The following is a 57,671-nucleotide window of genomic DNA, read 5'->3' on the forward strand; positions in this document are numbered from 1 at the left end:
GATCTTTAAAAAGGATCTCGGCAGTTTCGTGCGTTTTTATGAGTTTATGTCTCAGATCGTCGATTATGACGATAAAGAGCTGGAAAAACTCAGCCTCTATGCCCGTCATCTGCGCCCACTATTACATGAGCAGAGACTGGACGAGGATGAGGTGGATGTCAGCAATATCCAGATGAGCCATTATCGTCTGTCGAAAATCCATGCCCAGCATCTGAAGCTGCAGGAAGATTCACCGGAATATAAGCTGCATCCCAGTAATGATGTGGGTACCGCCAGGCCTAAGGACAAGAAAGAAGAGTTCATGTCGCATATTCTGGCACGGTTAAATGAGCTGTTTATTACGGATAATCTGACCGACAAAGATATGGTCAATTATGCGTTTTCCGTTCGTGACAAACTCTCGGAAAATCAGTCAGTAATGACGCAGATTGCTAATAATACGCGTGAGCAGGCGATGCTGGGTGATTTCCCTAAAGCCATTGATGATGCCGTGATGGACAGCAGTGAAGCGCAGCAGGAAATGATGATGCAGTATCTGTCGAGTCCTGAGCTGGCCAGGGGGTTCGCCCGGGTGGTTTTTGATATGTTGAAGGGAGCCTGAACAGCAGGTTCATCATTTTGTAATACGCATAAGGAAGCGCCATGCCTGTACCGACTTACGATAAATTTATTGAACCCGTGTTGCGCTTTCTGGCTACCAGGCCTGAAGGCGCGACTGCCCGCGAAGCGCAAGAGGCTGCGGCGGACAGGCTCAATCTGGATGAAAGTCAGCGTGCAGAAGTCATTGCCAGCGGCCAGCTGACCTATAAAAACCGGGCAGGCTGGGCACACGACCGGCTAAAGCGTGCGGGATTATCGCAGAGCCTGTCGCGGGGAAAATGGTGCCTGACGCCGGAAGGATTGGGCTGGGTTCATGCGCATCCTCAGCCAATGACCAGAGAGGATGTCACGCATCTGGCCTTTGATTTTAATCGTGTGACATTGAGACAGCAGCCGGATGCCGTTGATCTCGACCCGCAGCCTGAGCCTCTCAGCGTGGAGGAACTGGCGCTGAGCAGCCCGGACGATCGGCTTGAGCAGGCGCTGAATGAGTTACGCAGTGCGGTGGCGGATGAGTTGCTGGAAAACCTTAAACAGGTCTCTCCTGCGCGCTTTGAGGTGATTGTTCTTGATGTGCTGCACCGTCTTGGCTACGGCGGGCACCGCGACGATCTTCAGCGTGTGGGGGGCTCAGGCGATGGCGGCATTGATGGCATTATCTCGCTGGATAAGCTGGGGCTGGAAAAGGTTTATGTGCAGGCGAAACGCTGGCAGAACACCGTGGGCCGCCCTGAGCTGCAGGCTTTTTATGGCGCACTGGCCGGACAAAAAGCCAGACGCGGCGTGTTTATCACCACATCTGGCTTTACTTCTCAGGCGCGGGACTTTGCCAGGGCAGTGGAAGGTATGGTGCTGGTGGATGGGCAGCGGCTGGTGAATCTGATGATTGAGAATGAAGTTGGAGTGACTTCTCGTATATTACGCGTGCCAAAACTGGATATGGACTATTTTGAGTAATGAGTGAATCCAGCGCTGATCCTGTAAATAACGCTGAGCATCTTCCATTGTCTGGCTGGTGTGATGCTAATTCATCGCAAGCCTAAATGCGTCAGCCATATATTCTTGTTCCCGGCCCGAAAGCCCTAAACTATTTGCAATGGTTCTCCACTGGCTGACTATTTCAATAAAGTCCTGGATGATTTCATTGGCCTCTGCCAGGTTCAGGCGAAAGTGTCCCGCAACCTCTCGCGCCAGTTCAAGGTCCAGCGCGTTATCCGCCTCGGTGATATTCAGTTTCAGGCCGTCAGACCAGGGGACAGGGTTGATATCGTAGGCCTCCGAAAGCCGCCACCCTTTACCGGGGACCAGGATAAACCCGTGATTGCGCAGGTGATCATCGGTGTTTGAAACGAGAATATTGAAAACGATTCGGGACCAGAGTTCTTTCAAATCCTGCCTGGTCTGTGCTCCCTGCCGTATCAAAACATCTGCGAGTTCCAGATAACTCACCCCGTTCGAGGCGTCATCTCCATCCTGATGGCGGGTCATTGTCATGGCCGATGCAAAATGCAGGCGCTGGCCTGAATCTGTCCGGTCAAAACGACGCACCATAAAACAGTGATGATCGCTGGCAAATTTACGGGCTTCTGCGGTGGCGACGTGAAGCCCACAGCCTGTGGCAAGCGCGTTGGCGACCATTTCCCAACCGCCCACATTGTAATCATCCCGGGTACTGGGAAATTTTGCGATGTAGAGATGGCCATACTCGTCTGCAATGCTGGCTTTTGGCCTGGCGCCACCTAAAGAACCCCCCGGCGCAATGAGCATACGCAACCACTCCTGACCCTGTGGAGAGGTATTGTCAGGATCATCTTCCAGCGCGCGGCTTGCTCTTTCTAAGGCCTTAATTTCTGTAAAAGGTGGTGCTGCGATATCAGTCCGGTTATCAAGAAATTCGCCTGCATCTTCAAGCCTGAAACGCAGGGCACCCACGCGATAAAGGTCATGTACGCCCAGCAGGTAATCGGATTCATATAACCGGGATCCTTCAACCTGAACACCGGCGCGGATATCTCGTTCCAGGCGACGCTTCATCAGCATTCGCCCCCAGCGATCGGGGCTGGCGTCGCCAAATATGCCAAACTTATCCCGTGGAAGAGTCGGATATTGGGCACCTTCGAATAGCAAAATTTCCGGGTCAAGTTGCACAAGGCTTAGAGCGGAATCGGCCAGTGCTGCGGGATCATACTCAAATTCAAACAGCTCGCGCGTCCGACTTTGTCGGCTATGCAGGAAACCCATCCTTTTTGGTCCGGATAATCCTGCCCAGTCTGCGTATACCGCGATCATTGCCATTGTCAGCCACCTTTTGTCGGTTTCTTCCGTGGTTTGAGCAGGGAAGCCAGTTCAGCGGACGTAGTCCCCCTTTCTTTCGGAGCTTTTGTGTTTGGGCGGTGGCTTGTTTTCACGCTGGCTTCGGCCTGAGTATCGGCTTTTTCATGTCTGGCAGCAGCCCCGGTACGTGAGTTTTTAACCACAGACGTTTGGCGTGAGGCAATGACTTTTGCGGGGGAAAACTTATCGTTTTTTATCAGGCGAAAATCCTGTAGCTGACGCCCCAGCTCATCTTCAGCTGCTAATTTGTTCAAATCATCTTCCAGCCCTAAAACTTGCATCACGGAGAGGTACGCCCCTATCGTGACACCTGAGCCTCCCGCTTCCAGGGAACGTAGCGTCACTGGCGTCATCCCTGCACGTTCCGCAACCTGTTTGGCTGTGAGTTTACGTCGCAGGCGGGCGAGTTTCAGTCTCTCACCAAAATCAGTAAGCAGTCGGTTTGTGTCAGGGAGTAAGGGTGCTGTTTTTTTCGCCATAATGTCAATATTTTATCTTTATTTAATGCCTATGGCTATAATATTATCATTTTAATAGTGGGCAGGTCTCAGTAAACGTCATATCAAAAGTGATAATATTATTTCACTTTTAACTAAAAAGAGAAAAAATATTAGCACTGCGGTGGGGCAGGCTTGGCTGGCTATTGGATCAGCGCAGCAGGGGCTTTCTGGCATTGCTCAGCAACTGGAAATCCCGCCTTTTCAGGCGGGACTCGCTCCTTAATCCCTTACCCTCGCACCCGTTTCCCCGCAATCACCCCGATAAACTCCTCCACCTGGCGCTGCTTACGTACTGACAGCGTGCAGACCTTCCTCAGTGACGTCATCAACGCGGACTCCTGCGGTCCGGGATCGCGGGCGGTGATCACCAGGCAACCGTTCATGACGCGGATATCGATTTTGGTGCCGGTGGCAAAGCCTGCGGCTTCCAGCCATTTCCCTTTGATGCTCAGCGCCGGGATCTGCTGGTAATCTGGATAGGTGCTCGCATAAGTCACGGTTAAATGGCGCAGCGTGGGCGCGGTGACTTCTGATTTAACAACGTCTGTATTACAATTCTGCTCAGCCATGATAACTACTCCATCTAGTTGTTGCGGTTAGCGGCATGACGGTGTTCCTAGCACCTTCATGCCGCGATTAATAATCCTGTTATTATAACCAGCAGTAAAAACTAATCACTCTGAAAAGAGAGTCAAAGTTAAAAAATGCAACGCGGCGCAGAAAAATAATGAAGGAGATGTAATCTCCTGACAGGTTTTTTAAATAACTTTTCTGTTTGTTGGTTTTTTTAACTTCCCTGAAAATAATAATTAAACTGTTTTATTTACGTATGGGACGGATTAAAATTAATGGGGTTTAAATGTAAAATGTATTACCTAAGCGCTTAATGATAAGTACTTGGTTTGATATCGTAATATCTTTAAATATTGTTTTTTCTGGCGATAATGATTCCTTGATTACCGTGAAATGATATCATCGGCATGTGATTTATATTATTTTCAGTTTGACGTTTTTAGCGTTAATTGTAATAACAAAAGGAGGTGTTATGACGTGGGAGTACAATCAGAGAACCGGTGAAATGACTCACAATTGAGCACATTACGCAAATGGGTATAGTGGTAGCCCTGAAGGAAAAAATAACCCTTCTAAAGAGAATGTCGGTTTTGTCGGGCCGATCCCGCGTGGCTACTGGCGGATTACTCGTCATACCAGAAGTAAAGGTAACTGGACGATAGAACTGGTACCTATTGCGGGAACAAATACATTTGGTCGTAATGCTTTCAGAATACATGGTGATAACCCTAAAACTCTCGGTAGTAGTTCTGAAGGGTGTATAATTATCAATGGCGCTAATGTTAGAGCAAATATTTTCAATTCCGGTGACGATATTCTGGTGGTCAGATGAAAAGGATATATTTATTAGCTATGATCATGCTGTCATACAGTTCTATGGCCGAAATAAATGTGGTGACGCCGAAAATTGTGCTTGAGAATATTCATGAGAGTGGTGCGAAAAAATACCTCCATGATTTAGCGAAAGAAAATGCCAGGGCAACATCAACCAGTCAGTGGGAAGCAATCGTAAAAGGTCTTTCCTCTGGGGAGGCTGAATGGCTACAGATTGTTCCGCTGATTGCCCGCTACACCGATGCAGGATTCGCTGAAGATCTCGCTACGGCGCTGGCACAGGCCATACCTGCAAATGTGGCTGGTGTGATGAATGTTCTTGATGAGCAGATACCCCCTGTCAGTATCGGTAATGTCTGTTCGATGCCGCTTTATAACGAAACGATGGCAGAGCAAAACGAATATGTCGTAAAGGCTATTCAGGCACTTTACAAGAATGATACTCCGCAGGCTAAAGAATGCCTGCGTCAACTTATCAAAACGGTCGGTAAGGCTGGCCCATTTCGCAGGGTGGATTAGATGGCAATTCCAGTTTATCTATGGCTAAAAGATGATGGTGGATCGGACATCAAAGGTTCAGTTGATGTCAGAGGACGTGAAGGTAGTATTGAAGTGACCAGTCTGGTTAATTCTGTTGAAATCCCTACTGATAATATGACGGGTAAGATTATCGGAACCCGCATCCATCAACCATTCGGGTTTATGAAGGAAATAGACTCTTCAAGCGTCTATCTATATCAGGCAGTCACTACGGGTAAGATTCTTTCCAGCGCAGAATTTAAATTTTATCACATTAATTACTCCGGGCATGAAGTTGAATATGCCAACTTTTTTCTTGAAAAAGTGAAGGTGATTTCTGTCACTCCTGTCATGTATGACATTAAAGAGGCTGAGCATGAGAAAAAAGGCCATATGGAAGCCATAGAACTGTGTTTTGAGAAAATCACATGGACCCATAAGGACGGTAATATTATCTACTCTGACAGTTGGAATGAACGTAAAACGGCATAGGGGAATACCATGACATGGATGTATGAGCAAAGTACTGGGCGACTTTATCAAAACGGTAATTATAAAGGAACCGGGTATTCAGGGAGTCTGACAAACAAAAATAATCCTGAGCGGCAGCACGTAAAAGGAATGGGGCCATTGCCGCGAGGTACATACCGAATTGGTGGTTATACCCGTTCTAAGGGACCATGGACAATAGAGTTGATGCAGATTTCAGGTGAGACATTCGGAAGAAATTTATTTCGAATTCATGGTGATAAACGAGCAGGTACTCAGGGTTTTGCCTCTGCTGGATGTATCATCATCAACCCATCTGTTCGCCTTTTGATCATTAACTCCGGCGACAATACGCTAAAGGTGGTGCGATGAAATGGTGGTTGTGTTTATTCGCCCTCCCGGCCTTCACCTGGGCCGCAATCACCCCCACCGAAATACAGCGTGACCTGCATACCAACGGCAAGCATGCGTTCGCCCGGAAAACTCCCGATGCAGACTGGCGTGAAACACTAAACAATATCTCTGTGGGTAAAGGTGAATGGATCGCGCTGGCACCCGAACTCGCTCCGGTAATGGACAGGCAACACGCGATTCAACTGGGGAAAGCGCTTTACAACGCACTGTTACCGAATGCGAAAGAAACGCTGGCTGTACTGGCTATTCTGGATCAACACCAGCACGCCTATCCTTTTCAGCAGGGCACGGGGACTAGCTGCCTTCCACCGCTGAATAAGGTCGGTGATGCCGTCGAGAACCAATCTGTCTATGAGCAGACCCGGCTGGCGCTGCTGGATGCCGGGCCGCAGGGTGCGGACTGTTTGTGGACGATGGAGGCGCTGGTTGAGGAAGTAAAATCTGTCAGCAAAATACGTGATGCGTTACGCTAACGTGACACGAGTAACCGGTTCTCACCGCCGTCCTGGCGGTTCGTCCTGGTTCACTGTGCTTCCTCAGCGCTGCTGAATGCCGCCTCAACGTCAAAATCCAGGTCAAAACCCGAACCGAAAACAACTCAGGATGCGAAGGGGTAGACCCTTTTTTCCGGTCTGCCCGTGATGTTGAGTAGGACGCCAATCCGGAGTTACGGGGCGATCGGAAAAGATGATCGCCCCCTACGAAAGATCGCAATGCAGTCGGGGGTTTTAAAATTTACAGCGAGCGCTATCTTGCGGGGAGGGGGCCAGTTTGAGGTAAGCCGGACGTCACGCGACAGGACGTCGCGTGCCGAGGCCCGCAGGGATGCGTCTTTTGCCGATCCGGCGTGCTCAAACTGGCCCCAGACCGGTCGCTGAACAGGCAGCCAGTACCAGACCGGTCGTTGAACAGGCAGCCAGTACCAGACCGGTTGCTGAACAGGTAGCCAGTACCAGACCGGTCGCTGAACAGGCAGCCAGTAAAAGCATTTCCGGGGCCCTTACGCCCCGTACCCCATCACCTGCAACAGATGCTGTGCCTGCTGCACCGCTTCCTGACGGTGCGCCACGCCCAGCTTCTGATACAGATTACGGATATGGGTTTTAATGGTGGTGGAGGCCACGTCCAGCTCCCCGGCGATCTGGTCGTTGCTGTAGCCGGAGTAAATCAGCCCCAGCACCTGCCACTCACGCTGAGTCAGCGGGCTGGTGCGGATCAGCTCCGGCACCTGCGGATGGGTCAGCAGTTTATTGACAAAACCTTCGTCGAAATGCGCAAACTTATGGCGGTGATGCTGGTTAATCTCGCGCAAAATCTGCTGCGCCCGGCGCTGCTCCAGGTCGGGCAGCAGGTTAAGCTGGATCAGCTGACGCAGCTGCTGCGCCATCATCTCCCCTTCAATGACAAAGTGACTGATAAACCCGGTGCGGTTAGCCAGCCCCAGCGCTTCAATCAGCGCCCGCTGCGCTTCCGCTTTGCGGCCGGTGTGCCAGTAAAGCAGATTACTCAGCAGCAGGTTGCGGTTCAGGTCGCTGGTCAGGCGCAGCTGGCGCGCGTTCTGATTCAGCTCATCCAGCACCACTTCGGCTTCATCAAATTTCTCCAGCAGGATCTGCACGCGGGCAATATTGCGCCACTGGCCCTGCTGGAAGTGGTTGTCGGCCATATCCGGCTTACGCGCCTGCTGTAACCACTGGCGCGCCGCCGCTTTATCGCCGGTCATCTGCCAGTAGGTGACGCGCGGCTTATCGGTGTTGGTCAGCCAGTCGATATGATACTGCCCGGTTTTCAGCAGCGCCTCGCAGCGCTGTAAATGGTGGTGAGCATTGTCCAGCTGGCCGCGCGCCAGCGAACACTTGGCCAGCATCGCCAGGCACTGCAGCTGCTGCTGCGGCTGGAAGTTGGTGAGGATCTCCAGCCCCTGGCGTGCGGCGTCTTCGGCATCGTCCAGCCGTGACCACGACCACAGCAGCTGGGAGCGCAGGCGCAGCAAAAACTCGTGCATCGGCAGCTGTTCCAGATGCTGCTCACGCACCAGCTCAAATGCGCGCTCCTGCATCTCAAACGCGGCCTGCAAAAAGCCCTGGGCAATCAGGATCTCGCTCTGCTGCAGCAGCGCCCACAGCGCGTAGTGATAGGCTTCGTGGCGGCGGGCAATCTGCTCCGTCTGCTGCATCAGCGGCAGGGCGCGGGCCAGGTCACCCTTGCAGTGCTGGATCTCGCCGGTGACGGAGGTGGCCACAATGCGGCTGTAAAAACTCTCGTAGGGCAGAAAACGCAGCGCCTCGGCGGCCAGCTGTTCGGCCTCGTCCTGGCGACCGTCGTTAATGGCGACCTGCGCGCGCAGCGCGTTAAACTCGGCGTTCAGATCCTGATCCATCACGATATCCCGCTTCTGCATCTCACTTTCTGCCTGCGCCAGCAGCGTGTCCACCTCGGCGTAGCGGTGCTGGCTCTGGGCCAGCCACGCCTGCAGCAGCACCAGCCTGGGGCTCTGTATCAGGCGGTCGTAAGGCAGGGCGGCCAGGCACTCTTCCAGCAGGGCCAGCTCGCTCTGATTGAACAGCGACCAGGCGTGCTGCAGCATAATATCGCGCAGCATATCAATATCATCCGCCCCCAGGGCATGGTGGATCGCCTCCGCCGGGAACCCCTGCGCCAGCCAGCCTTCGGCGGCGGCGCGGTGGATGGCGGGCAGCTCCGCCGCCAGCTCCCACTGACAGCGCTGACGCAGGAAGCTGGCAAACAGCGGATGGAAGTTAAACCACTCCCCGGTGTCATCCATGCGGTGGATAAACAGGCCCTGGCGCTCCAGTTCCTCCAGCCGCTGCTGGCCGTTGCCGTCGCCGGTCAGGCGCACAATCAGCGCATCATTCATCGAGCGCAGCAGCGAGCAGCGCAGCAGAAAATCCCGCGTCGGGGTATCCACGCGATCCAGAACTTCATCCACCAGATAGTCGGACAGATGGCTGGCGTTCAGCCCCGCCAGCTTACGCGCAGACTGCTGGGTGGACTGGCGCGACGGCGTACTGGACTGGCGGGCGGACAGGGCGATCAGCTGCAGGGCGGTGGCCCAGCCGGCCACGTCGTCACACAGGCGGCTGCTGTCGGCCTGGTCAATCGGATCCTTCAGGCGGTTGTCGAAAAACTGCTGTGTCTCCGGGTGGGTAAACGCCAGATGCGCGGCGTTCAGCTCCAGCAGCTGCTCGCGCACGCGCAGGTTGGCAATGCCGAGCGGCGGCAGGGTGCGGGACAGCACCACCAGCGACAGGTTCTCCGGCTGGTGCCGCAGGAAGAAGCGCATCCCTTCGTGGATCGCTTCGTTCGAAATCAGATGATAATCATCAATCACCAGCAGCAGCGGGCGGTGCCAGTCGGAAAGCTCGACAAACAGCTGTGCAAACAGCGCGGGCAGGCTGGCGTACTGATGCTTCTGGCTGAGGGCCTCGCTTTTGCCGCAGTGGCCGCCGCAGGCCTGCTGGATAGCAGCGATCAGATAGCTGGCAAAACGCTCCGGCAGGTTGTCGCTTTCATCAAGAGAATACCAGCCCAGATCGCTCTTACCCGCCGCCCAGTGGGCCACCAGCGTCGTCTTACCGTAGCCCGCCGGGCTGGCAACCAGGGTCAGACGATAGTGGGGGGCCGCCGAAAGCTTCGTCAGCAGTCGGTCGCGAACCACGGTATTTTGCTGCCGCACCGGGCGGCTCAGTTTTGATGGGATCAGCATTTTTTTCGATTCTTTTGACGGTAGTCAGGGGGACGTAATCTTTATTTCGCAGCGCGTAATTAATCACTTTTTCTAAAGTCCTCCTTTGAAACATCGAATGCAACAATGTTACGTATTTACATGCCGTTAACTTGCTCTGCATCACATTTCTAAAGACAAATTTTTGACCCCCTCCCCCTGACCGCCCGTCTCCTCCGGCTACGCCCCGTTTCTCCTCCCTGCCTAATCGCTGGCGGGAGGATGCCGCCCCGCGCTGAAGGTTGCAGCATAGCGCTTAATAACACTCCACTTTTCCTACAGATTCCCGAATAAAGAGGCATGTGATGCAGGTGACTTTAGATAAAACGCAGTTTATCGCCGCGCTAAAACGCCAGTGGCAGGGGTTCGGCTTACAGCAGGCACAGGATATGACGCCGCACCAGTGGTGGCAGGCAACCAGCGCGGCGCTGTCAGAGCAGCTGAACGCACAGCCCGCACCCGCACCCGCAGCGACGCCGCAACCGCAGCGTCATGTGAACTATATTTCGATGGAGTTTCTGATTGGCCGCCTGACCGCCAACAATCTGATTAACCTCGGCTGGTATGACACGGTCAGCCAGGCGCTGCAGGAGCAGGGCGTAGCGCTGGCCGACGTGCTGGAGCAGGAGACCGACCCGGCGCTGGGCAACGGCGGTCTGGGCCGCCTGGCGGCCTGTTTCCTCGATTCGATGGCCACCGTCGGACAGCCCGCCACCGGTTACGGCTTAAATTACCAGTACGGCCTGTTCCGCCAGTCCTTTGAGGCCGGGCAGCAGCAGGAGGCCCCGGATAACTGGCAGCGCGAAAGCTATCCGTGGTTCAGCCACAACAGTGCGCTGTCGGTGGACGTCGCCTTTGGCGGTAAGCTGGTGAAGGATGCACAGGGCGAAGAGCAGTGGCAGCCGGCGTTCACGCTGCGCGGCGAAGCCTGGGACCTGCCGGTCGTCGGCTACCAGAATGGCGTCACCCAGCCGCTGCGCCTGTGGCAGGCCACCGACGTGCATCCGTTCGACCTGGCGCTGTTTAACGACGGCGCGTTCCTCAGGGCAGAGCAGAAGGGCATCGACGCCGCGAAGCTGACCAAAGTGCTCTACCCGAACGACAACCACGACGCTGGCAAGCGCCTGCGCCTGATGCAGCAGTATTTCCAGTGCGCGTGCTCGGTGGCGGACATTCTGCGCCGCCATCACTTCCTCGGCCGCAAAATCCAGGATCTGCCCGACTATGAGGTGATCCAGCTGAACGACACCCATCCGACCATCGCCATCCCGGAGCTGCTGCGCATCCTGCTTGACGAGCATCAGTTGGAATGGGACGCGGCCTGGCGTATCGTGCAGAAAACCTTTGCCTACACCAACCACACGCTGATGCCGGAAGCACTGGAGTGCTGGGATGAAAGGCTGGTACGCAGCCTGCTGCCGCGTCACTTTTCGCTAATCAAAACCATTAACGCCCGTTTCCGTAAGGTCGTCGAAAAACAGTGGCCGGGCGACAAAGCGGTGTGGGAAAAGCTCTCGGTGCATCAGAACCGCCAGGTGCGCATGGCCAACCTGTGCGTGGTCAGCGGCTTTGCGGTGAACGGCGTCGCGGCGCTGCACTCCGGGCTGGTGGTGAAGGATCTGTTCCCGGAATATCACCAGCTGTGGCCGACTAAATTCCACAACGTAACTAACGGTATCACCCCGCGCCGCTGGTTAAAGCAGTGCAATCCGGCGCTCTCAGCGCTGATCGATGACACGCTGAAAACCGAATGGGTGACGGATCTCGATGCGCTGCAGGGGCTGGAAGCATCGCTGGATGATACGGCGTTCTGCCAGCGCTATCAGCAGATTAAGCGTGACAACAAAATCCGGCTGGCGGCGTACGTGAAGCAGGTCACCGGGCTGACGCTGAACCCGGAGGCGATCTTCGACGTGCAGATCAAACGTCTGCACGAGTACAAACGTCAGCATCTCAACCTGTTGCATATTCTGTCGCTCTACCGCCAGCTGCGCGATAACCCGGAAATGGATCTGGTTCCGCGCGTGTTCCTGTTCGGTGCTAAAGCGGCACCGGGCTACTACCTGGCGAAAAACATCATTTATGCCATCAACCAGGTGGCGGAAAAGGTCAATAACGACCCGCTGGTACGTGACCGCCTGAAAGTGGTGTTTATCCCGGATTACCGCGTGTCGGTGGCCGAGCTGATGATCCCCGCGGCGGACGTCTCCGAGCAGATCTCCACGGCCGGTAAAGAAGCCTCCGGCACCGGCAACATGAAGCTGGCGCTCAACGGCGCGATGACCGTCGGCACGCTCGACGGGGCCAACGTCGAAATCGCCGAGCAGGTAGGCGAAGACAATATCTTCATCTTCGGGAACACCGTCGATCAGGTCAAAGCGCTGCTGGCGAAAGGCTACGATCCGCGGGCCCTGCGCAAAAAAGATAAGCATCTGGACAGCATTCTGAAAGAGCTGGAAAACGGCTTCTTCAGCAACGGGGATAAAACGGCCTTCAGCCTGATGCTCGACAGCCTGCTCGGCGGCGGCGACCCGTACCTGGTGCTGGCGGACTTTGCGGATTACTGCGCCGCACAGCGCAAGGTCGATCTCCTGTTCCGCGATCGCGACGCGTGGACGCGCAAAACTATCCTCAACACCGCCCGCGTCGGCATGTTCAGCTCTGATCGCGCCATTCGCGACTATCAGCAGCGTATCTGGCAGGCGAAACGCTAAGGGGTCCGCATGGAGAACAACACACTGGAGCAGGCGGCCAGGGAGGCGGGGATCGCCGCCGGTTTTATCAATGCGCACGGCCAGCAGCAGGCGATAGCGGCGGAAACGAAGCGTGAGCTGTTAACGGCGATGGGCTGGACGGTGGCGGGGCGCAGGCCCGCCACCCCGGTGCCGGGGGTCAAAGTCTTTGTTGCCGGGCAGCGCCTGGCGCTGCCGGTGGAAGGGGACGGGGAATACCTGTGGACGCTGCAGCTGGAGAGCGGTGCCACGCAGCGCGGGCGCATCAGCGGTAAAATGACGCTGGCGCTGGCGGGGAAAATTCCGCCCGGCTACCACCAGCTGACCCTGGCGCAGGGGGAGGATGAGTGGCAGTGCCGGGTGATTGTCGCCCCAAAACGCTGCTATGAACCGGATGCCCTGTTGGCCGGGAAAAAGCTGTGGGGAACCTGCGTACAGCTGTATACGCTGCGGTCGGACAGCAACTGGGGCATCGGCGATTTTGGCGACCTGAATCTGCTGTTGAAGAACATTGCTGAACGCGGCGGGGCCTTCGTCGGGTTGAACCCAATCCACGCGCTCTATCCTGCCAATCCGGCGGCGGCCAGCCCTTACAGCCCGTCATCGCGCCGCTGGCTGAACGTCGTGTATATCGACGTCGGCGCGGTGGATGATTTCCGGCAGAGCGACGCGGCGCAGCGCTGGTGGCAGCAGCCTGATACCCAGCAGCGATTAAAAGCCGCCCGTGCCAGTGACGAGGTGGATTATGCCAGCGTGGTGCCGCTCAAGCTGGAAGGGCTGCGGCTGGCCTATGCGCATTTTCTCGGGCGTAAGCCGCAGGATGCGCAGGTCAGAGCGCTGGCCAGCTTTACCCGCGAGGGCGGGGAGAGCCTCTGGCTGCAGGCCGCGTTCGACGCGCTGTACGCCCACCTAGCGCAGGAGAACGGTAAAGGAGTGGGCTGGAACCAGTGGCCCGAACAGTATCACGACGCCCGCGGCCCGGCGGTACGGGCGTTCTGCGAGCAGCACGCGCAGGAGGTGGCGTTTTATCTCTGGCTGCAGTGGCTGGCGGAAACCCAGTTCGCCAGGTGTTATCACACCAGCCAGCAGCAGGCGATGCCGATGGGGCTGTACCGCGATCTGGCGGTCGGCGTGGTCGGCGGCGGGGCGGAAACCTGGAGCGATGGCGACCTGTACTGCCTGAAAGCTTCGGTGGGTGCGCCGCCGGATATTCTCGGCCCGCTGGGCCAGAACTGGGATCTGCGGCCGATGGATCCGCATGTGATGGTGAAGCGCGGCTATCAGCCGTTTATTGATCTGCTGCGGGCCAATATGACCAGCTGCGGGGCGCTGCGTATCGATCATGTGATGGCGCTGCTGCGCCTGTGGTGGATCCCGGCGGGAGAGACGGCGGATAAGGGGGCCTACGTACACTATCCGGTGGACGATCTGCTGGCGATCCTCGCGCTGGAGAGCCAGCGCCATCGCTGCATGGTGATCGGTGAAGATCTGGGGACGGTGCCGGTGGAGATCGTCAGCAAGCTGCGCGAAGGCGGAGTTTACTCTTACAAGGTGCTCTATTTTGAGCGCGATGAGGAGAATAACTTCCGTGCGCCGCAGTCCTATCCGGTGCAGGCGATGGCGACCATCACCACGCACGATCTGCCCACGCTGCGCGGCTACTGGCAGGCGGACGATCTGGCGCTGGGGAAAACGCTTGGCCTGTATCGTGATGACAGCGTCCTGCAGGAACTGTATCTCGACCGGGCACGGGCGCGTCAGGGGCTGCTGGACGGGCTGCATCACTACGGCTGTATTCCACAGAAAACCGGCCGCCATGCTGAACTGATGGCGATGACGCCGGTGATTAACCGCGGGTTGCAGCGCTATGTGGCCGACAGCGCCTGCGCGCTGCTGGGCCTTCAGCCGGAGGACTGGCTGGATATGGCCACCCCGGTGAACGTGCCGGGCACCAGCGATGAGTATCCCAACTGGCGGCGTAAGCTCTCGCACACGCTGGAGGAAATGTTCGCTGACGATCGGGTTAATAAGCTGATCAAGGATCTTGATAAACGGCGGCGCAGGGTGTCGGTGAGCTGAGGTCAAAGCAGTGAAAAAAGGGTTTCTGCCGGTGGGGGGAAACCCTTTTTTGTTGGGTAAAAATCATCAGAATCAACAGCCTGTGGTAAGCCGTCCAGTTCGGGCGAAAGAGGGGCATCCCCTCAAGGATCTCCAGAAAGATTTTATTGCTGGATGAATAGTGAATGGGCTGGGGCCAGTCTGAGCACGCCGGACCGGCAAAAGACACATCCCTGCGGGCCTCGACACGCACCCTCCCTGGTGCGTGACGTCCGGCTTACCTCAAACTGGCCCCATCCTGTTAAACAATCGTGCCCGCTGTGATTTTTTAAAACCGCTACGCCCATGTCAGCAGGTGAAGGAGGAAGGGCTGATTGCAGCAGGCTGCCGGCCAGGGAAGGCCGGCCGCCAGGCCACAGGGACGTGTTTATGCCGTTGCAGCAAGCAGCCCTTCCTCCGAAAACCAGGTATACCGCGCCTCTCGCGACAACGCCCTGGCCGTGTTCCGGGGGGGACCTCAGTGGCTGAACGCCTCAGCCCATACGTCGTACATTCAGCTGGCAACAGCATGTCTGGGAATTCCGCAGCGCTACATCCGGCAGCCATTTTGGTCTGTATAGAGAGCATTCGTAGCGTCAGATTTTGACATAAAAAAGGGCGGCTTATTCAGCCGCCCAGGACACAGGGAAAAGTACTACACCCGTTACCGGGATAACGCGCAAAAATATCGCTATAAATTAACCCTTCACCCCGCCGGCCGTCAGGCCACCCACCAGCCAGCGCTGGGCGATGAGGAACACCGCCGTAATCGGAATAGCAGAGAGGATCGCGGCGGCGGCGAAGTCACCCCACAGGTAGTTCTGCGGGTTCAGATACTGCTGCATTCCCACCGCCAGCGTATAGCTGTTCACATCGCGCAACAGCAGAGAGGCCACCGGCACCTCGGTGATGGCGGCGATAAAGGAGAGGATAAACACCACCGCCAGAATCGGCACTGACAGCGGCAGCAGCACCAGACGGAACGCCTGCCACGGCGACGCACCGTCCAGCGCGGCGGCTTCTTCCAGCGAGCTGTCGATGGTTTCGAAATAGCCTTTGATCGTCCATACGTGCAGGGCGATACCGCCCATATAGGCGAAGATCACCCCGCCGTGGGTGTTCAGCCCGAGGAACGGGATGTAAATACCCAGGCGGTCAAACAGGGCGTAGAGCGCCACCAGCGACAGCACCGCCGGGAACATCTGGAAGATCAGCATCCCTTTCAGCAGCGAACTTTTGCCACGAAACTTCATGCGGGCAAAAGCATAGGCGCAGGTGGTGGACAGTGCCACGATGCCCACGGCGGTGATCCCGGCGATCTTGATCGAGTTCCACAGCCACAGCAGCACCGGGAACGGCGGCGGCGTCAGGCTGCCGTCGCTGTTGGTTACGCTGATCCCCAGCGCCAGCTTCCAGTGATCCCACGACACCTGATCCGGGATCAGGCTCCCCGTGGCAAAGTTACCCGGCCGCAGCGAGATGGTGAACACCATCAGCAGCGGGAACAGGATCAGCGCCAGAAAACTCAGCAGTAACAGGTGCGTCACCAGCAGTCTGACTTTTTGCGACCTCGGTTTTACCATCGGCATTGTTGTTACTCCCTAGTCGAATTTCATACGTGAGGCTTTCAGGTTGACGACAGCCAGCGCGCCGACCAGCAGGAAGATCAGCGTGGCAATCGCCGCCGCCAGCCCGAAGTCCTGCCCGCCGCCGCCCTCAAAGGCGATGCGATAGGTGTAGCTCACCAGCAGGTCGGTATGCCCGGCAGGCGTGGTGGTGCCCAGCATGTCCGGCCCGCCGTTGGTCAGTAGCTGGATCAGCACGAAGTTATTAAAGTTGAAGGCAAAGCTGGCGATCATCAGCGGCGTCAGCGGTTTGATCAGCAACGGCAGCGTGATGCGGAAGAAGTTCTGCATCGGGGTTGCGCCATCCATTGCCGACGCTTCGTAGAGATCGTCCGGGATCGCCTTCAGCAGACCCATGCACAGGATCATCATGTAGGGATACCCCAGCCAGGTATTGACGATGATGATCATGCTCTTCGCCGTCCAGGGATCGCTGAACCACGCCGGTTTAATCCCAAACAGCGCGTTGAGCATCAGGTTGATCTCCCCGAAGCTCTGGTTAAACAGCCCTTTGAAGATCAGGATGGAAATAAACGCCGGGACGGCGTAGGGCAGGATCAGCAGGATACGGTACGCCGCTTTGCCTTTCAGCTCCTCCCACTGCACCACGCAGGCCAGCACCATGCCGACGGCAACGGTCAGCACCACGGTGAGCAGCGCAAAAATCACCGTCCAGACAAAGATAGACAGGAAGGGTTTCTGAATGCCGTCATCGTGCAGCACGCGCAGGAAGTTGTCCCAGCCGATGCCAACGGTAAAGCCGGGGCTGAGTTTTTCTGCCTGCCATTCTCCCCCGGCGTTCACCGCCTGATAAAAACCGCTCGCCATATTCGGCCGGTAGACCACGCCGGATTGGGCATCGGTCAGCTGCTGGTTCTCTTTATTCAACTGATAGAGCGGCTGCGTGCCGGAAAACTGGCGCAGGGAGCTCATGCGCAGGATGCTGCCGTCCGGCAGGGCGGCCTGCAGTTTGCCCAGCGCCTGGCGGTTCTGCGTCACCACGCGCAGCCCGGCTTTTTCCCCGGTGGGGGCCGCCTGCGGCGTCAGGTGCAGCGTCTTCGCGTCAGAGGCATCAAAGGCGAAAGGCGGGGAAACCAGCACCTCGCCGCTGTCCGGGGAGGTCAGCGTCAGCTGCCAGCGGTCGCCGGACGGGTAGAGGGCAAAATTCAGCGCCTTGCCGCCCTGGAACTCACGGCCCATCAGCACCGACTGCGCACGTTCAAACGTCAGCTGGTTGGTGCTGCTGTAGTTGGTAAAGGCAATGGCGATGGTGCAGACCAGCGGGAACAGGACGAATAACGCCAGGCCGGCCAGGCCGGGGTAAACATAGCGCCATGAGTAGGCACGGCGGTTTCCGTAGATATACAGGCCGGTACTGGCGAGGATCAGGGCCAGAACGGCAAACAGATATTCACCCTGCGCATACATCAGCACGATCAGATAACCGGTTAAGCAGGCAAGCAGGCCGATGGCCAGCCATTTCAGCGCATGACTCAACGGCCGTTTTTTTTCAGCGGTCAGACCGGTTTGGGCTACTGGCATAGGGGCTATCCTTGTAGGAACGATGGGGAGCCCGCAGGCTCCGCACCGTTTATTTCATTACCTCAACGGCATCAGTCAGTTAACGTATTTATTTGGTAATGCGCGACTCGACGTCTTTCAGCGCCTGCGGCACGGTCTGCCGGCCATTCACCGCATTGATAATCGCGCTGCGCTCGGCATACCAGAACGCGCTCATCTGCGGGATGTTCGGCATGATTTCACCGTTTTTCGAGTTCGCCATGGTGGCGGCGATGCGCGGATCTTTCTCCAGTTTTTCCTGGTACGATTTCAGCGCAACCGCGCCCAGCGGTTTGTCTTTGTTGACGTCGCCCAGGCCCGCGTCGGTGATCAGGTAGTTTTCCAGGAACTCTTTTGCCAGCTCTTTGTTCGGGCTGGCGGCGTTAATCCCGGCAGTCAGCACGCCGACGAACGGCTTAGACGGTTTGCCGTGGAAGGTGGGCAGCAGCGCCACGCCGTAGTTGATTTTGCTCTTGTCGAGGTTTGACCATGCCCACGGCCCGTCGATGGTCATCGCGGTCTGGCCCTTGTTAAAGGCGGCTTCAGCGATGGAGTAGTCGGTGTCGGCATTGATGTGTTTGTTTTTCACCAGGTCGATAATGAACTGCAAGCCAGCGCGGGAGCCGTTGTTATTCACCCCGGTGTCTTTGATGTTGTATTTGCCGTTTTCATACTTGTACGCATAACCGCCGTCGGCGGCGATGATCGGCCAGGTAAAGTAGGGTTCCTGTAGGTTCCACATGATGGCGCTTTTGCCTTTGGCACGCAGCGCGGTGTCCAGCGCCGGGATCTCTTCCCAGGTTTTCGGCGCGTCTTTAATCAGGTCTTTGTTGTAAATCAGCGACAGTGCTTCCACCGCGACCGGATAGCCGATCAGCTTGCCGTTGAAGGTGACCGCGTCCCAGGTGAACGGGAACAGTTTGTCTTTAAACGCCTGATCCGGGCTGACTTCTGCCAGCAGGCCGGACTGGGCATAACCGCCAAAGCGGTCGTGCGCCCAGAAAATAATGTCAGGGCCGCCGCCGGTGGCCGCCACCTGCGGGTATTTTTCTTCCAGCTTGTCCGGGTGTTCTACCGTGACTTTAATGCCGGTGTCTTTTTCGAATTTCTTACCGACTTCCGCCAGGCCGTTATAGCCTTTATCCCCATTGATCCAGATGACCAGCTTCCCTTCTTCTATTTTGGCAAAGGCAGAAGAGGACAGCACCATGGACGCAAGCGCGGAGAGGGCCAGGGCATGTTGAACGACTTTTTTAATGGAAGGAGCCTTAATGCTGAGAGTCATAATCCAATCCTTTTATTCTCTGTTAGGAGCCGGTCATGCTGATGTCACAGACGGGATGACAGGGTACCGCGTCAGTGTGGATTCAACCCGGCCTGGCTTCATCATCCCCCCCTCTACGCCCCCGGCTCTCAGAGTGTGATCCCACCGACACTCTCAGGCGTTATGTGCTTTACCGCTCAACAATCCCCTTCATTTTTTGCAACCCCGATCACGAATTTGCAGGTTGTTGTGAACTTTCAGCCGGAGGCCGGGTGCCCGCGTCCTCCCTGCGTCTCCCCCGTGAAAAACTTTGTTACGGATGATTACGCTTAACCGCTATTCCTTCACTCTTCGTTGCATCGAGTTTTCTCGCAGGATTCAGGTACAGGAGTTCAGGATGGCGAGCGTTTCCCTTAACAGCGTGTACAAGGCCTTTGGTAAGACGGTGATTTCCAGCGACATCAATCTGGACATCCAGGAAGGCGAATTCGTGGTGTTTGTCGGCCCTTCCGGCTGTGGTAAGTCAACGCTGCTGCGGATGATAGCCGGTCTGGAAGACATCACCTCCGGTGAGTTGAAAATTGGCGATAAGCGCATGAACGAGGTACCGCCCGCAGAGCGTGGGATCGGCATGGTGTTCCAGTCCTATGCGCTGTATCCCCACCTGTCGGTGGCTGAGAACATGTCGTTCGGGCTGAAGCTGGCCGGGACGAAGAAAGCTGAAATCAGTCAGCGGGTGAACCAGGTCTCCGAGGTGCTGCAGCTGGCGCACCTGCTGGAGCGCCGTCCGAAAGCCCTGTCGGGCGGGCAGCGTCAGCGCGTGGCGATTGGCCGCACGCTGGTGGCGGAACCGACGGTCTTCCTGCTGGATGAACCGCTGTCTAACCTTGATGCCGCGCTGCGCGTACAGATGCGCATTGAGATATCCCGTCTGCATAAGCGCCTGAAGCGCACCATGATTTACGTCACCCACGACCAGGTTGAAGCGATGACGCTGGCCGACAAAATCGTGGTGCTCGACGCCGGGCACATCGCCCAGGTCGGCAAACCGCTTGAACTGTATCACTACCCCGCCAACCGCTTTGTCGCCGGGTTTATCGGCTCGCCAAAAATGAATTTCCTGCCGGTCAAAGTCACCGGTGTGGAACCGCAGCGCGTGCAGGTAGAGCTGCCCAACCGTCAGCAGGTCTGGCTGCCGGTGGAAGGCACCGACGTGATCGTCGGCAGCAATCTGTCGCTGGGGGTGCGCCCCGAACATCTGCTGCCGGGCGACATCGCTGAAGTGACGCTGTCCGGTGAGGTTCAGGTGGTAGAGCAGCTGGGTAACGAAACCCAGATTCATATCCAAATTCCGGCTATCCGTCAGAACCTGGTGTACCGCCAGAACGACGTGGTGCTGGTAGAAGAAGGTGCAACATTCGCCATCGGTTTGCCGCCACACCGCTGCCATCTGTTCCGCGAAGATGGAACAGCATGTCGCCGGTTACACCCCGAACCCGGCGTTTGAAAGCACGCGATCCCCTACAGGAGAAAATGATGATAACAATGCGTAGTGCTTCCCTGTCGCTGGCAGTGGCTGCCGGTATCCTTTCTGCACAAGCGATGGCGGTTGATTTTACCGGCTATGCCCGTTCCGGGATTGGCTGGTCAGGCAGCGGCGGCGAGCAGCAGTGCTTCAAAGCCACCGGTGCCGACAGCAAATACCGTCTGGGTAACGAGTGTGAAACCTATGCCGAATTAAAGCTGGGTCAGGAAGTGTGGAAGGAAGGCGATAAGAGCTTCTACTTTGATACTAACGTCGCCTATTCCGTGTCGCAGCAGAACGACTGGGAGTCAACCGATCCGGCTTTCCGTGAGGCCAACGTGAAGGGGAAAAACCTGATCGAATGGCTGCCGGGGGCGACAATGTGGGCCGGTAAGCGCTTCTATCAGCGTCATGACGTGCACATGATCGACTTCTACTACTGGGATATCTCAGGCCCGGGTGCCGGTCTGGAAGATATCGATCTGGGCTTCGGTAAGCTGTCACTGGCCGCCACGCGTAATACCGAAAGCGGCGGATCGTTCGGCTATATCGCCGACCAGCGTAATGAAGTGGCCACCTCCAACGACGTGTTCGACGTGCGTCTGGCCGGGCTGAACACCAACCCGGGCGGCGTGCTGGAGCTGGGCGTGGACTACGGCCGTGCCAATGCGCGTGACGGCTATTCGCTGGCTGACGATGCGACCAAAGATGGCTGGCTGCTGACGGCGGAGCACACGCAGAGCATTTATAACGGCTTCAACAAGTTTGTGGTGCAGTATGCCGCAGACGCCATGACCGATCCGGGTCAGGGCGCGGCCAATGGCCATTCCAACGGTTCGGCGATCAACAACAACGGCAGCATGGTGCGCGTGCTCGACCACGGTGCCATTGATTTCAACGACACCTGGAGCCTGATGTATGTCGGCATGTACCAGGACGTTGACCGTGACAACAACAACGGCACCACCTGGTACACCGTGGGTATGCGCCCGATGTACAAATGGACGCCGATCATGAGCACCCTGCTGGAAGTGGGCTATGACAACGTCAAGTCCCAGCGTACCGGCGACCGCAACGGCCAGTACAAAGTCACCCTGGCCCAGCAGTGGCAGGCAGGCAGCAGTATCTGGTCGCGTCCGGCCATCCGCGTGTTCGCCACCTATGCGAACTGGGATGAGAAGTGGGGCTACGACACGGATACCGGCACCAGCAACGGCTTAGCCATGAATGACACCAGCGCCCGTACGTTCAGCCGTGGTAATGACGATGAAGTGACGTTTGGCGCGCAGATGGAAGTCTGGTGGTAGTTTTTCCCGTCATCCTTCGCGCCGTGGGTGCGTTGGCTGCCCTTACTCACCCCGGTCACGTACTTATGTACGCTCCCGGGGATGAGTTCGGTTGCCGCCTTCCCACAACACGAATGCTATAGGGAAAACGGTGTTCTACACGAGTCTGAAGAACTGGCGGCTCTCGGCTGATAGCTGCCAGTGTTGTCGTGATCAAAAGGAAATAACGATGAGAAAAAATCTGCTGTCACTGTGTCTGTCGCTGAGCCTGCTGGCGGCGTCGCCTGCCGTAGTGTTTGCCGCGCAGCATGATGCCAATACCGCCCCGGCGATCGCGCGTGACACCCTGCACCATCTTTCATGGACGCCGCTGGTACCACCGGTGACGCAGGATGTGACGCTGGGAACCGCCAGCGCAAAGATTAATCAGGGTGATATTCAGGGGGCTGTGGCGGCTTTTGCGCTGCCTGCCGACCGGGGATCGCTTGAGATCACGCTGACCAGTATTGCCACCGGTAAAACGGTGTATGCCCCGAATGTGTTAGTGCTGGATGAGCAAATGCGTCCGGCAGCCTTTTACCCTTCCAGCTATTTCCCGTACCAGCCGCCGGGCATCGTTTCCAGCGATCGTCTGGAGGGCACCCTTAAACTGACGCCTGCGCTGGGCCAGAAACAGATCTTCCTGCTGGTGTATACCACGCGTCAGGATCTGGCGGGGAGTACGCAGATGGTGAACCCGGCGAAAGCCTATGCGGCGGGCGTGGGTAACGCCGTGCCGGATATCCCGGATCCGGTGGCGCGCCATACGCCGACCGGTACGTTAAGCCTGAAAGTCACCGCCGAGCAGAAAACCGGCAACGTGATGATTGGCCAGATCTTCCCGGCAGCAGCACCGGCTGCCGCACCGGTGGTGGTGGGCAGTCACACGCCGCCAGCGCCGGCGAAACCGGCGGAGCCGATGCTCGACGATTCCGAAAGCTATTTTAATGATGCGATTAAGAAAGCGGTGAAGGCGGGCAACGTGGATAAGGCGCTGAAGCTGCTGGACGAAGCGGAACGCCTCGGGTCGAAAACGGCACGGCAAACCTTTATTGACAGCGTGAAACGCTGATAGCCATTAAGCCGCCGCCCCTCGCGGTGTGTGAGGGGCACAGGCCCGTGCGGGTTTACCGGCTTAAACACATCTCATACTGCGTCAGCGCCATCGGTTCAAAGCCGGCCCTGTGGAACAGGGGAGCCAGCTTTTGCGGTATCGCCACGGGCGTGCGGATCCCCGGATAATGCGCGCCAATGCGGGCCAGCAGATCGCTGCCCAGTCCCTGACGGCGACAGGCCGGGTCAACAAAAAGATAACGCAGCTGTGGCGTCCCCGTCAGCCGGTCGATCACCCCCCACGCATTCTGCCCGTTGCCCACGACCTCACAGGGCAGCGCCGGGAACGCGTGCGGATCAAGCAGCCACGGTGTCTCCTCCTGCGGGGCACGCCAGATGGCGCGCAATAATGCAGCGGTAGGCGTGTGCTCAAGAGGGGGGGCAGAGCCGGGCAAAGCGCCTGGCCCGGAAAACCCCAGCAGCGTCTGTGTAATGCGAAAGCCCAGCGTCTCATAAAGCGCGATCGCCGCCGTATTACCTCCGATGACCTCCAGCCAGACTGGCCCGATATGCTCCGCCGCCAGCCGGGACAGCACTGCCGTCATCATCGGCTTTGCCCGCCCCTGACCGCGAAAGTCCGGGTTCAGCGCAAAGGCCGCAATCCTTGCCTCACGGCCGCGCGTGGCGATCAGGACGATGGCCACGGGCGTCTCCCCCTGCATCCAGACGCCGGAGTGAAGAAAATTCAGCCCTTCAGCGCCAAAGCGCGTGGCAAAATAGTCCGGCGTGACCGACAGCGGCACCACGTACTGCTGAAAGCAGGTATTCATGATGTCACTGAGCTGCACGATGCTGAAGTGAAGCGCAGGAACAAAGACAGATGACATAGTCAGACTCCGTTGTCATGATGGCTACTGGCTGAAGCCATCTCCGTGATCAGTATTCAGCGCGGGCTGCCGCTGAAGCCCGGTAAGCTTACCGCTGAATGAAATAGTATGTCACGACGGTGGCTTTTTCCCCGTCAGACTACCAGAATAGCCTCATAAACCGGTAAACGCCGGGTGAAAACGGATATAAGCAGCGAGGTAACACCATGCAACAAGGCCCTCTGACCGAAGCAGAACTGGAATGGCTGGACGATATTTTAATGAAGTACGGCAGTGAGGCGTCGGTGGTGGATGCTTCTGAGCTGGATGGCCTGTTCACGGCGATCCTCTCCGGCCCGGTGCTGGTGGAGCCTCAGCAGTGGCTGCCGGTGATCTGGGGCGGGGAAGAGAACGATCCTGAGTGGGAATCGGACGAAGAGTTTGAACAGTTTATGGATCTGCTCGCCCAGCATATGAATGACATTGCCGATCGCCTCAGTGATTACCCGGATCAGTTCGAACCGCTGTTCGGCCTCAATACCGTGGAGGATCAGGAGTTCACCGTGGTGGAAGACTGGTGCTTCGGCTACATGAAAGGCGTGGCGCTGGGAGACTGGTCATCACTGCCGGTGGCCCTGCAGCCTGAGCTGGCGAAGATCGCGCTGCATGGCAACGAGGAAAACCTCGCCCGCCTGGAGAAGCTGACGCCGGAAGAGTACGAGCAGAGTATTGAGGCGATCCGTACGGCGGCCATCAGCCTGCATGCCAAATGGCTGCTGCACTAAACCCCGGCCAGCCGCGCGCTGACGCGCGTGGCTGACCCTTCACCGGTTACCAGCCCGGTACGGCCCCACCGTTAAAGATAGTCTCTGCCGCAGTGGCCACTTCAGGCGACTGGTACGATTTAACAAAGTCGCGCACGTTGGCGGCGTCTTTATTCTCCTCGCGGGTGACGATGATATTGACGTACGGCGACTGTTTATCTTCGATAAACACGCTGTCGCGTACCGGATTCAGCCCCGTCTGTTGCAGATAGGTGGTGCTGATAATCGCCACCGTCACCTGCGCATCATCCAGCACGCGCGGCAGCTGCGCCCCTTCCATCTCCATAATTTTCAGCCGCTTCGGGTTGGCGATAATATCGACCGCCGTCGGCAGCAGGCCGGTATTGGCCCTGAGCGTAATCAGCTTCTCTTTCTGCAACAGCAGCAGGGCGCGGCCCAGGTTGGTTGGGTCGTTAGGGATGGCAATGGTGGCCCCGTCTTTTAATTCGCTGACCTGTTTAATCTTTTTGGAATAGCCCGCCATCGGGAACACGAAGGTGTTGGCGACGGCCACCAGCGTCGTGCCTTTGGCTTTGTTGTCCTGCTCCAGGAAAGGACGATGCTGGAAGACGTTGGCATCCAGATCGCCGTGCGCCGTCGGGTCGTTCGGCAGCAGCGATCCGCTGAACCCGACCAGCTCCACCTCCAGGCCGTACTTCTCCTTCGCCACCTTTTTCGCCACTTCGGCCACATCCTGCTCGGCACCATTGATCACGCCGACCTTAATATGGTGGGCATCGTCATGTTTCTGGTCGCAGCCAGCAAGCAGGATCGCCATCATCAGCGCGGCGGATTTCAGGGTACGGCCCAGGGGGTATTTCACATTATTTTCCTTAATTTCAATAAGCTGGAAGCCTATCAAACAACCGCAAATCGCTGGCGGAGTCAACATTGCCGCTTATGATAAAAAGGGTGGCGTTATAATCAGAGGTTGTAAGGCAGGGCGGGGCGGGAATTACGCTTTTTTGCTCTCAGCATGCCACAGGCAGATCTGAACGGCCAGCTCATCTTCCAGTGTATAGAAAAAGCAGGCGGGAACATCCAGCACTTCCGCCAGACGGCACACCAGTTCGAAGTCCGGGACATGGATACCACGCTCATATTGATTCATCCGTGCGCTGGCGGTCGCTTCGTCAATCCCCGCCAAGACCCCAAGCTTTTGTTGTGATATTCCTTTCTTCACCCGGGCTTCTTTTAAACGATGTGGCAGCATGTCGATCCTGATTTGTGAGCAATTAACAGGATTCTCTAAGCTGCCCGTGTAAAATGTACTAAGTATTACTTAGTATTGGGTTTGCACGATATCAGACCTGGAAAACAAGCAGAGGAAGGCATGAAGAAAAAAACTGATATGCACCCCGCCGATATTGTCGCGGCGATGAAAAAGCGACAAACCTCTCTGGCCGAGCTGTCACGCAGAGTGGGGTTAAGTTCCGGCACGCTGGCAAACGCCCTGAAAAGGCCCTGGCCAAAGGGGGAGTTTATTATTGCCGCCGCGCTGGGAATGCACCCTTCGGAGATTTGGCCCAGCCGCTATTTCGATAAGCGTGGCAAACTGCTGGCCCGCGAACAGCTGCTGCGGCGCACCCGCCAGCGCGAGACTGAACCGCAGGCCCCGGAGGGTGGGGAACGCACGGCCTGAGTGATCCCGGCGTGTCAGGGACAGATCGTATCGGACGGTTTATCAGCCAGCGCACGGCGGGCATACCGCCGCCTGGCTGTGTCGCCAGGAGCAGAAAGCCGACTCAGCCCCTGGCCTGCGGTGGTTGCCTGCCAGGGGAGGGGAAGGATCAGTTGGCCATAATGCTGGCGGCCAGCTGAGCACTGCCTGAGGTATTGCCGATCAGTTCGGTCAGCAGGTTATTCACGCCGTCGCTCATCGGTGTAAAGCGTGTCTCCGGTGAGCGGGCGACCACGATAAACACGCCGACGCTGTACTGCGGCACCATCGCCATATAGGTGATGAAGCCGCCACCGCCGCCGGTTTTTTCAATAATGCCCGGACGGCCGTCGCGCGGGGCCATATACACCCAGCCCATACCCAGCGCATCAGCGCGCCCGGGCACGTCCATCCCATCCACTTTGGTGAGCTGACTGCGCTGATAAATCATCGTCTGCAGACGGTCGGCCTGTGCGCTGCGGCTGTTAACGTCCGAGGCAAGGAACTGCTGCATCCAGCGGCCCATATCATCTGGCGTGGAGTAAACGCCGCCGCTGCCGATAGCGGCCAGCGAGTTATTGCACGGGCTTGGGCTTTTGGCCGGGATCATCAGGCGGCGACACTGGTCCGGTGAGGGCGTAAAGGTGGTGTCCTTCATGCCCAGCGGTCGGGTGACCAGCTCCTGTAACAGCGCGGGATAGGGTTTGCCCCCGGCGCGGGCCAGCGCATCGCCCAGCAGGTCAAACGCCAGATTGGAGTAGCCTGCGCGCTGTCCCGGTGCCCATTTCAGCTGGGCGCTGCGCAGCCAGTTCCAGCGCTGGCTGTTGGTCGGCCAGGTAAAGACCGCCCGGTTCGCTTTGCCTCCCGGCTGCTCGCGCGGCAGGGCGCTGGTGTGGGTCGCCAGGTTGATCAGGCGGATCGGCTGGCCGTTATACTCGGGTACGCGACTGCCCGGCGGGGCATATTTGCTCAGGGGGTCGTTCAGCTTCAGACGACCCTGCTCAGACAGTTTCACCATCACTTCGCTGGTCATCAGCTTGCTGAGGGAGGCGATGCGCACCAGGGAGTCTTTTTGCGGACGCTGCTGGCTTCCGGGGCGAACGGTGCCCCGGCTGACGAAAATGCGCTGATTGGCATCAATCGCCACCATCGCCATGCCGCTGGCCTTGGTGTTATAGAAGATGTTGTCGGCGTACCGTTCAACGGTCTGTGACGCCATCAGCGGGTCAGGCTTTGGCTGTGCCTGGCTTTGCAGTGGCAGTGCCAGTGCAGGGAGCAGCAGTAAAGCATAGAGCGGAGATTTCAACGGGCAGGCATCCCTGTAAAGTAAATAGATAACCACTTTATACTCGTCATACTTCGGGTGGCATGTGCGTTAACTGCGCTCGCTGATCCCCGTCACAGGGGTAGCCGTGCTGACGGGGATCGCCGGGCATGAGCACCTGACTGCAAGCCGAATTATTCAGAATACATAGTAGATTTTCTGATTTTAACTGCAAGTCTTTCCGGTGGAGAAAATGTGCCCCATCAGGGCTGCGGGGCGACCCGCAGGCTGACCAGACCCACGCCCAGTTTTCGGGCGGCAAAACCGTCCGTCAGTCCGAGGCTGGACTCCTCAGGCTCCGGCGGCACGATGATAATCGATCGCGCATGGCCGGGATTGCTCACCTGCAACGTCAGCGTGCTGTCCTGCTCGCCAAACGTCACCTGCTGCTGCCAGTCGCCGACCTTGATGGTCACCGGGCGCAGCGCATTGGGGCCATAGGCCCGGGCGGTCAGCGTCAGCGTAAAGTCGGCAGGCAGCGGTTCCAGGTACTGTACGGTCACCTGTGACAGCAGATTGGCATCTGACCAGCGTCCCCACGGTTCAACATAGGAGAGGCCGGACACCTTTTGCACCTGCTGCGGCAGGCCTGGCAGATTAAACAGCACCGTGTCAGAGCGGTACTTCAGGTCAGTATCGGCAATCTTCAGCCGCGTAACGCTGCGCTGATACTGTTCATCGTCCTGCGCGGCGCTGGTCTTCGGCGGGAAGACAATCTTCCCCGGTGTATTCCCCGGCTGGACCCGGGAAATGACCGGTGGGGCGTTCAGCGTGCCGTTAGCCACGCACAGTCCGTTATCCATCGCCAGCTTGTCATCCCACACGCTGCCTATTTTGTAGCAGCGGTCAATCCAGACAAACTTCTCGTCGGGCGCAAACTTCGCCAGCTGCTGCTTCAGCGGCGTGGCAAGCCAGGCGTCCAGCTTCGGTTCAATCTTACCCGGCGTCACGGACAGCAGCAGCGGCAGCTTAAAGTGGGAGCCGGAGAAGCTGAAGAGGTTTTTATCCGTATCAATTTTGTAGTCAGAGATGCTCTTCGGGAAGTTCCACAGCTGGATGACGTCGGGCTTCCACTCGGTGATCTTCTCTTTAATATTCAGATAGGTTGCAGAGAGCGAGGTGGAGGAGAGGCTGCTGCGGCCGAGGCCGATAAAATTATCGCCACCCATCGCATCGAGTACGGTAGCACCGTTATCCAGCGTGCTGCGCTTGACGTTGAGCACCCGGCTGCTGACATCATCGCCGCGCAGCATAAAGAACAGGTCGCGACGATCGTGCTGATTCAGGTATTTAAACGCCGTGTTGTTCATCGCCAGATGATCGGAGCTGACGACAATAATGGTGTTTTTAAAGTACGGCGTGGCGCGGATTTTTTCGATCAGCGCCGCAATATGCTCCTGACCGCACGCCACGGCGGCGAAAGATTTATTCTCTTTGCCTTCAAAGGGATAAGATTTGCGCTGGCAGCTGCGTGAAATAAACCCGTCGGGATGATGCGTGTCGACTGTCAGGGCAAACAGTGAAAACGGCTGATTCTTCTTCGCCAGCTCCAGATATTTCTCGAAGACCAGCTCCAGCACTGTATCGTCGTACCAGCCCCAGTCGTTACGATATTTAGGATCTTTCACGATGCTTTTCAGCTCGTTAAAGCCGTAGGCATGGTCAAAGCCGTGGGAGGAGAGGAACAGATCCTTACCGGCAAAGCTCAGGCTCGCCCCCTGGTAGAAGTAGTTCTGATAACCGGAGGACTTCAGAATATCGCCCAGGCAGATATTCTGCGGGTAGAAGGAGGAGAGTGAACTGGAAGCGTTGCCGTCAAATGGCGCAAACAGCGGAATACCACACTGCGACGCCACCATGCCGGCAATGGTGTATTCGGTGCCAGGAAGCTGCTCGGTGTTACTGAAGTCCACCGCATTGTTTTTGATCGCACTCAGCTCCGGGGCCAGCGTCGGGAAGGCCTTGTCGTCAAAATAGGTACGTTCCAGGCTCTCCGCATAGATATAGACCAGGTTTGGCCGATCGCCCCGCAAGGTTTTCCCCGGCACCTTGTAGTGGGCGTCAAAGTCCGAATCCCCTTTAGCGATCTGCGATTTAATCAGCGCCGCCACCTGCTGATAGGCTGGGGTGGTTTTGATCGAGGCCAGCGCCAGTATCAGTGCCAGGGCACTGTATAATTGACTGTAGTCGTGGCTTTTCCGCAGGCGTAATACCCAGGATAATAAAAGAAACAGCAGAAATAAACCTGTTATCAGCGCAGCGGCTGGCAGAATATACTTTTGCAGTCCGGCACCGCTCAGGCTGCTGGTAATGGTATAAATCACCGCATCATTAATTCCTTCGCCGGTAAAATAGTTACTCGCCAGCAGCGAAGCATTGAGGATGATATAGATGCCCAGCAACAGCAGCACGGCAATAAACCACAGCTTATGACGCCCTGCCTTCCATGTGTACAGTGACGCTGAAGCGATAAAAAACAGTAACGAAACCCATTCTGAAACCATTAGATCGATCTTACCCTGTCTGTGACGCAATCCCTGTCAGGTGTCTGCGAGGTGAAAATAAGGAATGTAATCAGGTAACTTAACGCAGCAAATTATCCCTGGCAACATTCAGAGGCGACAGAGAAAAGTGAGACAGGGGCGATCTGCTTCATCGCCGTTTAATCTTTGTTTAGATTGGCGGGCTGAAAGCGGCCTGGCCGCGCGGTCATTGACGCGGGCCGACAGCCGGAAACCCGCATGACGGGCGGCGTGGCCGCAGGAGCTGGCGGGATCGGCAGGCCAGGCTCACTGCCGGGGGGATGAAAAAAACCATGTGGCAAGTAAACTGCGCTAATGTATTTTACTGCGCCAGAATAATGCTGAAATTCAGATTTGGCTCACACAAAGGGGCGGGTGGAAATCGGGGGCCCATCAGGATGAAAGCGACGGGATCGTTCATGCCGCCAGCACGTGCAGTATAAAGAGTGAAAAATGCGCTATATTGACTTTATCAGGCTGCCTAAAAAGAGCCTTATCCCTGCCCCGCGTTGCCCGCTGTCAATCAGATGTGTCCGGCACTTTTTTATAAAACCCACAAAATAAAGCACAATATGATTAATAGTGTAAATAAATACATTCATTGAAATATTTACTTAATCTATTTTGGCAATAAACAGCACAAAACCTTATCCCCATAACGCCTTTTTTAGCGACGTTCAGGATACTATTTTTCCTGCTATTTATTTGACTATATTACGCAGGGATTCTAAATGTTAACAAAAATGCGCGTTTTAACTCAGGCCATTGGCCTGGGGCTGATTATTGGCAGTACTTCGTTTGCTGCCCAGGCTGAAATTACCCTGTTAAAACAGGATCCTCAGGCGGGTGATCCGTTAAGCCGCCTGAACTTTACCGTGGGCGGGAGTATTCGCCCTCAGTTCAATAATATGACCGGCGACGGGGATAAAGGTTCCTACAAACGTAATGGTTTTGATGGCGGTACCCGTTTCCGCTTTGCCGCAGACTATTATCTTTTTGATGATATTAGCTGGATCAGTTATTACGAACTGGGTGTGAATATCCCGGCGGTATTTAGCTGGGATAATCATCATGCAGACGGGGCAAATAACACCTCCCGCCGTATGTTATATACCGGTCTGAAAAGTAATACCTGGGGGCAGCTGACCTTCGGCCAGCAGAACAGCGTGTATTATGACGTGGTGGGAGCGAAAACCGATATCTGGGATTATGACATGCTTGGCCAGGCTCCGGGTAACGGCATCAACGGTGATTACGACGGCTCCTACCGTGGCCGCAAAATGCTGAAATATAAAAATACCTTCGGCGACGCGGATGTTTACGCGTCTTACCTGTTCTCTGACGGCGAGTATTTACCGGGCAACGGCCTGCGCTACAAGCGTCAGGGCGGCGGGTCTCTGGGTGTGGATTACCACATCACCAAAGACCTGACGTGGGGCACCGCGTGGAACTATACCCGCGCTGAGATGCGCAACCCGGGTAACGGCGATGACAAAACCTACGATCAGAATATCGTGGGGACGGCGTTAAGCTGGAAACCGGATAACTGGACCTTCACCGTCGGGGGCGGCTGGTACGATAACTTCCTCACCACCAAAAAAGTGGATGTGGATAACTACTTCTCCGGGAATGCCTGGGGGGTGGAATACCTGGCGGGCTATACCGTGCCGGTCGGCGCTTATGGCCTGACCTCCGTCATGCCTTACGTGATGGGCGACCGTATGCAGTATGTAACCGGGCGTGATTACCAGCGTATCGATAACGGTGTGGGCGTCACCCTGAAGCTGGACTACGGTTTCCGTGTGGATTACGAACACGTGTTTACCTCCAGCACCGACGACCTGGGCGATATGAATCTGGTGCGTCTGCGCTACGATTTCTGATCACCAACGAACGACTCCCCGGCAGGCTGCCGGGGAGTCACTCGTTTTACAGCTCGCCGGTCAGGTACTGTGCCACGCCGTTGCCAAAGCTCCAGTCGCCCTTATCGTTGGTGATAAAGGTGATCATCACGTCTGACGGCAGAATGCCGCAGCTCTCCTTCAGTTCCCGACACAGTTCGGCCATAAAAAACTGCTTCTGCTCGCTGCTGCGCGGGCTGGTAAACACCCGCACCATCACCAGGTTATCGCTACGCTGTAGTCCGAGGCCGGTATCTTCAAACACCATCTGATAGCCTTTGTTTTCGTGAACAATCTGATAGCGATCGCGCTCGGGGACGTTAAACGCCGCCAGAACCGCACGGTGTGCCGCATCCAGCAGTGTTTTCAGCTCTGACTCGGAACGACCCTGAATGACATCAAACTGAAGTAGTGGCATGGAAACCTCGGCGTTGTGGGTGAATAACAGGATTTAACCGGATGCGACGGCGTAAGGGCTGACGCGATCTCAGGGGGCCAATTTACCCATAATCCGCGCCGGGGAAAAGCGCTATACTTGAATTGATTATTTACTATAGTGAACAATGCCATGAAAGAACTGAAAACGGATGCGCTGTGGACTCATCTGCACTGGCTGACGGTGCTGGCGGAGCAGGGGACCTTTACCGCCGCGGCAGAACGGCTGGAGGTGAGCAAGGCCGCGATGTCGGTGAAGATCAAAGAGCTGGAACAGCTGGCCGGGGTACCGCTGGTGACGCGCACCACGCGCAGCGTTCGTCTGACCAGCGCGGGTGAAAAGCTGGTAGACGACCTGCGCGCGCCGTTTGCGCAGATTGAACAGAGCTTCTTCGGCGTGCGGGATTCTGCCGGTCCGTTACGCGGGCTGGTGCGCGTGACTGCGCCGGTAGCCTTTGCCCGCCAGCAGCTGGTGCCGCATATGACCGCTTTCCTGCGTGAGCATCCCCAGGTGCGCATTCAGCTCGAAGTGTCTGACCGTCTGGTGTCACTGGCCAGCGAAGGTTTTGACCTGGCCATTCGCCACAGCAACAGCCTGCCGGAGACACACGTCGCCCTGCCGCTGTGCCGCACCCACGCGGTCGTCGTCGCCTCCCCGGCGTATCTGGCCCGCTATGGTCATCCGTCCCGCCCGCAGGCGCTGAGTGAGCATCAGTGCCTCTATTATCCCCGCGGGGTGGAGACGCCCCGCTGGCGCTTCCAGCCGCTGGCCGGCGGCGAATCCGTGACGGTGAACGTCAGCGGCCCTTTTGCCACCAATAACAGCGAGTCGATCCGCGATGCCGCGATGGAGGGGCTGGGTATTGCGCTACTGCCGGACTTCAGTGCCCAGGCGGCGCTCAGGGAGGGCGCGTTAGTGCAGTTACTGCCGCAGTGGCAGACGGTGGGGGCATTTGCCGACACGCTGTACGTGGTGCGCCCGTGGTCTGCTCAGGTTCCGCGTGCCGTCAGCGCGTTCATTCACTGGCTGCGTGAAGCCTTTGCCAGCGGCTGAACGGTGCAGTCGCTGTGCGCTGACGCACAGATTATATAAAATTTGTTAAAGCTTTCGTCACACCCTGCCGACAACACCTGCTTAATTCCTGCAATTTCCCTACATTCATAACAAGGTCGTTATATGCATACCCACCCGCCTGTGACTCAGCAGGAGTATCCGCTCGATGATGATACGACCCTGATGACCACCACCGATGCCCGTAGCTACATTACCTACGCCAACAGCGCGTTTATTGAGGTAAGCGGCTACGATCGCAGTGAGATCGACGGCCAGCCGCATAATCTGGTCCGCCATCCTGATATGCCCGCAGCCGCCTTTGTCGATATGTGGGCCACGCTGAACCAGGGACTGCCGTGGACCGGACTGGTGAAAAACCGCCGTAAAAACGGTGACCACTACTGGGTTCGTGCCAATGTTGTGCCGGTGATCCGTAACGGTGAAATCCAGGGGCATATGTCAGTGCGCATCAAGCCTACGGCGGAGGAGGTGCAGGGGGCAGAAGCCCTGTATCAGAAGATGAATCAGGGCAAGATGAAGGGCTGGCGTCTGCACCGGGGCCTGCTGCTGCGCAGCGGCTGGCTGAGGGGACTAAGCCTGCTGAAAACCATGCCGCTGCGCTGGCGTCTGCACAGCGCGGTGCTGGCCCTGTGGCTACCGCTGGTGGCCGCTGCCGCAGCGGCAGGCCTGGCGGGGGTCCCGCTGGGCGGCTTTACGCTATTTTCTGCGCTGATAGCGCTGCTGGTGGATCTCTGGCTGCAACGCCAGATTGCCCGGCCGATGGCGGCCGTGTGTCGCCAGGCGCTGAATGTTGCCACCGGAGCCAATCCGCATGTTGAGCATATGGACCGGGTGGATGAGATCGGCACGACGCTGCGCGCGGTGGGTCAGCTGGGCCTGATGTTCCGCTGGCTGCTGAATGACGTCAGCGACCAGGTGTTGGACGTCCACCGGGCCAGTGACGAACTGGCGCGCGGCAACGATAAGATCAGCAGCCATACTGAACAGACGGCCGCCAGCGTGCAGCAGACCGCCAGCACCATGAACCAGATGACCAGTACGGTGCAGCGCAACGGTGAAAGCACTGAGCAGGCCAACCAGTTCTCGCGCACTGCCAGCAGTGCCGCCGTCAAAGGCGGTGAAGTGATGCAAAACGTGGTGGTGACAATGGATGAAATTGCCGACAGCTCCCGCAAAATCGCTACCATTACCGGCCTGATCGACAGTATTGCCTTCCAGACGAATATCCTGGCGCTGAACGCCGCGGTGGAAGCGGCACGCGCTGGCGAACAGGGTAAAGGGTTTGCCGTGGTGGCTGGCGAGGTCCGTAACCTGGCGCAGCGCAGCGCGGGTGCAGCCAGTGAGATCCGTCAGCTGATTGCGGCCAGTAATCTGAAGGTGCAGTCCGGGGCCGGGCAGGTCCATGAGGCAGGCAAAGCCATCGGGGATATTGTGGAGAAAGTGCAGAACGTGACCGAGCTGCTGCAGCAGATCAGCGTGGCGACCGCCGAGCAGGGGGCGGGCCTGGGCGAAGTGGGTCAGGCGGTGGAGGCGCTGGATCGTCTCACGCATGATAACAGCGCACTGGTCAGCGAGGGAGCGCTGGCGGCGCAGCGGATGAAACATCAGGCAGAGCGCCTGGTCGAAGCGGTCAGCGTCTTCCGCTGACCACGGCCGGCGCAGGCGCGGGTTCCTGCCGGCTGCTCCGTCGGCGTATTCGGCAGCTTATGCCGCTGCGCCACATGAAAAAAGCAGCACAAATGCGTCACCTGGGCGAAGATGTCATTCTGATGGTTATCTTATTAATCGAAGGAGTGTCATGAAAAGCTATCAAATAGCCCTGATCCCCGGTGACGGCATCGGCGTGGACGTGACGAAAGCCGCATGGCAGGTGCTGGAGCACAGTGCCGGTCGCTTTGGTTTTGCCCTGAGCGGTGAGACGTTCCCGTGGTCCTGTGAGTATTATCTGCAGCACGGAGAAATGATGCCTGAAGACGGCATCCGTACCCTGAGCCAGTTTGATGCTGTGCTGCTGGGAGCCGTCGGCTGGCCCGAAAAGGTGCCGGATAACGTGTCGCTGCACGGCCTGCTGCTGCCGATCCGCAAGCAGTTTGACCTGTATGCCAACGTGCGCCCCCACCGCCTGCTGGCAGGGGTGGAGGGGCCGCTGCGTAAAAGTGAGTTTGATATTCTCTGCATTCGTGAAAACACCGAAGGCGAGTACAGCGGTGCCGGCGGGCGCATTCATCAGGGCACTCCGGCCGAGGTGGCGGTCGAAACGTCGATTTTCACCCGGCGCGGTGTGGAGCGCATTCTGCGGTACGGCTTTGAGATGGCGCAGCAGCGCAGTAAGCGGCTGGCGTCGGTGACCAAATCGAACGCGCAGAAGTACACCATGGTGATGTGGGACGAGGTCACCGAAGAGGTTGCTCGTGACTACCCGGATGTGACGGTTAATCGCTACCATATTGACGCTATTGCGGCGCGCATGGTGATGAACCCGGAAACCCTGGACGTGATCGTCGCCTCCAACCTGTTTGGCGATATCCTCACCGATCTCGGCGCGGCCATTCAGGGCGGCCTGGGCTATGCCGCTTCTGCTAACCTCAATCCCGATCCGTCAGTCCCTTCCATGTTCGAGCCGGTGCACGGTTCCGCGCCGGATATTGCCGGACAGGGCATTGCCAATCCGATTGCCGCCATCTGGTCGGCGGCAATGATGCTGCAGCATCTGGGCGAGACGGATGCGGCGGGAGCCATTCTTCGCGCGGTGGAAACGGTGACGGTGCAGCATCAGCCGGATCGCGGGATGAAAACGGAAGAGATTACCGCAGCGGTCATCGCTGCGTTATGATTGTTCAACGGGCTCCCGTACCGGGGGCCTGCTGTCAGGGAGACCTCCGATCGTGGAAGCGCACGGCATCACCGATATTATTCAGCCCGGCCTGCGTGTGCTGTTCTGCGGCATCAACCCGGGCAAGTCCTCTGCCCATACCGGGTATCATTTTGCCCATCCCGGCAATCGCTTCTGGAAAACCCTTTTTCAGGCCAGGTTCACCTGGACGCAGCTCCGCCCGGAGCAGGAACAGCAACTGCTGGAGACCGGCTGTGGCATCACCATGCTGGTTGAGCGGCCCACGGTGGTCGCCACCGAACTGGCCGGTAGTGAGCTGCGCAGCGGCGGGCAGGCGCTGATGGAAAAGATTGAGCGCTACCAGCCTGCCGCACTGGCGGTGCTGGGCAAACAGGCCTATCAGCAGGCGTTCCGTCGCAGCAAGGTTGAGTGGGGCAGGCAGCCGCTGACGATGGGGAATACGGAAATCTGGGTGCTGCCTAATCCGAGCGGATTGAACCGGGCGTCACAGGATGCGCTGACGGCAGCCTATGCGGAGCTGGATCTGGCGCTCAAGGCGCGGGGAATATAGTTTTTCATTAAAAAAAATGGCCCCTCATTGAGGAGCCATCTTATCGCGCCGATCCGATTAATCGTCGAGGAAGCTGCGCAGCACTTCAGAGCGGCTAGGGTGACGCAGCTTACGCAGCGCTTTCGCCTCAATCTGACGAATACGCTCACGCGTTACGTCGAACTGTTTGCCCACTTCTTCCAGCGTGTGGTCGGTATTCATATCGATACCGAAACGCATACGCAGTACTTTGGCTTCACGCGCGGTCAGACCGGCCAGCACGTCGTGCGTGGCAGAACGCAGGCTTTCTGACGTGGCAGAGTCCAGCGGCAGCTCCAGCGTGGTGTCTTCGATAAAATCACCCAGATGTGAATCTTCATCATCACCAATCGGCGTCTCCATAGAGATAGGCTCTTTAGCAATTTTCAGCACCTTGCGGATTTTATCTTCCGGCATCAGCATACGCTCCGCCAGCTCTTCCGGCGTCGGCTCACGGCCCATCTCCTGCAGCATCTGGCGCGAAATACGGTTGAGCTTGTTAATTGTCTCAATCATATGCACCGGAATACGGATGGTACGCGCCTGGTCAGCGATCGAACGGGTGATCGCCTGACGGATCCACCAGGTGGCATAAGTTGAGAACTTATACCCACGGCGATATTCAAACTTATCCACTGCTTTCATCAGACCGATGTTACCTTCCTGAATCAGATCCAGGAATTGCAGACCACGGTTGGTGTACTTCTTGGCGATAGAGATAACCAGACGCAGGTTAGCCTCAACCATCTCTTTCTTCGCACGGCGCGCTTTCGCTTCGCCGATCGACATACGACGGTTAATGTCTTTTACCTGTTCAATCGTGAGGCCAGTTTCCGTTTCGATCTGCTGTAGCTTCATCAGACTACGGTGTACGTCATCTGACACATCGTTCAGCTTCTCTGACCACGGCTTATTCATTGCCAGTGCCGCTTTGAACCAGGTTTCGCTGGTTTCATTGCCGGTGAACAGGGTAATGAAGTTCTTCTTCGGCATCTTACAGATTTCTACGCACAGCTTGAGGATCAGGCGTTCCTGAGTACGGACGCGATCCATCATGGTGCGCATGCTGTTGACCAGGAAGTCGAACTGCTTCGGCACCAGGCGGAACTGCTTGAACACGTCGGACAGATTCTGAATCTCAGCAATAGCATCAGCGTGGCTGCGGCTTTTCGCTTTAATGACGGTGCGGGTGGTTTCGTACTGTACGCGCAGGTCATTGAATTTCTCACGCGCCAGTTCCGGGTCGATGCTGTTGTCATCGTCCGAACTGTCGTCGTCAGACTCTTCGTCTTCTTCTTCGTCATCACGCTCTTCAGCGGAAAGTTCAGAACCCACGTGAGTCGCAGTAGGGGCGATCTCTGCTTCGGCATTCGGGTCGACAAAACCGGTGATCAGATCGGACAGGCGCGCGTCGCCCGCTTCAACACGGTCGTACTGCTCAAGCAGGTAAGTAATCGCTTCAGGGTATTCAGCAACGGAACACTGTACCTGGTTGATACCCTCTTCGATGCGTTTGGCAATATCGATCTCGCCTTCACGCGTCAGCAGTTCAACCGTCCCCATTTCACGCATGTACATGCGCACCGGGTCGGTGGTACGTCCGATTTCAGATTCTACGCTGGATAATACCTGAGCAGCCGCTTCGGCAGCGTCTTCATCCGTGTCGTTATTGTTCTCATTCAGCATCAGATCATCGGCATCAGGCGCTTCTTCTACAACCTGAATGCCCATGTCGTTGATCATCTGAATGATGTCTTCAATCTGATCGGAGTCGACGATATCTTCCGGCAGATGGTCATTGACCTCGGCATAGGTCAGATAGCCTTGCTCCTTACCACGGGTGACAAGTAGCTTAAGCTGTGACTGCGGGTTTTGCTCCATAAGACGGTATCCACACTTCTGTTAAATTAGATTGGTGTCGGGTCGGCTAACATGCCAACAATAACAGTGAGGGCGTTTGGATTATTGCCGCTGCCCGTCATGGCGGCCGTCAGGGTCTACCTGACTCGAATTCGGCACTTAAGCCGCTTTGATCGTTGTCGAGGCTATCGCACTTGCCATTTTGAACCCCGGCTGTGCTCGCAGTCCTCACGTACTTCAGTACGCTCCGGGTGCTGCGCGCAGGTGGTGTCCAAACTGACTGCGCCGATAACGTCTCTAAATTTTGTGTAATAAGGTCAAAACCTTATTTATTTACTGTTTCTTCAGCGCCTGGCTCAGCGTCCAGAACTCGCGACGCTCTTCTGCGCTCAGGACGTGCGTGCGGTCGCGGGCGATCAAATCTTCAAGCCTGCGTTCCAGCGCGTTGTCATACATACTGCCCAGCGCATCCTTAAACATGGTTTCCACTTCGTCATCTACGATCATGTGGTTCCATGTTGCCAGGGTTTCAAGGCTCTGGCTAAATTTTGTTCCGCGATATAATTCTAGTAGCTGTCCGGTGGTCAGGCCAGGTTGTGCTGCGCAAGTGCTTACTAACTCAACGAACAGCGGAAAACCCGGCAATTCTGACTGCTCCAGCCCTTCCAGAGAGGGCACCATCATCGCCAGCTGCGGATTCTGTATCAACAGCCCAATAAGTATACGCATGGTTGTGCGTTTTAGCTGAGGCTGCGCGGGCGGTTTCGCATTTTCCGCTTGCTTCGGCATCAGCTTTTCCAGCTGGCTGTCATCAAGAATGCCCAGCTTATTACCCAGTTCCTGCCGCAGGTAGATGCGCAATGTCTCACCCGGCACCTGACTGATTAACGGCAGCGCCAGCGTACTGAGCTGCGCCCGTCCATCCGGGGAGCGCAAATCCACCTGAGGCATCAGGGTGTCGAACAAAAACGTGGAGAGCGGCATTGCCTGCTCCATCCGCGTTTCAAATGCCTCTTTCCCCTCTTTACGCACCAGCGTATCCGGGTCTTCACCGTCGGGCAGAAACATAAAGCGTAGCTGACGACCGTCATTCATGTAAGGTAACGCGGTTTCCAGCGCCCGCCATGCGGCCTCGCGGCCTGCACGGTCGCCGTCATAACAGCAGATCACCGTATTGGTCGAGCGGAACAGCAGCTGGATATGCTCTGCCGTGGTGGAAGTACCGAGGGAAGCCACCGCATAATCCACGCCAAACTGAGCCAGCGCCACCACATCCATGTAGCCTTCGACCACCAGCAGTTTGGTGGGTTCCGGATAGTTTTTTAGTGCTTCATACAGGCCGTATAGCTGGCGACCTTTGTGAAAAATATCGGTTTCCGGTGAGTTAAGGTATTTTGGCATTGCGTCACCCAGCACGCGGCCACCAAAACCAATCACCCGCCCACGCTTGTCGTGGATAGGGAACATCACCCGTTCGCGGAAGCGATCGTAACTGCGGCCCTGCTCGTTGGTGACGAGCATCCCGGCATCGATCAGTGACTGGCGGTCATCGGGATTACGGCCAAAACGTTTGAGCGCATTATCCCAGCCTGCCGGGGCGAAACCGATAGAGAAATGTTTTATTACGTCGTCGCTCAGCCCACGCTGAGACAGATAGTCGCGCGCGGCAGATGACGTGCTTTGTGTCAGCGACTGCTGATAAAATTCACTCAGCCCCGTCATTAGCTGATACAGGCTCTGACGCTGATGACGTTCGAGCTGGCTGGGGCCGCTGCCGCTTTCGTACGGCACTTCCAGCCCGTAAAGCGTGGCCAGCTCTTCAATGCTTTCCACAAACTCCAGCCGATCGTAGTTCATCAGGAAGTCGATGGCGTTGCCGTGCGCACCGCAGCCAAAGCAGTGATAAAACTGTTTTTCACCGTTAACGGTAAAAGAGGGCGTTTTTTCATTATGGAAAGGACAGCATGCGTGGTAATTCTTGCCCTGCTTTTTCAGCTTTACCCGGGCATCAATAAGATCCACGATATCCGTGCGCGCAAGTAGGTCATTGATAAATACGCGTGGAATGCGTCCAGCCATAAATCCCCTTCATCTTTCTGCGTCTGGCTGCGTTGGCTGCTGTCATTCACCCCGGTCACTGACTGATGTCAGCTCCCGGGGATTCATGCCATTGCCGCCTTGCCAGACACCGAAATCTATTGGGGATAATTCCCTTCATCTTTCTGCGTCTGGCTGCGTTGGCGGTTTTTCAGCGCCTGGCTGTATTGACGTTTATGAACCAAAACAGTGTGTTACAGGGAATTCCGCTGTAGGGTCTATTTTTGGTTCATAAACGACAACAAGCCGCGCATTCCTTTCGGAAGCACGGCCTGAATACTACTAACTTGTCTGTGAAGCGTGAGGGTGACCCCTCAGGATATTAGTACAGACGAGTGCGGCGTGCGTTTTCGCGAGCCAGTTTCTTCGCGTGGCGTTTTACTGCAGACGCTTTAGCGCGCTTACGTTCGGTAGTAGGTTTTTCATAAAACTCACGACGACGAACTTCAGCCAGAACGCCTGCTTTCTCACAAGAACGCTTGAAGCGACGCAGTGCAACGTCGAATGGCTCGTTTTCACGTACTTTAATTACCGGCATGTAACTCTCACCTCGATAAATTCGGTTTTGCTGCTGACATCGGTGCCAGCTCATTTCAAAATGGTGCGGAATTTTACTCCAACACAGGCTTCGTTGTAAAGCACCATAGCATTAAGTAACCAACAGATACGCCTGTGCGGCTGCCGGTTTTTTTCAGGGGACTGATTATACACGAATCCTCCTGGCCTGGTGCGAAAAAAAACACCTTATTGCTCAATGCGTAATCGCGCGACAGGTAAATTACCGGGGCGGATATGCGCCTTCATGCTACACTGCGCGCCGCAAGAATGAGGTAAAAAAAGCCATGCGTGTTCTCGGAATTGAAACATCCTGCGATGAAACCGGTATTGCCATTTACGACGATGCTGCCGGTTTGCTCGCCAATCAACTTTACAGCCAGGTCAAACTCCATGCCGATTACGGTGGCGTGGTGCCGGAACTGGCCTCGCGCGATCACGTGCGGAAAACCGTGCCGTTGATCCAGGCGGCGCTTCAGGAAGCCGGACTGCAGGCGAAAGATATTGACGCTGTCGCCTATACTGCCGGTCCTGGCCTGGTGGGTGCTCTGCTGGTCGGGGCGACCATTGGCCGCTCGCTGGCGTTTGCCTGGGATGTGCCGGCCATCGCCGTGCATCATATGGAAGGCCACCTGCTGGCACCCATGCTGGAAGAGAATCCACCGGCTTTTCCATTCGTTGCTCTGCTGGTGTCCGGTGGGCACACGCAGCTTATCAGCGTTACCGGTGTGGGGGAATACACTCTGCTGGGTGAGTCGGTAGATGATGCGGCTGGTGAAGCGTTCGATAAAACGGCCAAGCTGCTGGGGCTGGACTATCCCGGCGGCCCCATGCTGTCAAAAATGGCACAGCAGGGGGTAGAAAAACGCTTTGTCTTCCCGCGACCGATGACCGACCGTCCGGGGCTGGATTTCAGCTTCTCAGGCCTGAAGACCTTTGCCGCAAATACCATTCGCGATAACGACGACAGCGATCAGACCCGCGCTGATATTGCGCGGGCGTTTGAAGATGCGGTGGTGGATACACTGGCTATTAAATGCCGGCGTGCGCTCGATCAGAGCGGTTTCAAACGTCTGGTGATTGCCGGAGGCGTCAGCGCGAACCGCACGCTGCGCAGCAAGCTGGCGGAGATGATGCAGAAGCGCGGCGGGGAAGTGTTCTATGCCCGTCCTGAGTTCTGTACTGACAATGGCGCGATGATCGCCTATGCCGGAATGGTGCGGTTGAAAGGTGATACCCCCGCCGGACTCAGCGTGACGGTTCGCCCGCGCTGGCCGCTGTCTGAACTGCCGGCGATTTAATCCTCCACGGGGTCAGGACTTTTCCGGCCCCTGCGTTTTCTTCTTTTTCTTCTTCCAGATCTTATTTTCCTGCCCGCGCCACAGGCGCTGAATATTGTCATGATGACGTAACAGGATCAGGCAGGAGAGCATCGCAACCGGGAAGGTAAACTGCGGTTTAAACCACCAGACGTAGAAGGGCGCAATCAGCGCGCTGACAATCGCCCCCAGCGATGAATACCCGCTCAACAGTACAGTCAGCAGCCAGGTACCGGTCATCAGGCCAGTCAGATCCCAGCCGATCGGTGCGATCGCCCCAAAGGCTGTCGCCACCCCTTTACCGCCTTTGAAGTGGAAGAACACCGGATAAATATGGCCAAGGCAGGCGGCAATGGCGGTCAGACCCAGATACAACGGCGTGAGGCCGAGGTGATAGGCCAGCCACACCGGCAGCATCCCTTTGCATACGTCAAACACCAGTACCGTAATGGCCGCACCTTTGCCACCGAGGCGCAGCACGTTGGTGGCTCCGGGATTACCCGATCCGTTGTGGCGTGGGTCTGGCAATCCGAACAGTCGGCAGACCAGAATCGCACTGGAGACAGAGCCACACAGATAAGCGAAAATGATCATGCCAAGCGCGAATACACTCATAACACCGTTCCGTCTTGTTGGGGTCGTCTTAAAGTCAGCATCTGTGGATAATACGCATAAACCGCCGGCGATGGTATCCGGCAACCACAAAAACAGAGAGACATAACATGGATATCGTATTTATTGATCAACTGTCGGTTATCACCACCATTGGCGTTTACGACTGGGAACAAACGATTCAGCAGAAGCTGGTGTTCGATGTCGAAATGGCCTGGGATAACCGCAAGGCCGCTGCCAGTGATGATGTTAACGACTGCCTCAGCTATGCTGATGTATCAGAAGCCATTATTCACCATGTCGCTCAGGGTAAGTTTGCCCTGGTCGAGCGCGTGGCAGAAGAAATTGCTACGCTGCTGCTGACCCGTTTCGCTTCGCCGTGGGTGCGAATTAAAGTCAGTAAACCCGGGGCTGTCGCCCAGGCGTTGCAGGTCGGTGTCATCATTGAACGCGGGACTAATCCGAAATAATTCCATTTTGATTGCCATCACAATGAAACCAAACCACATTATGCTCTGTCTTAAGGTTGCCCTGATGATGTCAGGGCACAATGGGCGGGAGCGTTAAGCGACCGCCTTTTTAATGGTTTTAACAGGGTTAGGGGCAGATTTGATGGCAGATATTCATCAGCTATGGGTGGCAGCAATACTTGGGATTGTTGAGGGGCTGACGGAGTTTCTCCCCGTGTCTTCTACCGGACACATGATCATTGTCGGTCATTTGCTGGGATTTGAAGGTGAGAAGGCGGAGACCTTTGAAGTTGTCATTCAGCTCGGATCGATTCTCGCCGTTGTGGTGATGTTCTGGCGTCGTCTGTTTGGCCTGATTGGCATTCACTTCGGTGAGATGAAACACGAAGGAGTCGGGCAGGGTAAACTGACGTTGATCCATATTCTGCTGGGGATGGTGCCGGCGGTGGTGATTGGCCTGCTGCTGCACGACAAAATTAAGACGTTGTTTAATCCGGTCAACGTGATGTACGCGCTGGTGGTGGGCGGTGTGCTGCTGATCGCGGCAGAACTGCTGAAGCCTAAGCAGCCTAAGGCGGTTGGCGTGGACGACATTACCTATCGTCAGGCGTTTATCATTGGCTGCTTCCAGTGTCTGGCGCTATGGCCGGGCTTCTCCCGCTCGGGTGCCACCATTTCTGGCGGGATGCTGATGGGCGTCAGCCGCTATGCTGCCTCGGAGTTCTCCTTCCTCCTTGCTGTACCGATGATGATGGGGGCCACCGGCCTGGATCTCTACAAGAGCATGGGCTTCCTGACGATGGCTGACTTCCCGATGTTTGCCGTCGGCTTTGTCACCGCGTTTATCGTGGCGCTGATTGCGATTAAGAGCTTCCTGCACATTATCAAGCGCATCTCGTTTATACCGTTTGCCATCTACCGCTTTATCGTGGCCGCTGCGGTCTACGCGGTGTTTGTTCTGTAAGCTGAACGGGGGCAGGCCTGCCTGACCCCGGCCATGCTACAGGGCTCTCCAGTTCTCCAGCGCCGCCACCCGGCGGCGCGTGAGCTCTTCCCTCACTTCCGCCCCTTTGAATCCTGCCTCTACCACCTCTCTGGTCGATACCGACTGCACCACCCGCCAGGCTTCGCGCAGGTAATCGCCTTGCGGATAAGGATTATTTTCGAAACCGGTCCGCCCGCGGGCATCGGCTTCGCTGGTCAGGGCAATCTGCTCTACGCGATGCGGTTTACGCCAGGCGTCCAGCCGGTCAAACAGCGCCACCAGCGTAGCCGCCGGATGATTCTGTACCGTATGCACCAGATCGTGAAACTCGGTGACTAACAGCGCCAGATCACGGGTGGCATTGGGAATGCGCAGGCGTTCACACAGGGCGGCCACCAGCGGCACGCCTGCCGGGCCATGCCCGTGATGGCTTGGCCACTTCTCCGGAGGCGTCAGCGCCTTGCCCACGTCGTGAAACAGCGTGGCAAAACGGATATCCACCTCGGGACTGAGCTGTGCGGCTATCGCCAGCGTCATCAGCGCATGAACCCCGGTGTCGATTTCCGGATGCCATTTTGCCGGAGCCGGAACGCCGTACAGGTTATCCAGTTCCGGGAACAGCACTGCCAGCGCACCGCAGTCTCGCAGCACCTGGAAAAACACCTGCGGATTTTGCGTCTGCAGCGCACTTTCCGTCTCTTTCCAGACGCGCTCCGCCGTCAGATGCGCCAGTTCGCCGCTGCTCGCCATTGACGCCATCAGCGCCAGGGTTTCACCGGCAATATGGAAGTTAAGGTGGGCATAGCGGGCCGCAAAGCGCGCCACGCGCAGTACGCGCAGCGGATCTTCACTGAAGGCTTCAGAGACGTGGCGCAAGACCCGATTTTCCAGGTCTTCCCGCCCGCCGTAGGGATCATAATAGTGACCAGCGGCATCCTGAGCGATGGCGTTAATCGTCAGATCGCGGCGGGCCAGATCCTGCTCCAGGGTAACATCCGGTGCGGAATAGCAGACAAAACCGGTATAGCCGCTGCCGGACTTACGCTCGGTGCGGGCCAGCGCATACTCTTCATGGCTGTCCGGGTGGAGAAATACCGGGAAGTCACGGCCAACCTGCTCAAAGCCCTGTGCCAGCATCTGCGCGGGAGAGGCACCCACCACCACCCAGTCTTTGTCTTTTATCGGCAAATTCAGCAGTCCGTCACGCACGGCGCCACCGACAAGGTATGTTTTCACTGGGGTCTCCAAAGGCTGCGGGTCAGAATAAACTGAACATGAATTGTCACACTATAACATTCATGTTGCATGAATGATAAATTGCGGGCAACGCAAAAAGGGCATCCGCAGATACCCTCGGGTGTCGCGCCAGTCTGGTCAGTTCATCCAGCGGTCGCTTTTCTTCCTGCGCGGGATCATATGCGGTAACAGCAAGCCCAGCAGCAGGCCGACGCCGGCCACGCCACCCCCGTACATAAACCACTGCATGATAATGGTGCGCTGTTTGTCATCAAGCTGAACATTGGCGGCGTCGACTTTCTTCTTGGCCACGATAAGCTGGTTTTTCAGCTGCTGATTTTCTTCTTTCAGGCTGTTAATGGCGTTGTCGCTTCCCGCCACCTTTTTTTGCATATCGGCGGTGCGTTCATTCCAGCTACCGTCGATATTGGCCAGTTTGGCCGTCAGGACTTTGACCTGTTGTTCCAGTTCGGGCACACGGGTGCGCAGGCTGGGCTGCTGGCTGAGTTGCGTCAGAGGGATCCAGGTCGTACGGCCCTGGCTGTCACGGATCTGGCCATATTTGCTGTTGTCATTCGTTTGCAACAGCGTCACTTCTTCGCCAGCGTTTAAGGTGCCAACCAGACGATAATCATTACCCGGCCCGCTGCGGACCCAGGTGGTCAGTTCGTCGGAAATGTAGCGTTTCTCTTCGGCGTGGACGGTTGCCGCAGCGCTCATCGTGAGCAAAGTCAGACCAATGAGGTGAGTGATTTTCATTCGAACTCTTTTTGCATAAGGGCTGTAAAAATGTAATTGCACAGTCTGGAACGGCCTCACACAAAGCTGAATGAGAACTATCCTGGTCTCAGGCGGCTTGAGACGCTGTGCGCGAAAGCGTAATAAAGCAGAGACAGTGTTGTCTCTTGTGCATTATTCTTGGTGGCTATAGCAGTACGATCGCCCGCCATCTTTGCGAGCATTATCAGATACCTTAACCGTTTACTCAGCCGTTAACGACGTAAATAAGACATTATGACCATAGAAATCGAATTAAAGTTCATTGCCGTTCCAGAAGCGGCCGAAAAAATTGCCAGTAAGCTTACCGCCTGGCCACATCAGCATTCCGCCGGTCAGGCATTGACCAATATTTACTTCGAAACGGCTGACAGTCAGCTGCGGCGCTGGGATATGGGGCTGCGTATTCGTGGCTTTGGTGACCGCTATGAAATGACGCTGAAAACCGCCGGTCAGACTATCGGGGGGCTGCATCAGCGCCCGGAATATAACGTTGCACTGGCAGCACCGACGCTGGATATTCAGCAGTTACCAGCCGATGTCTGGCCCGCCGGGACGGATGTGGCGGCCCTGCAAACGCAACTCGCTGCGCTGTTTAGCACCCATTTTACACGCGAGAAGTGGGTGGTCACTTACCTGCAAAGCGAGATTGAAGTTGCATTTGACCGGGGAGAAGTGATCGCCGGTGAACGTAGCGAGCCGCTGATGGAAGTGGAGCTGGAGCTGAAAAGTGGCCAGCGTGACGATTTGCTGGCCTTTGCCGCCGAACTGGCGACGATTGAAGGCCTGCGGCTGGGCAGCCTCAGCAAAGCGGCGCGTGGGTATGCACTGGCCCAGGGCGATCTCCCGCGAGCCTTACGTCCGGTGCCACTGCTGAAGGTCAGACCGAAGGCAACGGTAGAAGAGGGGATGCGGGCGGCCTTCCTGCTGGCATTAACCCAGTGGCAGTATCATGAAGAGCTGTGGCTGCGCGGTAACGCCGCCGCGCTGCATGAGGTGAAGGATGCGCTGGAAGTACTGCGTCAGACCTTCTCACTGTACGGTGCGCTGGTGCCGCGCAAGGCCAGCAGTGAGCTGCGTCAGAAGCTGACTCAGCTGGAAGAGGCACTGATTGAAGACAATCCTGAAGCGCAGCGGATCTGTTTCAGCCCGCTCTGGCTGCAAACGCAGTTAGCGCTTACTCACTGGATAGCCACTGAACGCTGGCGTCAGTTTGTCGATCAAAAGGCAGATACCAAGCTGCAGGGGTCGTTCAAACGCTTTAGCGACATCATGCTGGGCCGTATTGCCGCCGACCTGAAAGAGACCTTCACCCATTTAAACCATTCGGGTGAGTATCAGGACAAGCTGACGCGCCTGCATCGTCAGGTACTGGCCGTGCATCTGCTGGCGGGTGCCTACGATGCGGCGGCCGTCAACGCCTGGCTACAGAGCTGGAAGCAGCTGCAGGAAGCGATTGTGAAACAGCAGGAAGTCTGGCTGGATGGCCACCGCCAGCAGGCCCTGAAACAGGCGGCTTTCTGGAAAAATGGCAGCCTTTAACCCGTTGCGGGGTCATTCGATTCTATAGGGAGTGTTTATTGTATGGTGCCATCATTAAATCAGCCACTGCCGGTCGTCATGCAGCAGCAGAGCGCGTTGCTTGATCCATTATTCAGCGATGCCTCCGCAGCGCAGCAGGCGGTGCTGGCGTTCAGCGATTTTATCAGTGATAACCTGACAAAATATCCCGCCTGGTGGCAGCAGCTCCGGCAGCAGCCACCGCAGCAGGATGAATGGCACCATTATCCCCTCTGGCTTCAGGCACAGCTGGCGAACGTGCAGGATGAGAACGCGCTGATGCGTGAGCTGCGCCTGTTCCGCCGCCATATGCTGACGCGCATTGCCTGGATGCAAACTCTGGCGATCAGTGATACGCAGCAGTCTTTGCGGCAGCTGAGTGAGCTGGCGGAAACCCTGATTGTTGCCGCCCGCGACTGGCTGTGGCAGGCCTGCTGCCGCGATTTTGGCACCCCGATGAACGCCGCCGGGGAACCGCAGCCGCTGTTAATCCTCGGCATGGGCAAGCTGGGGGGCGGTGAGCTTAACTTCTCTTCCGATATTGATCTGATTTTCACCTGGCCGGAAAACGGCACGACCCGGGGCGGACGGCGCGAGCTGGATAACGCCCAGTTCTTTACCCGGCTTGGCCAGCGCCTGATCAAAGTACTGGATCAGCCTACCGCCGACGGCTTCGTGTATCGCGTGGATATGCGCCTGCGTCCCTTTGGTGACAGCGGGCCGCTGGTGCTGAGTTTTGCCGCGCTGGAGGATTATTACCAGGAACAGGGGCGCGACTGGGAACGCTATGCGATGGTCAAAGCGCGTCTGATGGGCAGCGACAATGACCGCTGGAGTGAAGAGCTGCGTCAGATGCTGCGGCCGTTTGTCTTCCGCCGTTATATTGACTTCAGTGTGATCCAGTCGCTGCGAAATATGAAAAGTATGATCGCCCGGGAAGTACGGCGACGCGGGCTGACGGATAACATCAAACTGGGCGCGGGCGGCATTCGGGAAACCGAATTTATTGTCCAGGTGTTCCAACTGATACGCGGCGGTCGCGAGCGTTCGCTTCAGCTGCGCTCCCTGCTGCCGACGCTGGAGGCCATAGGCCAGCTAAATCTGCTGTCATCAGAACAGGTCGCCCAGCTGCACGATGCCTACCTGTTCCTGCGGCGTCTGGAAAACCTGCTGCAAAGCATCAGCGATGAGCAGACGCAGACGCTGCCGGGCGGCGAGCTGGATCGGGCGCGTCTGGCCTGGGCAATGGGCTTTGCCGGCTGGACGGCCTTACAGGATGCGCTCGACCGGCATATGCTGGCGGTGCGCACCATCTTTGACGATTTGATCGGTGACGATGCCCCGGAACACGGCGATAACCGTGAAGCCGGGGAGTATGGCGTGCTGTGGCAGGATCAGCTGGAAGAAACCGAGCTGGAGCCGCTGGTGCCGCATCTTGATGGTACCGCCCGCCAGCATCTGCTGCGCACTATCACCGATTTTCGTCAGGATGTGGATAAGCGAACGATCGGCCCGCGCGGCCGCCATGCGCTGGACCAGCTGATGCCGCGCCTGCTCAGTGAAGTGGTGCCGCGCGATGATGCCCCGGTGACCCTCAGTCGCCTGACTCCGCTGCTGCTGGGTGTCGTTACCCGCAGCACCTATCTGGAGCTGCTGACAGAGTACCAGGGCGCGCTGAAACACTTAATTCGCCTGTGTGCCGCTTCCCCGATGGTCGCCAGCCAGCTGGCGCGGCATCCGCTGCTGCTGGATGAACTGCTCGATCCGGCCACCCTCTATCAGCCCACGGCAACCGATGCCTACCGCGATGAGCTGCGTCAGTATCTGCTGCGCATTCCGGAAGAGGATGAAGAGCAGCAGCTGGAAGCCCTGCGCCAGTTTAAGCAGGCGCAGCACCTGCGCATTGCGGCGGCGGATATTGCCAAGACCCTGCCGGTAATGAAAGTGAGCGACCACCTTACGTGGCTGGCGGAAGCGATGATTGAATCCGTGGTGCAGCAGGCATGGAATATGATGGTGCTGCGCTACGGACGACCTTCCCACCTGACGCGTGACGATGAACGCGGTTTCTCCGTGGTCGGGTACGGCAAGCTGGGGGGCTGGGAGCTGGGCTACAGTTCTGACCTTGATCTGGTGTTCCTGCACGACTGTCCGTCGGACGCGGTGACGCTGGGTGAGCGCAGTATTGACGGCCGTCAGTTCTATCTGCGTCTGGCGCAGCGCGTCATGCACCTGTTCAGTACGCGCACCTCCTCTGGCATTCTTTATGAAGTCGACGCCCGCCTGCGTCCGTCCGGTGCGGCGGGGATGCTGGTCAGCACCTTTGATGCGTTTGATGAATATCAGCGGCATGAGGCCTGGACCTGGGAGCATCAGGCCCTGGTGCGGGCGCGCATCGTCTTTGGCGATGCCGCCCTGAGCCAGCGATTCGACCAGATCCGACGCGGTATTCTGTCGCTACCGCGTGAGCCTGATGCACTGAAAACGGAAGTGCGTGAAATGCGCGAGAAGATGCGCGCCCACCTCGGCCACAAGCATAAGGGGCGCTGGGATATCAAAGCCGATCGCGGCGGTATTACCGACATTGAGTTCATTACCCAGTATCTGGTGCTGCGCTACGCTGCGCAGGATCCGATGCTCACCCGCTGGTCTGATAATGTGCGCATTCTTGAGCTGCTGGCCAACAGCGGCAAAATGGCGGCCGCCGAGTCGGAAGCGCTGACCCATGCCTATGTCACGCTGCGCGATGCGCTGCACCATCTGGCCTTACAGGAGCTGCCGGGGCATGTCGAAGAAGACGCTTATGCCCGTGAAAAAGCGGTGGTGAATGCCAGCTGGCAGACGTGGCTGGGTGCCTGATATTACCGTGCAGACGCGATGATTAGTCACTGACACTATTGTGCTATTATCGCGCGCACTCATTTTTACTGCAGTCTGGAGTCTCTGGAATGAAAATTACACTGCCTGATTTTACGCGTGCGGGTGTGTTGGTGGTTGGCGATGTGATGCTGGATCGCTACTGGCACGGCCCGACCAGCCGTATTTCACCTGAAGCACCGGTACCGGTGGTAAAAGTCGATCACGTGGAGGAGCGTCCGGGTGGTGCCGCTAACGTCGCCATGAATATTGCTGCACTGGGCGCGCAGTCACGGCTGGTGGGGCTGACCGGCGTTGATGACGCCGCGCGTGCGCTGAGTGCGACCCTCACCGGTGTCAACGTGCAGTGTGATTTTGTCCCGGTACCGACCCATCCGACCATTACCAAACTGCGCGTGTTGTCCCGTAATCAGCAGCTGATCCGCCTTGATTTCGAAGAGGGATTTGAAGGCGTCGATCCGGCACCGATGCACGAGCGCATCGAACAGTCGCTGCCGAAAATAGGTGCGCTGGTGCTGTCAGACTACGCCAAAGGTGCGCTGGCCAGCGTGGAGACGATGATCGCCCTGGCCCGTAAAGCCGGTGTTCCGGTGCTGGTCGACCCGAAAGGCACCGACTTTGGACGCTATCACGGCGCAACGCTGCTGACGCCGAATCTTTCCGAATTCGAAGCGGTAGTCGGCAAGTGTACGAGCGAAGACGAGATTGTTGAGCGCGGCACGAAACTGATGTTACAGCATGCGCTCTCTGCGCTGCTGGTGACGCGTTCAGAGCACGGTATGACCTTGCTGCAGCCGGGTAAAGCCCCGTTCCATATGCCAACGCAGGCCCAGGAAGTATTTGACGTCACCGGGGCAGGCGACACGGTGATCGGCGTGCTGGCGGCGGCGCTGGCGGCCGGTAATACCCTCGAGGAGAGCTGTTTCCTCGCCAACGCGGCGGCCGGTGTCGTGGTCGGCAAGCTGGGGACGTCTACCGTATCCCCGGTCGAGCTGGAAAATGCGATCCGCGCCCGCCCGGAATCCGGTTTTGGCGTGATGGATGAAGCGCAGCTGATTGCTGAGGTGGCGAAAGCCCGTCAGCGTGGCGAGAAAGTGGTGATGACCAACGGCGTCTTCGACATTCTTCACGCCGGACACGTCTCCTACCTGGCCAATGCCCGTAAGCTGGGCGACCGGCTGATTGTGGCGGTTAACAGCGACGCGTCAACCCGCCGCCTGAAAGGCGAAACCCGTCCGGTTAACCCGCTGATCAATCGTATGATCGTGCTGGGTGCGCTGGAAGCGGTGGACTGGGTGATTGGCTTTGAAGAAGACACCCCGCAGCGCCTGATTGCTGAGGTTCTGCCCGATCTGCTGGTCAAAGGCGGCGACTACAAGCCGGAAGAGATTGCCGGCAGTAAAGAAGTGTGGGCTAACGGCGGTGACGTGCGGGTGCTCAATTTCGAAGACGGTATTTCGACCAGTAATATCATCAAAACGATTATCTCGGGAACCGGGAACCACTAATCGTCGACGGCTGCCCGGGGAGGGCAGCCGTATACTGCGTTGTCACTTATTCCGCTGCTTTTGGCTCGGTCACCGCAGGAACCGGAGCCGGAGAGACCCGGCTTTCCAGTTCGGCCAGACGCTGTTCAAGCGCGGCCAGCTTCTCGCGGGTGCGCAGCAGCACCTGAGTCTGTACGTCAAACTCTTCGCGGTTCACCACATCCAGACGGGTCAGCTGAGCCTGCAGCGTCTGACGGATTTTCTTCTCTACATCATCGCCAAACTCACGAATACCTTTCGGCATGGACTCATGAACCTGACGGGCAAGCTGTTCGATTTTTTTTGGGTCAAGCATAGCGGCTTCCTGATAGCAGCGAATTTGATCTTAGTGTAATGCCAGATGGCTCAGGTATAAACCTGAAAACGCCAAAGCGAAAAAATGGATATCAATTTGCCCGTTTTGTTCGTTGCTCTGTCACTTTTTCAGCGTTATGATGAATTTGCTTATTCTCAGGGCGGGGCGAAATTCCCCACCGGCGGTAAATCAGCGTTTGCTGAAAGCCCGCGAGCGCTTCAGGATCATTCCTGAAGGACAGCAGATCCGGTGTAATTCCGGGGCCGACGGTTAAAGTCCGGATGGGAGAGAGTAACGGATCATGACGGGCTTTTGCCTGCCTCGCGTTATTTTTTTGTCACTGCATGACACTCCTAAGCACGCCCTGGTTCTGGTAACCCATACATTTATTAAGGTTTATTTACCATGAATCAGTCGCTACTTTCTGAATTTGGCACGCCTGAACAGCGTGTAACCCGTGCCATCGAGGCGCTGCGCGAAGGCCGCGGTGTGATGGTCTTAGACGATGAAGATCGTGAAAACGAAGGTGATATGATCTTCGCTGCGGAAACCATGACCGTTGAGCAGATGGCGCTCACCATTCGTCACGGTAGCGGTATCGTCTGCCTGTGCCTGACCGAAGAACGTCTGCAGCAGCTTGAGCTGCCGATGATGGTTGAAGATAACACCAGCGCCTACGGCACCGGTTTTACCGTGACCATCGAAGCCGCGAAAGGCGTCACCACCGGCGTGTCGGCTTCCGACCGTCTGACCACCATCCGTACGGCAATCGCAGATGACACGAAACCGGCCGATCTGAATCGCCCGGGGCACGTATTCCCGCTGCGCGGCCGTGCCGGTGGCGTGCTGACCCGCGGTGGTCACACCGAAGCCACTATCGACCTGGTGACGCTGGCAGGCTTCAAGCCGGCAGGCGTGCTGTGTGAATTGACCAATGACGATGGTTCCATGGCGCACGCGCCGGAAGCTATCGTGTTTGCCAAACAGCACAATATGCCGGTTGTGACCATCGAAGACCTGGTGGCATATCGTCGTAGTCACGAGACCCGCCAGGCCAGCTAATCCCCGTCATACTTCAGGCTATGGGTGCGTTGGCTCTCCTCGCGCACCCCAGTCACGTACTGATGTACGCTCCCGGGGATGTGCTGCGTGGCCGCCTGCCCCTAACCTGAATTATTTAGGGGAGCATTCTCCGTCATACATCAGGCTATGGGTGCGTTGGCTCTCCTCGCGCACCCTGCTTTTAATCTGCTCTCTTCCTTCCATTTGTCCCTTCAAATTTTCTGACTATCTTCGTCAGGGTTATCCTGGTTCATCCGTGGCAAAAAGCGCGTAATGTGGACTGCATTGAACAAAAACTTTGCTGGAGTCACACCATGAGCCATACACGAATGCCTGCTCTGTTCCTCGGTCATGGCAGCCCGATGAACGTGCTGGAAGAGAATATCTGGACGGAAACCTGGCGAGAACTGGGCAAAACCCTGCCGCGTCCGAAGGCAATTATTGCCGTTTCGGCACACTGGTACACCCGGGGTACGGCCGTTACGGCGATGGAAAAGCCGCGCACGATCCATGATTTCGGCGGTTTCCCCCAGGCGCTGTTCGACACCCGCTATCCCGCCCCGGGCTCACCGGCGCTGGCCCGCCAGGTGGCGGAAGCACTTTCGCCGGTGGCAGTGGAGCTGGATCAGGAATGGGGATTCGATCACGGTTCGTGGGGTGTGCTGATCAAAATGTACCCGCAGGCCGATATTCCGGTGGTCCAACTCAGTGTGGATGCAACCAGACCGGCGGCTTATCACTTTGAACTGGGCCGCAAGCTGGCTGCGCTGCGTGAGCAGGGCGTGATGATCGTCGCCAGCGGCAACGTGGTGCATAACCTGCGCATGGTGCGCTGGAGCGGGGAGGCGGAAGCCTGGCCGTGGGCAGAGTCCTTCAACCAGTACGTGCGCGAAAATCTGAGCTGGGAAGGTGAATCAGAACAGCACCCGCTGATCAACTTTATGCAGCATGACGGGGCCGCGCTGTCTAACCCGACCCCGGAGCACTATCTGCCCCTGCTGTATGTGCTGGGTGCGCGTGCGGAAGGTGAGGCAATTACCATCCCGGTCGATGGTATAGTGATGGGTTCACTGAGTATGCTGTCGGTACAGGTAGGTTAACAGGCAGAAGCGGAAGGTTGACCGGAAAAGGTCATCCGTAAACAGGATGAGACCTGCGACAGAGGGCGGCCGGATAAAGGGCCGCCCTCTGCATGACAGGGACACACGCATTGTGCCGGAGCTGACGTTCTGTTGCGTCAGCCCGTTTTATTCAATAAATGCGTGGGGGTAGAACCGTGACAGATCCTGAGTGATCAGATCGCGATCTTCCCGCAGACCGATGCCCGCCGGCTGATCGTTAATCAGCCAGGAGCCAATCAGCGTGTAGCTGTCACCGAATTTCGGCAGCGGGTGGAACTGCTGCACGATCATCCCTTCCTCACCGTACGGCCCGTCAACGCGTGCAATTTCCTGACCGTTTTCTACGATGCTGATATTGGCCCCCTCACGGGAGAACAGCGGCTTAACCACATATTTATCCATGTGGGGCACGTTGTCTTCTGCGAAGTAAGCCGGCAGCAGATTAGGGTGATTCGGGAACATTTTCCATAACAGCGGCAGCAGTGCTTTGTTAGAGATAATGCTTTTCCAGCCCGGTTCCAGCCAGCGCACACCGGCATCCGCCAGCTTGGTGGAGAACATCTCACGCAGCATGAACTCCCACGGATAAAGCTTGAACAGGTTGCCAATCACCTGATCGTGCTGGTCGGTAAACTGCCCTTTCTCACCCAGGCCAATCTCATCCATAAACAGGAATTCACTTGGCAGACCCGCTTCGGTCGCGCAGTCCTGCAGATACTGAACGGTGCCACGATCTTCATCGGTGTCACGGCAGCAGGCAAAATGAAGCCAGCTAAATCCGTGCTGCTGATGAAGTTCGGCAAAACGCTCAATCAGTTTTTCCTGCAGACTGTTGAACTGATCGCTGCCCGTCGGTAGCTGGCCGGCCTTGACCTGATCTTCCAGCCACAGCCACTGGAAAAACGCGGCTTCATACAGGGACGTCGGGGTATCCGCGTTGTTCTCCAGCAGTTTGGCCGGGGACTCTCCGTCCCAGGCCAGGTCCAGCCGGGAGTAGAGCGAAGGCTGCTGACTTTTCCATGACTCGCGCACGAAATCCCAGGTATGTTTTGGAATGCGAAACTTGGTCAGCAGCTCTTCGCTGTTAACCACCAGTTCCACCGCCTGCAAACACATCTGGTGCAGTTCGCTGGTGACATCTTCCAGATATTCAATCTGCTGCAACGTAAACTGGTAATAGGCGTCTTCACACCAGTACGGTTCCCCGTGCATGGTGTGAAAACGAAAACCATATTCCGTCGCTTTTTCACGCCAGTCGGGGCGTTCAGCAATGGCAATACGCTTCATCCGCGCTTAACCCCCCATGCTGCGGTTGGTGCCGGAGGCACTGCTACGCTGCATGGTGGTTTGTTTGGCAACGGTCTCACCAAAGCCACCGCGAGTGACGGTGCTGGTTGTGGCAGGTTTCGGAGCCAGGGCCGTTTTAGGAACGGTCATGGTGCGGCCTGGCGTTGCGGCACCATAGCTTTTGCCGCTGGCATCAACGAATTTTCCGTTCGCCGGGCTGGACGGGTTCTTTGAGGAGAACAGCGGTTGCTGCTGCCCCATACCGCCACCCATCATACGGCCCATCATGTAACCGGCCATCAGAGGCATCCAGAAGCTGCCGCTGGACTGTGATTCCGCATTCGTGGTGCCGACGCCAGCCTGAGCCGGAGCCTGCTGACACTGACCTTCACCAAATTCTGCCACACAGTCTTCACGGCTGGCATATTTCGGTGCGGTTTTCACCGCTTCTTCTTTGGCGCTGTTAAACGCCGTGGTGCATTGTGCGCTCTTGCCTGGGTTGGCAGCAGAGCAGTCATCCGCGTTCTGATACATAGAGACGGTTTCGTCGGCCTGTTCACATGCGGCCAGCATAAATACTGCACTTACCGCCAGCGCAACCGGCGTTAAATGACGTGCGCTCCAGCTTTTGCGAAAGGAGGCATGATTAATCTGTTTAGTCCGTTTCATCACTTTTCGTCCTGTGCCCAAAGGTAGTGCATAGGATAGGGGAACAGCGGTGAAAAATGAAGCGATGAGGCCTGACCAGGAGGGGATCTTTACGTAGCTATACGTTTGATTGTGAAGGGGCAGC

Annotated in this window: 48 protein-coding genes, 2 pseudogenes and 1 riboswitch (1 of these 51 cut by a window edge); of the genes and pseudogenes, 27 read left to right on the forward strand and 23 right to left on the reverse strand. The window is 56.9% G+C overall.

Features of this window, described 5'->3' with window-relative positions; translation table 11 throughout:
- Both ACZ3HG_RS08320 and ACZ3HG_RS08325 read left to right on the forward strand, forming a co-directional pair.
- A pseudogene (locus tag ACZ3HG_RS08320) lies at positions 1-601 on the forward strand (type I restriction endonuclease subunit R) (its annotated part extends 14 nt beyond the left edge of the window); the annotation flags it as partial.
- Positions 602-642: 41 nt separating this feature from the next.
- On the forward strand, positions 643-1,557 hold the full coding sequence (locus ACZ3HG_RS08325) for a restriction endonuclease (protein WP_465332669.1): 915 nt from the start codon (positions 643-645) through the stop codon (positions 1,555-1,557).
- Positions 1,558-1,623: 66 nt separating this feature from the next.
- Here the strand turns inward: ACZ3HG_RS08325 and ACZ3HG_RS08330 are convergent, their stop codons facing one another.
- From ACZ3HG_RS08330 to symE, 3 genes are all read right to left on the reverse strand, one after another.
- The gene (locus ACZ3HG_RS08330; protein ID WP_465332670.1) at positions 1,624-2,895 is read right to left on the reverse strand and encodes a type II toxin-antitoxin system HipA family toxin; all 1,272 of its coding nucleotides are present in this window, start codon (positions 2,893-2,895) and stop codon (positions 1,624-1,626) included.
- 2 nt (positions 2,896-2,897) lie between these two features.
- A complete protein-coding gene (locus tag ACZ3HG_RS08335) occupies positions 2,898-3,413 on the reverse strand; it encodes a helix-turn-helix domain-containing protein (protein ID WP_191933691.1) in 516 nt (171 codons plus the stop codon).
- Between the two features lie 248 nt (positions 3,414-3,661).
- On the reverse strand, positions 3,662-4,003 hold the full coding sequence (gene symE, locus ACZ3HG_RS08340) for an endoribonuclease SymE (RefSeq protein ID WP_465332671.1): 342 nt from the start codon (positions 4,001-4,003) through the stop codon (positions 3,662-3,664).
- Positions 4,004-4,548: 545 nt separating this feature from the next.
- On the opposite strand from symE, the pseudogene ACZ3HG_RS08345 reads away from it, so the two are divergent.
- The 5 genes and pseudogenes from ACZ3HG_RS08345 to ACZ3HG_RS08365 form a co-directional block, all read left to right on the forward strand.
- A pseudogene (locus tag ACZ3HG_RS08345) lies at positions 4,549-4,839 on the forward strand (tlde1 domain-containing protein); the annotation flags it as partial.
- Positions 4,836-5,360, forward strand: a complete 525-nt coding sequence (locus ACZ3HG_RS08350) for a hypothetical protein (protein WP_465332672.1) — start codon at positions 4,836-4,838, stop codon at positions 5,358-5,360. The pseudogene ACZ3HG_RS08345 and the gene ACZ3HG_RS08350, both read left to right, overlap by 4 nt.
- Positions 5,361-5,852 carry a type VI secretion system tube protein TssD gene (tssD, locus tag ACZ3HG_RS08355; RefSeq protein ID WP_465332673.1) on the forward strand — a complete coding sequence of 164 codons (492 nt, stop codon included), beginning with the start codon at positions 5,361-5,363 and terminating at the stop codon, positions 5,850-5,852. It begins immediately after the preceding gene.
- Positions 5,853-5,861: 9 nt separating this feature from the next.
- Positions 5,862-6,221, forward strand: coding sequence for a tlde1 domain-containing protein (locus tag ACZ3HG_RS08360; protein WP_137269985.1), 360 nt, complete (start codon positions 5,862-5,864; stop codon positions 6,219-6,221).
- Complete coding sequence (locus ACZ3HG_RS08365) at positions 6,218-6,736, forward strand: hypothetical protein (RefSeq protein WP_465332674.1); 519 nt, start codon at positions 6,218-6,220, stop codon at positions 6,734-6,736. Before ACZ3HG_RS08360 ends, ACZ3HG_RS08365 begins: the two co-directional genes overlap by 4 nt.
- A gap of 378 nt (positions 6,737-7,114) precedes the next feature.
- Here the strand turns inward: ACZ3HG_RS08365 and ACZ3HG_RS08370 are convergent, their stop codons facing one another.
- Both ACZ3HG_RS08370 and malT read right to left on the reverse strand, forming a co-directional pair.
- The gene (locus tag ACZ3HG_RS08370) at positions 7,115-7,252 is read right to left on the reverse strand and encodes a hypothetical protein (RefSeq protein WP_465332675.1); all 138 of its coding nucleotides are present in this window, start codon (positions 7,250-7,252) and stop codon (positions 7,115-7,117) included.
- Between the two features lie 11 nt (positions 7,253-7,263).
- The gene (gene malT / locus ACZ3HG_RS08375) at positions 7,264-9,990 is read right to left on the reverse strand and encodes an HTH-type transcriptional regulator MalT (RefSeq protein ID WP_191936334.1); all 2,727 of its coding nucleotides are present in this window, start codon (positions 9,988-9,990) and stop codon (positions 7,264-7,266) included.
- Positions 9,991-10,313: 323 nt separating this feature from the next.
- Between malT and malP the strand changes: the two genes are divergently transcribed.
- Positions 10,314-12,722 carry a maltodextrin phosphorylase gene (malP, locus tag ACZ3HG_RS08380; RefSeq protein ID WP_465332676.1) on the forward strand — a complete coding sequence of 803 codons (2,409 nt, stop codon included), beginning with the start codon at positions 10,314-10,316 and terminating at the stop codon, positions 12,720-12,722.
- A 9-nt stretch (positions 12,723-12,731) separates the two neighbouring features.
- On the forward strand, positions 12,732-14,819 hold the full coding sequence (malQ, locus tag ACZ3HG_RS08385) for a 4-alpha-glucanotransferase (protein WP_465332677.1): 2,088 nt from the start codon (positions 12,732-12,734) through the stop codon (positions 14,817-14,819).
- Between the two features lie 716 nt (positions 14,820-15,535).
- Here malQ and malG read toward each other — a convergent pair.
- The 3 genes from malG to malE all read right to left on the reverse strand — a co-directional run bounded on the left by malG (position 15,536) and on the right by malE (position 19,307).
- Positions 15,536-16,426: a maltose ABC transporter permease MalG gene (gene malG, locus ACZ3HG_RS08390; protein ID WP_062744382.1), complete on the reverse strand. Its 891-nt coding sequence runs from the start codon at positions 16,424-16,426 to the stop codon at positions 15,536-15,538.
- A gap of 12 nt (positions 16,427-16,438) precedes the next feature.
- Entirely contained in the window at positions 16,439-18,004 is a 1,566-nt protein-coding gene (gene malF, locus ACZ3HG_RS08395; RefSeq protein ID WP_465332678.1) for a maltose ABC transporter permease MalF, read from the reverse strand.
- 88 nt (positions 18,005-18,092) lie between these two features.
- Positions 18,093-19,307 (reverse strand): maltose/maltodextrin ABC transporter substrate-binding protein MalE, encoded by a 1,215-nt coding sequence (gene malE, locus ACZ3HG_RS08400; RefSeq protein WP_465332679.1) that lies wholly within the window; start codon positions 19,305-19,307, stop codon positions 18,093-18,095.
- A gap of 376 nt (positions 19,308-19,683) precedes the next feature.
- Between malE and malK the strand changes: the two genes are divergently transcribed.
- The 3 genes from malK (at position 19,684) to malM (ending at position 23,208) form a co-directional block, all read left to right on the forward strand.
- Complete coding sequence (gene malK, locus ACZ3HG_RS08405) at positions 19,684-20,793, forward strand: maltose/maltodextrin ABC transporter ATP-binding protein MalK (RefSeq protein ID WP_062744379.1); 1,110 nt, start codon at positions 19,684-19,686, stop codon at positions 20,791-20,793.
- A gap of 26 nt (positions 20,794-20,819) precedes the next feature.
- Positions 20,820-22,118: a maltoporin gene (locus ACZ3HG_RS08410; RefSeq protein ID WP_162901007.1), complete on the forward strand. Its 1,299-nt coding sequence runs from the start codon at positions 20,820-20,822 to the stop codon at positions 22,116-22,118.
- A gap of 208 nt (positions 22,119-22,326) precedes the next feature.
- Positions 22,327-23,208, forward strand: coding sequence for a maltose operon protein MalM (malM, locus tag ACZ3HG_RS08415; protein WP_191933700.1), 882 nt, complete (start codon positions 22,327-22,329; stop codon positions 23,206-23,208).
- A 55-nt stretch (positions 23,209-23,263) separates the two neighbouring features.
- On the opposite strand, the gene ACZ3HG_RS08420 is transcribed toward malM, so the two are convergent.
- Complete coding sequence (locus ACZ3HG_RS08420; protein WP_465332680.1) at positions 23,264-24,076, reverse strand: GNAT family N-acetyltransferase; 813 nt, start codon at positions 24,074-24,076, stop codon at positions 23,264-23,266.
- Between the two features lie 206 nt (positions 24,077-24,282).
- Between ACZ3HG_RS08420 and ACZ3HG_RS08425 the strand changes: the two genes are divergently transcribed.
- Entirely contained in the window at positions 24,283-24,840 is a 558-nt protein-coding gene (locus ACZ3HG_RS08425) for a YecA/YgfB family protein (RefSeq protein WP_465332681.1), read from the forward strand.
- A 46-nt stretch (positions 24,841-24,886) separates the two neighbouring features.
- On the opposite strand, the gene nlpA is transcribed toward ACZ3HG_RS08425, so the two are convergent.
- Positions 24,887-25,702, reverse strand: coding sequence for a lipoprotein NlpA (gene nlpA, locus ACZ3HG_RS08430; RefSeq protein WP_465332682.1), 816 nt, complete (start codon positions 25,700-25,702; stop codon positions 24,887-24,889).
- Between the two features lie 132 nt (positions 25,703-25,834).
- On the reverse strand, positions 25,835-26,092 hold the full coding sequence (locus ACZ3HG_RS08435; protein ID WP_191933703.1) for a helix-turn-helix transcriptional regulator: 258 nt from the start codon (positions 26,090-26,092) through the stop codon (positions 25,835-25,837).
- 120 nt (positions 26,093-26,212) lie between these two features.
- On the opposite strand from ACZ3HG_RS08435, the gene ACZ3HG_RS08440 reads away from it, so the two are divergent.
- A complete protein-coding gene (locus ACZ3HG_RS08440; protein WP_465332683.1) occupies positions 26,213-26,521 on the forward strand; it encodes a helix-turn-helix domain-containing protein in 309 nt (102 codons plus the stop codon).
- Positions 26,522-26,669: 148 nt separating this feature from the next.
- Here ACZ3HG_RS08440 and ampH read toward each other — a convergent pair whose 3' ends face one another.
- Both ampH and opgB read right to left on the reverse strand, forming a co-directional pair.
- On the reverse strand, positions 26,670-27,845 hold the full coding sequence (gene ampH / locus ACZ3HG_RS08445) for a D-alanyl-D-alanine-carboxypeptidase/endopeptidase AmpH (protein WP_062744372.1): 1,176 nt from the start codon (positions 27,843-27,845) through the stop codon (positions 26,670-26,672).
- Between the two features lie 221 nt (positions 27,846-28,066).
- Complete coding sequence (gene opgB / locus ACZ3HG_RS08450; RefSeq protein ID WP_465332684.1) at positions 28,067-30,367, reverse strand: phosphatidylglycerol--membrane-oligosaccharide glycerophosphotransferase; 2,301 nt, start codon at positions 30,365-30,367, stop codon at positions 28,067-28,069.
- Between the two features lie 749 nt (positions 30,368-31,116).
- Here opgB and ACZ3HG_RS08455 point away from each other — a divergent pair.
- On the forward strand, positions 31,117-32,268 hold the full coding sequence (locus tag ACZ3HG_RS08455) for a porin (protein WP_191933706.1): 1,152 nt from the start codon (positions 31,117-31,119) through the stop codon (positions 32,266-32,268).
- A gap of 46 nt (positions 32,269-32,314) precedes the next feature.
- Here the strand turns inward: ACZ3HG_RS08455 and ACZ3HG_RS08460 are convergent, their stop codons facing one another.
- A complete protein-coding gene (locus ACZ3HG_RS08460) occupies positions 32,315-32,704 on the reverse strand; it encodes a tautomerase family protein (protein ID WP_118665494.1) in 390 nt (129 codons plus the stop codon).
- Positions 32,705-32,854: 150 nt separating this feature from the next.
- Here ACZ3HG_RS08460 and ACZ3HG_RS08465 point away from each other — a divergent pair, with 150 nt between their 5' ends.
- The 4 genes from ACZ3HG_RS08465 to mug all read left to right on the forward strand — a co-directional run bounded on the left by ACZ3HG_RS08465 (position 32,855) and on the right by mug (position 37,200).
- On the forward strand, positions 32,855-33,775 hold the full coding sequence (locus tag ACZ3HG_RS08465) for a LysR substrate-binding domain-containing protein (protein WP_191936329.1): 921 nt from the start codon (positions 32,855-32,857) through the stop codon (positions 33,773-33,775).
- A gap of 123 nt (positions 33,776-33,898) precedes the next feature.
- On the forward strand, positions 33,899-35,443 hold the full coding sequence (locus ACZ3HG_RS08470) for a methyl-accepting chemotaxis protein (RefSeq protein ID WP_465332685.1): 1,545 nt from the start codon (positions 33,899-33,901) through the stop codon (positions 35,441-35,443).
- 151 nt (positions 35,444-35,594) lie between these two features.
- Entirely contained in the window at positions 35,595-36,629 is a 1,035-nt protein-coding gene (locus ACZ3HG_RS08475) for a tartrate dehydrogenase (protein ID WP_191933709.1), read from the forward strand.
- Positions 36,630-36,681: 52 nt separating this feature from the next.
- Positions 36,682-37,200, forward strand: a complete 519-nt coding sequence (gene mug, locus ACZ3HG_RS08480; protein WP_191933710.1) for a G/U mismatch-specific DNA glycosylase — start codon at positions 36,682-36,684, stop codon at positions 37,198-37,200.
- A gap of 57 nt (positions 37,201-37,257) precedes the next feature.
- Here mug and rpoD read toward each other — a convergent pair whose 3' ends face one another.
- The 3 genes from rpoD to rpsU form a co-directional block, all read right to left on the reverse strand.
- Positions 37,258-39,099 carry an RNA polymerase sigma factor RpoD gene (rpoD, locus tag ACZ3HG_RS08485; protein ID WP_191933711.1) on the reverse strand — a complete coding sequence of 614 codons (1,842 nt, stop codon included), beginning with the start codon at positions 39,097-39,099 and terminating at the stop codon, positions 37,258-37,260.
- A 312-nt stretch (positions 39,100-39,411) separates the two neighbouring features.
- Positions 39,412-41,157 (reverse strand): DNA primase, encoded by a 1,746-nt coding sequence (dnaG, locus tag ACZ3HG_RS08490; RefSeq protein WP_191933712.1) that lies wholly within the window; start codon positions 41,155-41,157, stop codon positions 39,412-39,414.
- Positions 41,158-41,497: 340 nt separating this feature from the next.
- Positions 41,498-41,713: a 30S ribosomal protein S21 gene (gene rpsU / locus ACZ3HG_RS08495; RefSeq protein WP_001144069.1), complete on the reverse strand. Its 216-nt coding sequence runs from the start codon at positions 41,711-41,713 to the stop codon at positions 41,498-41,500.
- 304 nt (positions 41,714-42,017) lie between these two features.
- On the opposite strand from rpsU, the gene tsaD reads away from it, so the two are divergent.
- Complete coding sequence (tsaD, locus tag ACZ3HG_RS08500) at positions 42,018-43,031, forward strand: tRNA (adenosine(37)-N6)-threonylcarbamoyltransferase complex transferase subunit TsaD (RefSeq protein ID WP_191936328.1); 1,014 nt, start codon at positions 42,018-42,020, stop codon at positions 43,029-43,031.
- A gap of 12 nt (positions 43,032-43,043) precedes the next feature.
- Here tsaD and plsY read toward each other — a convergent pair whose 3' ends face one another.
- Positions 43,044-43,664, reverse strand: a complete 621-nt coding sequence (gene plsY, locus ACZ3HG_RS08505) for a glycerol-3-phosphate 1-O-acyltransferase PlsY (protein WP_191933714.1) — start codon at positions 43,662-43,664, stop codon at positions 43,044-43,046.
- Positions 43,665-43,771: 107 nt separating this feature from the next.
- On the opposite strand from plsY, the gene folB reads away from it, so the two are divergent.
- Both folB and bacA read left to right on the forward strand, forming a co-directional pair.
- The gene (folB, locus tag ACZ3HG_RS08510; RefSeq protein WP_191933715.1) at positions 43,772-44,131 is read left to right on the forward strand and encodes a bifunctional dihydroneopterin aldolase/7,8-dihydroneopterin epimerase; all 360 of its coding nucleotides are present in this window, start codon (positions 43,772-43,774) and stop codon (positions 44,129-44,131) included.
- 142 nt (positions 44,132-44,273) lie between these two features.
- The gene (bacA, locus tag ACZ3HG_RS08515) at positions 44,274-45,095 is read left to right on the forward strand and encodes an undecaprenyl-diphosphate phosphatase (protein ID WP_191933716.1); all 822 of its coding nucleotides are present in this window, start codon (positions 44,274-44,276) and stop codon (positions 45,093-45,095) included.
- Between the two features lie 36 nt (positions 45,096-45,131).
- On the opposite strand, the gene ACZ3HG_RS08520 is transcribed toward bacA, so the two are convergent.
- Together ACZ3HG_RS08520 and ACZ3HG_RS08525 are read right to left on the reverse strand one after the other, a co-directional pair.
- On the reverse strand, positions 45,132-46,352 hold the full coding sequence (locus ACZ3HG_RS08520; RefSeq protein WP_191933717.1) for a multifunctional CCA addition/repair protein: 1,221 nt from the start codon (positions 46,350-46,352) through the stop codon (positions 45,132-45,134).
- A 138-nt stretch (positions 46,353-46,490) separates the two neighbouring features.
- On the reverse strand, positions 46,491-47,111 hold the full coding sequence (locus ACZ3HG_RS08525; protein WP_191933718.1) for a TIGR04211 family SH3 domain-containing protein: 621 nt from the start codon (positions 47,109-47,111) through the stop codon (positions 46,491-46,493).
- Positions 47,112-47,366: 255 nt separating this feature from the next.
- On the opposite strand from ACZ3HG_RS08525, the gene ACZ3HG_RS08530 reads away from it, so the two are divergent.
- The 3 genes from ACZ3HG_RS08530 to hldE all read left to right on the forward strand — a co-directional run bounded on the left by ACZ3HG_RS08530 (position 47,367) and on the right by hldE (position 53,074).
- A complete protein-coding gene (locus tag ACZ3HG_RS08530) occupies positions 47,367-48,671 on the forward strand; it encodes a CYTH domain-containing protein (protein WP_465332686.1) in 1,305 nt (434 codons plus the stop codon).
- A gap of 42 nt (positions 48,672-48,713) precedes the next feature.
- Positions 48,714-51,548 carry a bifunctional [glutamate--ammonia ligase]-adenylyl-L-tyrosine phosphorylase/[glutamate--ammonia-ligase] adenylyltransferase gene (glnE, locus tag ACZ3HG_RS08535; protein ID WP_465332687.1) on the forward strand — a complete coding sequence of 945 codons (2,835 nt, stop codon included), beginning with the start codon at positions 48,714-48,716 and terminating at the stop codon, positions 51,546-51,548.
- An 89-nt stretch (positions 51,549-51,637) separates the two neighbouring features.
- Positions 51,638-53,074, forward strand: a complete 1,437-nt coding sequence (hldE, locus tag ACZ3HG_RS08540) for a bifunctional D-glycero-beta-D-manno-heptose-7-phosphate kinase/D-glycero-beta-D-manno-heptose 1-phosphate adenylyltransferase HldE (protein WP_191933721.1) — start codon at positions 51,638-51,640, stop codon at positions 53,072-53,074.
- A gap of 46 nt (positions 53,075-53,120) precedes the next feature.
- Here the strand turns inward: hldE and ubiK are convergent, their stop codons facing one another.
- Positions 53,121-53,408, reverse strand: a complete 288-nt coding sequence (ubiK, locus tag ACZ3HG_RS08545; RefSeq protein WP_062744352.1) for a ubiquinone biosynthesis accessory factor UbiK — start codon at positions 53,406-53,408, stop codon at positions 53,121-53,123.
- Between the two features lie 147 nt (positions 53,409-53,555).
- Positions 53,556-53,705, forward strand: a riboswitch (FMN riboswitch).
- Between the two features lie 108 nt (positions 53,706-53,813).
- On the opposite strand from ubiK, the gene ribB reads away from it, so the two are divergent.
- Together ribB and ygiD are read left to right on the forward strand one after the other, a co-directional pair.
- Positions 53,814-54,470 carry a 3,4-dihydroxy-2-butanone-4-phosphate synthase gene (ribB, locus tag ACZ3HG_RS08550; protein ID WP_191936326.1) on the forward strand — a complete coding sequence of 219 codons (657 nt, stop codon included), beginning with the start codon at positions 53,814-53,816 and terminating at the stop codon, positions 54,468-54,470.
- A 314-nt stretch (positions 54,471-54,784) separates the two neighbouring features.
- The gene (gene ygiD, locus ACZ3HG_RS08555; RefSeq protein ID WP_191933722.1) at positions 54,785-55,570 is read left to right on the forward strand and encodes a 4,5-DOPA-extradiol-dioxygenase; all 786 of its coding nucleotides are present in this window, start codon (positions 54,785-54,787) and stop codon (positions 55,568-55,570) included.
- A 147-nt stretch (positions 55,571-55,717) separates the two neighbouring features.
- On the opposite strand, the gene ACZ3HG_RS08560 is transcribed toward ygiD, so the two are convergent.
- Positions 55,718-56,878 carry a glutathionylspermidine synthase family protein gene (locus ACZ3HG_RS08560; protein ID WP_191933723.1) on the reverse strand — a complete coding sequence of 387 codons (1,161 nt, stop codon included), beginning with the start codon at positions 56,876-56,878 and terminating at the stop codon, positions 55,718-55,720.
- Positions 56,879-56,884: 6 nt separating this feature from the next.
- Positions 56,885-57,547: a DUF1190 family protein gene (locus ACZ3HG_RS08565; protein WP_191933724.1), complete on the reverse strand. Its 663-nt coding sequence runs from the start codon at positions 57,545-57,547 to the stop codon at positions 56,885-56,887.
- Between the last annotated feature and the right edge of the window lie 124 nt (positions 57,548-57,671).

The sequence above is a fragment of the Erwinia sp. PME.40.26/001 genome (assembly GCF_055556675.1).

Coding starts and splice junctions, on each gene's coding strand:
- ACZ3HG_RS08325 (WP_465332669.1), top strand. CDS start 643: ATGCCTGTACCGACTTACGATAAATTTATTGAACCCGTGTTGCGCTTT.
- ACZ3HG_RS08330 (WP_465332670.1), bottom strand. CDS start 2,895: ATGGCAATGATCGCGGTATACGCAGACTGGGCAGGATTATCCGGACCA.
- ACZ3HG_RS08335 (WP_191933691.1), bottom strand. CDS start 3,413: ATGGCGAAAAAAACAGCACCCTTACTCCCTGACACAAACCGACTGCTT.
- symE (WP_465332671.1), bottom strand. CDS start 4,003: ATGGCTGAGCAGAATTGTAATACAGACGTTGTTAAATCAGAAGTCACC.
- ACZ3HG_RS08350 (WP_465332672.1), top strand. CDS start 4,836: ATGAAAAGGATATATTTATTAGCTATGATCATGCTGTCATACAGTTCT.
- tssD (WP_465332673.1), top strand. CDS start 5,361: ATGGCAATTCCAGTTTATCTATGGCTAAAAGATGATGGTGGATCGGAC.
- ACZ3HG_RS08360 (WP_137269985.1), top strand. CDS start 5,862: ATGACATGGATGTATGAGCAAAGTACTGGGCGACTTTATCAAAACGGT.
- ACZ3HG_RS08365 (WP_465332674.1), top strand. CDS start 6,218: ATGAAATGGTGGTTGTGTTTATTCGCCCTCCCGGCCTTCACCTGGGCC.
- ACZ3HG_RS08370 (WP_465332675.1), bottom strand. CDS start 7,252: ATGCTTTTACTGGCTGCCTGTTCAGCGACCGGTCTGGTACTGGCTACC.
- malT (WP_191936334.1), bottom strand. CDS start 9,990: ATGCTGATCCCATCAAAACTGAGCCGCCCGGTGCGGCAGCAAAATACC.
- malP (WP_465332676.1), top strand. CDS start 10,314: ATGCAGGTGACTTTAGATAAAACGCAGTTTATCGCCGCGCTAAAACGC.
- malQ (WP_465332677.1), top strand. CDS start 12,732: ATGGAGAACAACACACTGGAGCAGGCGGCCAGGGAGGCGGGGATCGCC.
- malG (WP_062744382.1), bottom strand. CDS start 16,426: ATGCCGATGGTAAAACCGAGGTCGCAAAAAGTCAGACTGCTGGTGACG.
- malF (WP_465332678.1), bottom strand. CDS start 18,004: ATGCCAGTAGCCCAAACCGGTCTGACCGCTGAAAAAAAACGGCCGTTG.
- malE (WP_465332679.1), bottom strand. CDS start 19,307: ATGACTCTCAGCATTAAGGCTCCTTCCATTAAAAAAGTCGTTCAACAT.
- malK (WP_062744379.1), top strand. CDS start 19,684: ATGGCGAGCGTTTCCCTTAACAGCGTGTACAAGGCCTTTGGTAAGACG.
- ACZ3HG_RS08410 (WP_162901007.1), top strand. CDS start 20,820: ATGATGATAACAATGCGTAGTGCTTCCCTGTCGCTGGCAGTGGCTGCC.
- malM (WP_191933700.1), top strand. CDS start 22,327: ATGAGAAAAAATCTGCTGTCACTGTGTCTGTCGCTGAGCCTGCTGGCG.
- ACZ3HG_RS08420 (WP_465332680.1), bottom strand. CDS start 24,076: ATGTCATCTGTCTTTGTTCCTGCGCTTCACTTCAGCATCGTGCAGCTC.
- ACZ3HG_RS08425 (WP_465332681.1), top strand. CDS start 24,283: ATGCAACAAGGCCCTCTGACCGAAGCAGAACTGGAATGGCTGGACGAT.
- ACZ3HG_RS08435 (WP_191933703.1), bottom strand. CDS start 26,092: ATGCTGCCACATCGTTTAAAAGAAGCCCGGGTGAAGAAAGGAATATCA.
- ACZ3HG_RS08440 (WP_465332683.1), top strand. CDS start 26,213: ATGAAGAAAAAAACTGATATGCACCCCGCCGATATTGTCGCGGCGATG.
- opgB (WP_465332684.1), bottom strand. CDS start 30,367: ATGGTTTCAGAATGGGTTTCGTTACTGTTTTTTATCGCTTCAGCGTCA.
- ACZ3HG_RS08455 (WP_191933706.1), top strand. CDS start 31,117: ATGTTAACAAAAATGCGCGTTTTAACTCAGGCCATTGGCCTGGGGCTG.
- ACZ3HG_RS08460 (WP_118665494.1), bottom strand. CDS start 32,704: ATGCCACTACTTCAGTTTGATGTCATTCAGGGTCGTTCCGAGTCAGAG.
- ACZ3HG_RS08465 (WP_191936329.1), top strand. CDS start 32,855: ATGAAAGAACTGAAAACGGATGCGCTGTGGACTCATCTGCACTGGCTG.
- ACZ3HG_RS08470 (WP_465332685.1), top strand. CDS start 33,899: ATGCATACCCACCCGCCTGTGACTCAGCAGGAGTATCCGCTCGATGAT.
- ACZ3HG_RS08475 (WP_191933709.1), top strand. CDS start 35,595: ATGAAAAGCTATCAAATAGCCCTGATCCCCGGTGACGGCATCGGCGTG.
- rpoD (WP_191933711.1), bottom strand. CDS start 39,099: ATGGAGCAAAACCCGCAGTCACAGCTTAAGCTACTTGTCACCCGTGGT.
- dnaG (WP_191933712.1), bottom strand. CDS start 41,157: ATGGCTGGACGCATTCCACGCGTATTTATCAATGACCTACTTGCGCGC.
- rpsU (WP_001144069.1), bottom strand. CDS start 41,713: ATGCCGGTAATTAAAGTACGTGAAAACGAGCCATTCGACGTTGCACTG.
- tsaD (WP_191936328.1), top strand. CDS start 42,018: ATGCGTGTTCTCGGAATTGAAACATCCTGCGATGAAACCGGTATTGCC.
- plsY (WP_191933714.1), bottom strand. CDS start 43,664: ATGAGTGTATTCGCGCTTGGCATGATCATTTTCGCTTATCTGTGTGGC.
- folB (WP_191933715.1), top strand. CDS start 43,772: ATGGATATCGTATTTATTGATCAACTGTCGGTTATCACCACCATTGGC.
- bacA (WP_191933716.1), top strand. CDS start 44,274: ATGGCAGATATTCATCAGCTATGGGTGGCAGCAATACTTGGGATTGTT.
- ACZ3HG_RS08525 (WP_191933718.1), bottom strand. CDS start 47,111: ATGAAAATCACTCACCTCATTGGTCTGACTTTGCTCACGATGAGCGCT.
- ACZ3HG_RS08530 (WP_465332686.1), top strand. CDS start 47,367: ATGACCATAGAAATCGAATTAAAGTTCATTGCCGTTCCAGAAGCGGCC.
- glnE (WP_465332687.1), top strand. CDS start 48,714: ATGGTGCCATCATTAAATCAGCCACTGCCGGTCGTCATGCAGCAGCAG.
- hldE (WP_191933721.1), top strand. CDS start 51,638: ATGAAAATTACACTGCCTGATTTTACGCGTGCGGGTGTGTTGGTGGTT.
- ubiK (WP_062744352.1), bottom strand. CDS start 53,408: ATGCTTGACCCAAAAAAAATCGAACAGCTTGCCCGTCAGGTTCATGAG.
- ribB (WP_191936326.1), top strand. CDS start 53,814: ATGAATCAGTCGCTACTTTCTGAATTTGGCACGCCTGAACAGCGTGTA.
- ygiD (WP_191933722.1), top strand. CDS start 54,785: ATGAGCCATACACGAATGCCTGCTCTGTTCCTCGGTCATGGCAGCCCG.
- ACZ3HG_RS08560 (WP_191933723.1), bottom strand. CDS start 56,878: ATGAAGCGTATTGCCATTGCTGAACGCCCCGACTGGCGTGAAAAAGCG.
- ACZ3HG_RS08565 (WP_191933724.1), bottom strand. CDS start 57,547: ATGAAACGGACTAAACAGATTAATCATGCCTCCTTTCGCAAAAGCTGG.